At 68.2% G+C, this 55806-nt stretch carries 50 protein-coding genes and 8 pseudogenes (2 of these 58 only partly in view); 26 read left to right on the top strand and 32 right to left on the bottom strand.

What is annotated here, in order from left to right:
- From P8A20_RS37070 to P8A20_RS37060, 3 genes and pseudogenes are all read right to left on the bottom strand, one after another.
- Positions 1 to 9, bottom strand: a pseudogene (locus P8A20_RS37070) (hypothetical protein); its annotated part reaches 225 nt to the left of the window's first position; the annotation flags it as partial.
- Positions 10 to 228: 219 nt separating this feature from the next.
- A complete protein-coding gene (locus P8A20_RS37065) occupies positions 229 to 966 on the bottom strand; it encodes a helix-turn-helix domain-containing protein (RefSeq protein ID WP_147958128.1) in 738 nt (245 codons plus the stop codon).
- Complete coding sequence (locus P8A20_RS37060; RefSeq protein WP_147958127.1) at positions 957 to 1235, bottom strand: hypothetical protein; 279 nt, start codon at positions 1233 to 1235, stop codon at positions 957 to 959. The genes P8A20_RS37065 and P8A20_RS37060 overlap by 10 nt, the downstream gene beginning before the upstream one ends.
- 718 nt (positions 1236 to 1953) lie before the next feature.
- Here P8A20_RS37060 and P8A20_RS37055 point away from each other — a divergent pair.
- The 3 genes from P8A20_RS37055 to P8A20_RS37045 all read left to right on the top strand — a co-directional run bounded on the left by P8A20_RS37055 (position 1954) and on the right by P8A20_RS37045 (position 3450).
- Complete coding sequence (locus P8A20_RS37055; RefSeq protein ID WP_147958126.1) at positions 1954 to 2487, top strand: helix-turn-helix transcriptional regulator; 534 nt, start codon at positions 1954 to 1956, stop codon at positions 2485 to 2487.
- A 19-nt stretch (positions 2488 to 2506) separates the two neighbouring features.
- Entirely contained in the window at positions 2507 to 2662 is a 156-nt protein-coding gene (locus P8A20_RS37050; RefSeq protein WP_187282053.1) for a hypothetical protein, read from the top strand.
- Between the two features lie 635 nt (positions 2663 to 3297).
- Positions 3298 to 3450: a hypothetical protein gene (locus P8A20_RS37045; protein WP_187282052.1), complete on the top strand. Its 153-nt coding sequence runs from the start codon at positions 3298 to 3300 to the stop codon at positions 3448 to 3450.
- A gap of 61 nt (positions 3451 to 3511) precedes the next feature.
- Here P8A20_RS37045 and P8A20_RS37040 read toward each other — a convergent pair whose 3' ends face one another.
- Positions 3512 to 4162 (bottom strand): hypothetical protein, encoded by a 651-nt coding sequence (locus tag P8A20_RS37040; RefSeq protein ID WP_306102585.1) that lies wholly within the window; start codon positions 4160 to 4162, stop codon positions 3512 to 3514.
- 505 nt (positions 4163 to 4667) lie between these two features.
- On the opposite strand from P8A20_RS37040, the gene P8A20_RS37035 reads away from it, so the two are divergent.
- The 5 genes from P8A20_RS37035 to P8A20_RS37020 all read left to right on the top strand — a co-directional run bounded on the left by P8A20_RS37035 (position 4668) and on the right by P8A20_RS37020 (position 9156).
- A complete protein-coding gene (locus P8A20_RS37035) occupies positions 4668 to 5111 on the top strand; it encodes a hypothetical protein (protein ID WP_147958124.1) in 444 nt (147 codons plus the stop codon).
- Between the two features lie 9 nt (positions 5112 to 5120).
- Positions 5121 to 5429, top strand: coding sequence for a hypothetical protein (locus tag P8A20_RS37030; RefSeq protein ID WP_147958123.1), 309 nt, complete (start codon positions 5121 to 5123; stop codon positions 5427 to 5429).
- A gap of 950 nt (positions 5430 to 6379) precedes the next feature.
- Complete coding sequence (locus tag P8A20_RS37025) at positions 6380 to 7594, top strand: IS110 family RNA-guided transposase (RefSeq protein WP_306102586.1); 1215 nt, start codon at positions 6380 to 6382, stop codon at positions 7592 to 7594.
- A 63-nt stretch (positions 7595 to 7657) separates the two neighbouring features.
- Entirely contained in the window at positions 7658 to 8095 is a 438-nt protein-coding gene (locus P8A20_RS38860; protein ID WP_327436376.1) for a helicase associated domain-containing protein, read from the top strand.
- 695 nt (positions 8096 to 8790) lie between these two features.
- On the top strand, positions 8791 to 9156 hold the full coding sequence (locus P8A20_RS37020; RefSeq protein WP_147958121.1) for a hypothetical protein: 366 nt from the start codon (positions 8791 to 8793) through the stop codon (positions 9154 to 9156).
- A gap of 50 nt (positions 9157 to 9206) precedes the next feature.
- Here the strand turns inward: P8A20_RS37020 and P8A20_RS37015 are convergent, their stop codons facing one another.
- The gene (locus tag P8A20_RS37015; protein WP_306102587.1) at positions 9207 to 9458 is read right to left on the bottom strand and encodes a hypothetical protein; all 252 of its coding nucleotides are present in this window, start codon (positions 9456 to 9458) and stop codon (positions 9207 to 9209) included.
- Positions 9459 to 9518: 60 nt separating this feature from the next.
- Here P8A20_RS37015 and P8A20_RS37010 point away from each other — a divergent pair, with 60 nt between their 5' ends.
- Positions 9519 to 9968: a hypothetical protein gene (locus P8A20_RS37010; protein ID WP_306102588.1), complete on the top strand. Its 450-nt coding sequence runs from the start codon at positions 9519 to 9521 to the stop codon at positions 9966 to 9968.
- On the opposite strand, the gene P8A20_RS37005 is transcribed toward P8A20_RS37010, so the two are convergent.
- From P8A20_RS37005 to P8A20_RS36995, 3 genes are all read right to left on the bottom strand, one after another.
- A protein-coding gene (locus tag P8A20_RS37005; RefSeq protein ID WP_306102589.1) for an IS3 family transposase occupies positions 9906 to 11110 on the bottom strand; the annotation gives its coding sequence in 2 pieces (ribosomal slippage) (positions 9906 to 10819 and positions 10819 to 11110; 1206 coding nt in all). The genes P8A20_RS37010 and P8A20_RS37005 overlap by 63 nt on opposite strands.
- 198 nt (positions 11111 to 11308) lie before the next feature.
- Positions 11309 to 11980 carry an SDR family NAD(P)-dependent oxidoreductase gene (locus P8A20_RS37000; RefSeq protein WP_306105091.1) on the bottom strand — a complete coding sequence of 224 codons (672 nt, stop codon included), beginning with the start codon at positions 11978 to 11980 and terminating at the stop codon, positions 11309 to 11311.
- 74 nt (positions 11981 to 12054) lie between these two features.
- A complete protein-coding gene (locus tag P8A20_RS36995; RefSeq protein WP_306105090.1) occupies positions 12055 to 12576 on the bottom strand; it encodes a MarR family winged helix-turn-helix transcriptional regulator in 522 nt (173 codons plus the stop codon).
- Positions 12577 to 12680: 104 nt separating this feature from the next.
- Between P8A20_RS36995 and P8A20_RS36990 the strand changes: the two are divergent.
- A pseudogene (locus P8A20_RS36990) lies at positions 12681 to 12974 on the top strand (DoxX family protein); the annotation flags it as partial.
- 396 nt (positions 12975 to 13370) lie between these two features.
- On the opposite strand, the gene P8A20_RS36985 reads toward P8A20_RS36990, so the two are convergent.
- From P8A20_RS36985 to P8A20_RS36970, 4 genes are all read right to left on the bottom strand, one after another.
- Positions 13371 to 14234 carry a hypothetical protein gene (locus tag P8A20_RS36985; RefSeq protein WP_306105241.1) on the bottom strand — a complete coding sequence of 288 codons (864 nt, stop codon included), beginning with the start codon at positions 14232 to 14234 and terminating at the stop codon, positions 13371 to 13373.
- A gap of 307 nt (positions 14235 to 14541) precedes the next feature.
- Positions 14542 to 15648 (bottom strand): hypothetical protein, encoded by a 1107-nt coding sequence (locus P8A20_RS36980; RefSeq protein ID WP_306105089.1) that lies wholly within the window; start codon positions 15646 to 15648, stop codon positions 14542 to 14544.
- 79 nt (positions 15649 to 15727) lie between these two features.
- Positions 15728 to 15982 carry a C-terminal helicase domain-containing protein gene (locus P8A20_RS36975; protein WP_306105088.1) on the bottom strand — a complete coding sequence of 85 codons (255 nt, stop codon included), beginning with the start codon at positions 15980 to 15982 and terminating at the stop codon, positions 15728 to 15730.
- Positions 15983 to 16293: 311 nt separating this feature from the next.
- Positions 16294 to 16989: a hypothetical protein gene (locus P8A20_RS36970; RefSeq protein ID WP_306105087.1), complete on the bottom strand. Its 696-nt coding sequence runs from the start codon at positions 16987 to 16989 to the stop codon at positions 16294 to 16296.
- A 117-nt stretch (positions 16990 to 17106) separates the two neighbouring features.
- Between P8A20_RS36970 and P8A20_RS36965 the strand changes: the two genes are divergently transcribed.
- Both P8A20_RS36965 and P8A20_RS36960 read left to right on the top strand, forming a co-directional pair.
- Entirely contained in the window at positions 17107 to 17757 is a 651-nt protein-coding gene (locus P8A20_RS36965; protein WP_306105086.1) for a TetR/AcrR family transcriptional regulator, read from the top strand.
- Between the two features lie 888 nt (positions 17758 to 18645).
- Positions 18646 to 19916: pseudogene (locus P8A20_RS36960) on the top strand (APC family permease).
- Between the two features lie 126 nt (positions 19917 to 20042).
- Here P8A20_RS36960 and P8A20_RS36955 read toward each other — a convergent pair.
- Positions 20043 to 20705, bottom strand: a complete 663-nt coding sequence (locus tag P8A20_RS36955) for a recombinase family protein (RefSeq protein ID WP_306105085.1) — start codon at positions 20703 to 20705, stop codon at positions 20043 to 20045.
- A 215-nt stretch (positions 20706 to 20920) separates the two neighbouring features.
- On the opposite strand from P8A20_RS36955, the gene P8A20_RS36950 reads away from it, so the two are divergent.
- Entirely contained in the window at positions 20921 to 22279 is a 1359-nt protein-coding gene (locus P8A20_RS36950) for a tetratricopeptide repeat protein (RefSeq protein WP_147961047.1), read from the top strand.
- A gap of 49 nt (positions 22280 to 22328) precedes the next feature.
- Here P8A20_RS36950 and P8A20_RS36945 read toward each other — a convergent pair.
- Positions 22329 to 22703: pseudogene (locus P8A20_RS36945) on the bottom strand (Tn3 family transposase); the annotation flags it as partial.
- 695 nt (positions 22704 to 23398) lie between these two features.
- Here P8A20_RS36945 and P8A20_RS36940 point away from each other — a divergent pair.
- Positions 23399 to 24733, top strand: a complete 1335-nt coding sequence (locus P8A20_RS36940; protein WP_261988790.1) for a hypothetical protein — start codon at positions 23399 to 23401, stop codon at positions 24731 to 24733.
- Positions 24734 to 25096: 363 nt separating this feature from the next.
- Here the strand turns inward: P8A20_RS36940 and P8A20_RS36935 are convergent, their stop codons facing one another.
- Complete coding sequence (locus tag P8A20_RS36935) at positions 25097 to 25447, bottom strand: putative quinol monooxygenase (protein ID WP_147961045.1); 351 nt, start codon at positions 25445 to 25447, stop codon at positions 25097 to 25099.
- Between the two features lie 161 nt (positions 25448 to 25608).
- Here P8A20_RS36935 and P8A20_RS36930 point away from each other — a divergent pair, with 161 nt between their 5' ends.
- The gene (locus P8A20_RS36930; protein WP_147961044.1) at positions 25609 to 25983 is read left to right on the top strand and encodes a MerR family transcriptional regulator; all 375 of its coding nucleotides are present in this window, start codon (positions 25609 to 25611) and stop codon (positions 25981 to 25983) included.
- 120 nt (positions 25984 to 26103) lie between these two features.
- On the opposite strand, the gene P8A20_RS36925 is transcribed toward P8A20_RS36930, so the two are convergent.
- Entirely contained in the window at positions 26104 to 26244 is a 141-nt protein-coding gene (locus P8A20_RS36925; protein ID WP_306105083.1) for a hypothetical protein, read from the bottom strand.
- A 94-nt stretch (positions 26245 to 26338) separates the two neighbouring features.
- Here P8A20_RS36925 and P8A20_RS36920 point away from each other — a divergent pair, with 94 nt between their 5' ends.
- The 3 genes and pseudogenes from P8A20_RS36920 to P8A20_RS36910 all read left to right on the top strand — a co-directional run.
- Positions 26339 to 27076, top strand: a complete 738-nt coding sequence (locus tag P8A20_RS36920) for a dienelactone hydrolase family protein (RefSeq protein ID WP_147961043.1) — start codon at positions 26339 to 26341, stop codon at positions 27074 to 27076.
- A 183-nt stretch (positions 27077 to 27259) separates the two neighbouring features.
- The gene (locus tag P8A20_RS36915; RefSeq protein WP_306105082.1) at positions 27260 to 28444 is read left to right on the top strand and encodes a serine hydrolase domain-containing protein; all 1185 of its coding nucleotides are present in this window, start codon (positions 27260 to 27262) and stop codon (positions 28442 to 28444) included.
- A 21-nt stretch (positions 28445 to 28465) separates the two neighbouring features.
- Positions 28466 to 28664 (top strand): annotated as a pseudogene (locus tag P8A20_RS36910) (TetR/AcrR family transcriptional regulator); the annotation flags it as partial.
- Between the two features lie 57 nt (positions 28665 to 28721).
- Here the strand turns inward: P8A20_RS36910 and P8A20_RS36905 are convergent.
- Complete coding sequence (locus P8A20_RS36905; protein WP_147961042.1) at positions 28722 to 29543, bottom strand: helix-turn-helix transcriptional regulator; 822 nt, start codon at positions 29541 to 29543, stop codon at positions 28722 to 28724.
- A 189-nt stretch (positions 29544 to 29732) separates the two neighbouring features.
- On the opposite strand from P8A20_RS36905, the gene P8A20_RS36900 reads away from it, so the two are divergent.
- Positions 29733 to 30494: an SDR family oxidoreductase gene (locus tag P8A20_RS36900; RefSeq protein ID WP_147961041.1), complete on the top strand. Its 762-nt coding sequence runs from the start codon at positions 29733 to 29735 to the stop codon at positions 30492 to 30494.
- A 733-nt stretch (positions 30495 to 31227) separates the two neighbouring features.
- Here the strand turns inward: P8A20_RS36900 and P8A20_RS36895 are convergent.
- The 4 genes and pseudogenes from P8A20_RS36895 to P8A20_RS36880 all read right to left on the bottom strand — a co-directional run bounded on the left by P8A20_RS36895 (position 31228) and on the right by P8A20_RS36880 (position 33926).
- Positions 31228 to 31800 carry a hypothetical protein gene (locus tag P8A20_RS36895; protein WP_147961040.1) on the bottom strand — a complete coding sequence of 191 codons (573 nt, stop codon included), beginning with the start codon at positions 31798 to 31800 and terminating at the stop codon, positions 31228 to 31230.
- A gap of 732 nt (positions 31801 to 32532) precedes the next feature.
- Positions 32533 to 32670, bottom strand: a complete 138-nt coding sequence (locus tag P8A20_RS36890) for a hypothetical protein (protein ID WP_261988795.1) — start codon at positions 32668 to 32670, stop codon at positions 32533 to 32535.
- A 237-nt stretch (positions 32671 to 32907) separates the two neighbouring features.
- Positions 32908 to 33219 (bottom strand): annotated as a pseudogene (locus P8A20_RS36885) (helix-turn-helix domain-containing protein); the annotation flags it as partial.
- Entirely contained in the window at positions 33216 to 33926 is a 711-nt protein-coding gene (locus tag P8A20_RS36880) for a hypothetical protein (protein ID WP_147961039.1), read from the bottom strand. The gene P8A20_RS36880 and the pseudogene P8A20_RS36885, both read right to left, overlap by 4 nt.
- A gap of 334 nt (positions 33927 to 34260) precedes the next feature.
- Between P8A20_RS36880 and P8A20_RS36875 the strand changes: the two genes are divergently transcribed.
- Together P8A20_RS36875 and P8A20_RS36870 are read left to right on the top strand one after the other, a co-directional pair.
- A complete protein-coding gene (locus P8A20_RS36875) occupies positions 34261 to 34698 on the top strand; it encodes a hypothetical protein (protein ID WP_147961062.1) in 438 nt (145 codons plus the stop codon).
- Between the two features lie 301 nt (positions 34699 to 34999).
- The gene (locus P8A20_RS36870; RefSeq protein ID WP_306105081.1) at positions 35000 to 36271 is read left to right on the top strand and encodes a hypothetical protein; all 1272 of its coding nucleotides are present in this window, start codon (positions 35000 to 35002) and stop codon (positions 36269 to 36271) included.
- 81 nt (positions 36272 to 36352) lie between these two features.
- Here the strand turns inward: P8A20_RS36870 and P8A20_RS36865 are convergent, their stop codons facing one another.
- Positions 36353 to 36625, bottom strand: coding sequence for a hypothetical protein (locus tag P8A20_RS36865; protein ID WP_306105080.1), 273 nt, complete (start codon positions 36623 to 36625; stop codon positions 36353 to 36355).
- An 899-nt stretch (positions 36626 to 37524) separates the two neighbouring features.
- Positions 37525 to 37773 (bottom strand): DUF4262 domain-containing protein, encoded by a 249-nt coding sequence (locus P8A20_RS36860; protein WP_261988793.1) that lies wholly within the window; start codon positions 37771 to 37773, stop codon positions 37525 to 37527.
- Positions 37774 to 37832: 59 nt separating this feature from the next.
- On the opposite strand from P8A20_RS36860, the gene P8A20_RS36855 reads away from it, so the two are divergent.
- Positions 37833 to 39575 (top strand): endo-1,4-beta-xylanase, encoded by a 1743-nt coding sequence (locus P8A20_RS36855; protein ID WP_147961037.1) that lies wholly within the window; start codon positions 37833 to 37835, stop codon positions 39573 to 39575.
- A 427-nt stretch (positions 39576 to 40002) separates the two neighbouring features.
- On the opposite strand, the pseudogene P8A20_RS36850 reads toward P8A20_RS36855, so the two are convergent.
- The 4 genes and pseudogenes from P8A20_RS36850 to P8A20_RS36835 all read right to left on the bottom strand — a co-directional run.
- Positions 40003 to 40137: pseudogene (locus P8A20_RS36850) on the bottom strand (HNH endonuclease); the annotation flags it as partial.
- Between the two features lie 12 nt (positions 40138 to 40149).
- Complete coding sequence (locus P8A20_RS36845) at positions 40150 to 41478, bottom strand: HEAT repeat domain-containing protein (protein WP_306105079.1); 1329 nt, start codon at positions 41476 to 41478, stop codon at positions 40150 to 40152.
- A gap of 643 nt (positions 41479 to 42121) precedes the next feature.
- A complete protein-coding gene (locus P8A20_RS36840) occupies positions 42122 to 43240 on the bottom strand; it encodes a fatty acid desaturase family protein (RefSeq protein WP_147961035.1) in 1119 nt (372 codons plus the stop codon).
- Between the two features lie 7 nt (positions 43241 to 43247).
- A complete protein-coding gene (locus tag P8A20_RS36835; protein WP_147961034.1) occupies positions 43248 to 44303 on the bottom strand; it encodes a ferredoxin reductase in 1056 nt (351 codons plus the stop codon).
- An 86-nt stretch (positions 44304 to 44389) separates the two neighbouring features.
- On the opposite strand from P8A20_RS36835, the gene P8A20_RS36830 reads away from it, so the two are divergent.
- The 3 genes and pseudogenes from P8A20_RS36830 to P8A20_RS36820 form a co-directional block, all read left to right on the top strand.
- Positions 44390 to 45529, top strand: a complete 1140-nt coding sequence (locus P8A20_RS36830; RefSeq protein ID WP_147961033.1) for a PucR family transcriptional regulator — start codon at positions 44390 to 44392, stop codon at positions 45527 to 45529.
- Positions 45530 to 45894: 365 nt separating this feature from the next.
- Positions 45895 to 46233, top strand: coding sequence for a thioredoxin family protein (locus P8A20_RS36825; protein WP_147961032.1), 339 nt, complete (start codon positions 45895 to 45897; stop codon positions 46231 to 46233).
- Between the two features lie 997 nt (positions 46234 to 47230).
- Positions 47231 to 47533 (top strand): annotated as a pseudogene (locus tag P8A20_RS36820) (peptidylprolyl isomerase); the annotation flags it as partial.
- A gap of 395 nt (positions 47534 to 47928) precedes the next feature.
- Here the strand turns inward: P8A20_RS36820 and P8A20_RS36815 are convergent.
- The 4 genes from P8A20_RS36815 to P8A20_RS36800 all read right to left on the bottom strand — a co-directional run bounded on the left by P8A20_RS36815 (position 47929) and on the right by P8A20_RS36800 (position 52592).
- Positions 47929 to 49233: a BNR-4 repeat-containing protein gene (locus P8A20_RS36815; protein ID WP_306105078.1), complete on the bottom strand. Its 1305-nt coding sequence runs from the start codon at positions 49231 to 49233 to the stop codon at positions 47929 to 47931.
- Between the two features lie 153 nt (positions 49234 to 49386).
- Positions 49387 to 50682: a sugar ABC transporter substrate-binding protein gene (locus P8A20_RS36810; protein WP_306105077.1), complete on the bottom strand. Its 1296-nt coding sequence runs from the start codon at positions 50680 to 50682 to the stop codon at positions 49387 to 49389.
- A 63-nt stretch (positions 50683 to 50745) separates the two neighbouring features.
- Positions 50746 to 51666: a carbohydrate ABC transporter permease gene (locus P8A20_RS36805; RefSeq protein WP_147961029.1), complete on the bottom strand. Its 921-nt coding sequence runs from the start codon at positions 51664 to 51666 to the stop codon at positions 50746 to 50748.
- Positions 51666 to 52592, bottom strand: a complete 927-nt coding sequence (locus P8A20_RS36800; protein WP_147961028.1) for a carbohydrate ABC transporter permease — start codon at positions 52590 to 52592, stop codon at positions 51666 to 51668. The genes P8A20_RS36805 and P8A20_RS36800 overlap by 1 nt, the downstream gene beginning before the upstream one ends.
- 347 nt (positions 52593 to 52939) lie before the next feature.
- Here P8A20_RS36800 and P8A20_RS36795 point away from each other — a divergent pair, with 347 nt between their 5' ends.
- Positions 52940 to 55228: an FAD-dependent oxidoreductase gene (locus tag P8A20_RS36795; protein ID WP_306105076.1), complete on the top strand. Its 2289-nt coding sequence runs from the start codon at positions 52940 to 52942 to the stop codon at positions 55226 to 55228.
- Between the two features lie 65 nt (positions 55229 to 55293).
- Here P8A20_RS36795 and P8A20_RS36790 read toward each other — a convergent pair whose 3' ends face one another.
- Positions 55294 to 55806 carry the 3' portion of an IclR family transcriptional regulator gene (locus P8A20_RS36790; protein ID WP_147961027.1) on the bottom strand. Its footprint extends 276 nt past the window's final position, so only the last 513 of its 789 coding nucleotides appear in the window; its start codon lies off the right edge, out of view; it ends in the stop codon at positions 55294 to 55296.

The following is a 55806-nucleotide window of genomic DNA, read 5'->3' as shown; positions in this document are numbered from 1 at the left end:
CCCGCGGCGAGACCACGCCCGCCCACCAACCACCACACCCACCACCCCATAGCCGGGCAGCCAGGTAGAAGAGGGGACAGGCTCTTGGAGAACCTCTGATCGCCCAGCTGCCGTGAGCCCTGGACCCAGTTGTCAGCGGTGAAGTTCAGGTCGCCCGCTGCCAGCGGCTTCACGCACGTGGGTCCGCACCGGCTAGAGATGCGGACCCACGTGCAGGACGGGTCGGCCTTAGGACTCCGTGGCGCCAGGCAGCCAGGGAACAACCTTCGGATTCTCCAGCGCTCTCAGCCGTCGCCAGACGAACACCCATGTCTCCAGGCTGGGACCGTCGACGCCGCACGCCCTCAGGAACGCGACGTACCGCTCATAGTCCGGCAGAGACTCGCCCCGCAACATGTCGCTGATCGTGCTGCGCCGCAGAACCGACTGGCTACGCCGCTCCAGCTCCCGCAGGGACGGGGTGCCACCCCAAACATGCACAGCCTTGAGCGCCAGGACCAACTCCTCAACGCTCGACGCACGAATTGGATCAGGCTGCCCGAACGCCGGCACCGGCTGCACAGACCGCTGGTGCCGACGCGCCTCCGGAAGGGTGATCGCCCTGGTCCCAGAGACGACGGTCTCGCCGCCGTCCATCGTCCGTACGACGAGCTTGGACGGTCTCTGGGACGCCTCATGGAGACGAAGGCCCTGGAGCTTTACGCGGGCCTCTTTCCCCATGCCGAGGGCCAGACAGATCATGTCCAGCTCGTCACGCCTCGGCACTCGCCGCCCCGTGAGCGTGTCGCTCACGCGGGATGAGGGCATACCAGCTGCGTCCGCGATGTCACGTACACCGAGCCGCTTGTCGCCCCTCACATTCATGTACTCGATCCACGCACGCAGAGCCTCGGCCACGGTGAACTTACTGAGGTCCGCGGTCTCCAGAACGTCCTCGAGGGAGGGGAAACGCTGGCCTATCGCCATGCGGGCTCACCTCCGGAGCGGAAGAGCTGCTTGACACCCCTGTACACGGCGGTGACGGCGACGATGAGGACGGCCACCAGCAGCTCGCCCGCGATCTCGCTCCCGTGCCCGGCGTGCCACATCCATCCGAGTGCAGCCGCGGTGACGGCGAGGGACACCATGATCACGATCTTGCGAACCCAGCCCACGGCCCGGCGGAAGCCGAACCCCCGGGCGGTCTTGGGCCCGACGATGCACCCGTGAGGTGCGGGCGAGGGGGTCAGGGGCATCGGGACGGGCTGCAGTACCCAGCCGGATCCCGGAATGGAACGCCACAAAGACGGCATGAACCACACTCCTGTCGCTCTTCAAGCCTGGACGGATGTGAAGCAGGGGGTTAGCGGGCCCCCAGGGCGCCGACGTCGGCGTCCCACTTTCAGATTGCCTCATCCGGACTGGCGGTTCCAAGCCCGTTTTTTCGCTTGCGCTGACGCCCGCAAGGTGCGTCAAAGGCGTTTCTATAGAACGCTCCTGACGAGGCATAGGGGGACTTCCGGGCAAAACGTGTGACCCCTTCGAAAGGTAAAGCTGCATTGCTGTCCGGAGAGGCGCTGAGGGTGTCCGGCGAATCAGATACCGGGAAGTCAGAAAGGGCCGTTCACGGCAGGGAATCCGTCCGGAGGTGTCCGGCACCGTCCGGAGGCGTCCAAAGGCGTCCGAGAACCAGGACTTTTAATTCCTTAGCCCGCACTCTGGTCTCCGAGCCCGCTTCACAGCCTGGACGGACTCGTGGAGGCGGCGTTTAGCGGCCCCACCTCCCATCAACATGATGAGCATCACACATGAGCGGTGGTTCGTACCCAGCGTACGGGCCGCCGCTCACGTCTGCGCCCAGGCCGTCGCGGCCAAGGCCCACCAAGGCTCGCCCGTCGCCACAACGCCCTTGGACGCTCCGGCGACGGTGCGTCAGCCTGAACCTGCGGCCTCTGCACGGGGAGGGTGGGACGCATGAGCTCGCGTCCGATGCTGACCCAGCGGAAGGCCGCCGCCGCGTGCGGTGTCAGCCGCACCACCATCCGTCGCCGCCGCGAAGCCGGCGACCTGCCCGGTGCCGTGCAGGACCCCGCCCGCGGCTGGGTGATCCCGGTCGACGACCTGCTCGCCGCAGGTCTCCCCTTCCACGCCCCGACCCCGCCCAACAAGACGGCTCCTGCCGCCCCTGGAGCCCCCGAGCAAGGGCCAGTCGAGGAGCAGAGCGCAGCGGCTCTGCGGGCCGAACTGGAGCGTGCACGGCACGAGCACGCCCTGGCCGAACACGGCCGCCTCGAGGCGCAGCACCTGCGGGAGCAGCTGGCGGCACGGGGCAAGCACATCGCGAACCTCCAGCGGGCGCTGAAGGCGTTGATGCCGACGCCGGAGCGCCCGGTGCTTGCGCAGCCGTCGGTGCCGGGGCAGGCGCAGCCGGAGGGCGGGTCCGTGGGGAGCATCGAGGAACAACCTGCGGCGAGCGGCGAGCAGCGCCGGTGGTGGAAGCGTAGGTAGCCGGACGAGGAAGTTGAACGTGCTGAATGCCGAGCACGGGTCCATCTTCCGCAAGTTGATCCATCCGTCGCTGCTCGAGTTCGGCCGCCGGGCGAAGGGGAAGCCCGGCATCGTGCAGAAGCAGCGGAGGAACGGAGAGCCCATGTTCGACATCGATGTCGCTATCGTGGCGTAGCGCTCGAACGCAGCAAGGGCACCACCTTCAGCAAGATGAACAAGCTGGATGTCTTCATTGGGTACGGCGAGCAAGCTGCAAGTCGGCGGCAAGATCGGGTGAAGCGGCTGTGCTTCATCTCCGAAGTGAAGTACGTCGACGGCCGGTCGTGAACGGCATCATCGCCGTGGCGGACATCGAGTTCATGTGCCTGCCGGAGAGCGTGGGCTGGGAAGACGCACGTCGTGCTGTGCCAGGGGGCACGTCTTCGCTACTGCCCTCCGGCACGAGTTCACCGTGGGTGGGAGCCCCTGGGCAAGTTTTCCCTCAGAGCTCTGACCTGCATAAAGGCTGTCAGTGGCGTGCTGTATGGGGGTGGGGCGGCCAACTGGTCTGCGATTAGTGGCGGGTCAAGTTTGTCGGTGCCGTTCCGTAAGGTGCTGCCAGGCCCCGGCAACGACCGAGGGAGACGCCGTACGGCGGCCGGCAAAGCAAGCCGTACAGCAGTCTCCCTCACGTCTGCCGATGGGTCCGTCCGATCCCGCTGTAGAGAGAAGAGGCCCATGACAGTCCCTGATGTACCCGGAATCGATTCCTCATTATCGGTTCCCGGAACGGCTTCTGACGGTACCCGAGAGCACTGTCACTCAAAGTTGATGGGTTGGACGATCCTGCTCATCGGCGTGCTGTCGATGGTCGGCGTCGTCGTCCTAGCCCTGTTCGACCGTCCGGAAGCCGCCGCCGCGCTCGGTTCCACCGCGGCGGCGGTGTGCACCGTCGGCGGCAGCCTGGCCATGCACCGCAGATAGCAGAAGCAGCGGAGGGCGGTACCCCACCCGGGGTGCCGCCCTCCGTCGTCCTGGTACTGCGTCAGGGGCGGTATCCGCCCTGGACGAGACCGAGCGCTGCGGTGCGCAGCTCGCTCGCCGTGGTGCGGCCGACCGACAGCTCTTCCTGGATCGTGGCGAGGGGTACGGCGTCGAGCTGGGTGTCCTGGCCGGCCGGGGTGGCGGCGAGGAGGAGTCGGGCGACGCGGCGTTCGGAGCGCTCGCGGGGGGGGGTGAGGCGGGCGTAGTCCTCGCGCTCCTGGGCGGCGGCCTCGATGCGGGCGGCCTGCTCGCGGAGCTGGGCGGTGCGCAGTTCCGTCTTGGCGGCCTCGTGCTCGGCCTGGGCCTGCTGGGCGCGCCGGTCGGCGCGCTGGTTCGCGGAGCTCCGCCTCGGCGGTGGTGCGGGCGGTCTCCCCGCGGAGCTGGGCGACGCGGAGCTCCGCCTGGGCGGCCTGCTCCTGCGCCTGGGCGGCGTCGCGGCGGGCGGCGACGGCCTCGGCCTGGGGCCTGGGCGGTGGCGGCGGTCGCCTGCGCGGCGGCCGTGCCGGTGCGGGCGGCGACCTGGTACTCCGCCTCCGCGATGTCGGGCCTCGCCGGTCAGGGCGGTGATGCGGTCCCGCTTCGCCTGCTCGCACTGGCGCTGCGCCTCCATGCGCTGGCGCTCCGCAGCGGACGTCCGGGCACGTGGCTGCATGGCAACTCGTCACGAGCATACGCACGAAACCCTGGGCGCACCCGGACAAAGCTTCACGTCCGGTCGCACAGGACTCTATGAAGAACGGCTGATTTAAGGCGGCACCTAAGGGCTGTCCCGTAATCCCTGGCGGGCGCACGACGACAGCTACGGCACCTCGCCGCGTTGTCGGAACGCACGAATACATCCAGTATGCGAGCGTCCCTCCGCCTTGCGATGCACCGCATCTGACGCCGTGCGCTGATCCACCACGGATTGCGGGACAGCCCTTAGGAGGGAACGTCAGGCCGCAGCGCTTCTCCCTTGTTCAACTCGGCTCGAAAATGGCTTGGACGGGTTGCGGAATCGACAGTTCTCGACAATCAAGTTCAGAATTCAATTGACGCCGCCTCGCACCTAACCGTTTGATTGCCGCATCCGAACCAGCACAGAGAATTCGATGCCAAAGGTGGAAAACATGCCCAGAGCCACTGTCACGCGTCTCCGTAGAGCATTAGTAGCCGCTATGAGCATTGCGCTCGCGGCCGGAATCACATCGACCGCGCAAGCTCAGACCACAGCCATCTCAGCTCTGACGAACTGGAATGTCTATTCAACGCATTTCGGGCCCAACGGGGAGGACGCCCCCCTCCGCTACGGCCGCGGCGACGTGGCGGGCTCAGCAGGCTTCGGGAAGCTTCACATCGAAGACAAGCACGCGAGTCAAATGGCCAGCTGGTCCATCATGAAGAGAGACATCGACAAGACGCTGGACAGGGGAACCTGCAGCACCACCGGCGCTTCGGGCAACCGCAAGACCACATGCGTCTTGAACAGCAACACCTTCTCCAACACACGAGCACGCCAAATGAAGGTGGTCTTCGCGCACCGAGTCGACTCGGACTCCAAGGATGGCCGCCCTGTAGGTATAATCACTGCCTACTACTCCATCTGCGGCTGCTTTCTGTAACGGGGGAACATGTCACTCCAGAAGCAGTACACGGAATACCTGAGGGAACTCGAAATCGACGTCAGGCAAGGAATCAACGATTCTTTGACCTCAGAAAAATACGGCACCCTCAATTCCCTGAACTTCCACGAAGACGATCAAGGCGTCTGGCTTGAGGCATCAGTTCAACTGAGGAACATCGAGACTCCCTGGATGTTTCGCCGTGTCGTAGTTCGACCAGATGGCCCTCTCGACAGCCCGCTCATGGCCTCAACCCTCCTCAGCACGGCCATGGTTGAGGACCTGGACACACTCCCATGGCCACCAGCCAGCGCCTGACCGACAAACAGCCAGGGAAGCTTTCTCGCAGCAAGTGGAAGCCACCACAGTAAGCACGCCGCCGTGATCGACAGCGGCCCATCAAGCGCTCCATGCCGACTCGGCCGGCAGTGGGGCGGAGGGCGGCGAGGCAGCTTCTCCGTAACAGCTGAAGCTGGCCAGCCTCCCCCGATCCGGCAAAAACGCGCAGGATGCCGCTGTCGGACTACCACTCGAGATGCCTGAGCGCCGACGACAAGATGCGGTAGCGGCCATCACCCCGCTGGGACGACGCCTACCGACAGGGCCTGAACCGCGGCTGCCGAAAAGCACCTCGGGAGCAGGATGTCGTCGGCGTCTGCAGAGCGGCGCCCGGGCAGGTGCCAGTCAACGCGAACGGCTTGCTGGCCCTCTCGTCGGCGGGCCCCCGTCGACACGTCCGCCAATCGCCCTGCACCTCCTGCTGATCGGGACTGGTGCGCCCCGCAGGAGACGGAATAGGCGGAAGCAGAGGAACCCCCGCGCTACACGAGCGCGTGCACCGGCCCACCTCTGGGGGCTCGCGCGTCGCGACCTCATCGCCCTGGCGATGAACGGTTCTTGCTGGACGCGGGTGTGCCGTGACCGCCATTCGTCCCGCGCCACGCCTGGGCGCCAGCCAAGCGCTGAGGTAGTGCAGGGCCGGTCGTTTTCTAGTCGTTCGCCCCCCCGTTATGTTTTTCGCGGTCCTGCAATGGGGCCGCTGGCCTCCGGGCCCGGTATGACTGTGTCCCCTCTGTCGAACAGATGACCTGGGGGGGTGGTGTCGCCGGGTCCGTGGGGTGCCGTCGGAGACGCTGATGAGAGACCCGGCCACCGCCCGGTCCGGCGCAATGCCGGGCAGTACGCGGGCGGCAGGTCTGCATAACGTGGATGCGCGAGCACGGTGCCATTGCCGAGGCCGGCAGGAGCAACCACCTGGGAAGGGTGCGATGTTAGACACCGATGGCGTGGGCGTCTTCCTCGGGATGGACGTCGGCAAGTCCGCCCATCATGGCCACGGCCTGACTCCGGCGGGCAAGAAGATCTTCGACAAGCCGATGCCCAACAGCGAACCGAAACTGCGGGCCGTCTTCGACAAGCTCAAGGCCAAGTTCGGCACCGTGCTGGTGATCGTCGACCAGCCCGCATCGATCGGGGCTCTGCCGCTGACCGTCGCCCGAGACGCGGGCTGCGAGGTCGCCTACCTGCCCGGACTTGCCATGCGGCGGATCGCCGATCTGTATCCGGGCGAGGCGAAAACGGATGCGAAGGACGCGGCGGTGATCGCGGACGCGGCCCGGACGATGCCGCACATCCTGCGTTCGCTGGAGCTGACCGACGAGATCACCGCCGAGCTTACGGTGCTGACCGGCTTCGACCAGGACCTCGCCGCCGAGGCCACCCGCACCAGCAACCGGATACGCGGCCTGCTCACCCAGTTCCATCCCAGCCTCGAACGCGCGCTCGGCCCGCGGCTGGACCACCCCGCCGTCACCTGGCTCCTTGAGCGCCACGGATCCCCGGCCGCTTTGAGGAAAGCCGGCCGCTGCCGGCTCGTCGAGCTGATCCGGCCCAAGGCTCCGCGGATGGCACAGAGGCTGATCGATGACGTCTTCGACGCCCTCGTCGAGCAGACCGTCATCGTTCCCGGCACTGGCACCCTCGACATCGTGATCCCGTCCCTGGCCGCCTCGCTCGCTGCTGTCCACGACCAACGCAGGGCACCCGAAGCCCAGATCAGCACCCTGCTGGAGGCCCACCCTCTTCACCAGGTCCTGACCTCGATGCCGGGCGTCGGCGTCAGGACCGCCGCCGTTCTGCTGGTCACCGTCGGCGACGGCACCGGCTTTCCAAGTGCCGCCCACCTCGCCTCCGACGCCGGCCTCGCACCCACGACGAAATCGTCGGGGACCTCGATCCACGGCGAACACGCACCACGCGGCGGAAACCGGCAGCTCAAACGCGCGATGTTCCTCTCCGCCTTCGCCTGCATGAACGCCGCCCCGGCATCACGCGCCTACTACAACCGGCAAAGAGCCCGCGGCAAAACGCACACCCAGGCACTCCTGCGACTCGCCCGCCAACGCATCAGCGTGCTGTTCGCCATGCTCCGAGACGGCACCCTCTACGAATCCAGAACCCCCACCATCACCCCCGCTGCCTGACCACCCCAACCACACGCAAACCAGGCACCACGTCCTTGACGAAGGACATAGAGACCCCCCGCAATCGACCCGTGGTGGAACCCGCCCTGGAAGAGCGAGTGGCAGCGCAACTACTACCGCGCCCGCAACCACATCGAAGCGGGCGAACCGTACGACCCCGCCGCCCGTATCCCCGCACCGAGCACCGTCCTGGGCAGCTGGATCACCCGGGCGTGCCTCCAGTACAACCAGCTCCACCCCGACCAGCAGCGCCTGCTGAACGCCATCGGTGTCACCGCTCAGACAGCCGAACAGTGGCCGCCCAGCCCCCGGCCCCACGCCGAAGCCCTCGTCCGCGCCCGTACCTGGGCTGGCCAACACGGCTACCTCTGCCCGCCGATCAAGACCGTCCACGACGGCTTCCCCCTCGGCGAATGGCTCAACAGGCAGCGCGAGCTCGCGAAGAAGCGCAGCAGCCCCTCCCCCACCCAGCAGGCCCTCGCCGTGATCGATCCCTGGTAGAACCCGCCCTGGCCGATCCTGTGGCAACGCGCCTACCACCACGCCCTCGAACATCCCCGCCACCCGGCAGCCCGCAACTGGATCCATAACCAGCAACGCGGCTGGCTCCTCCTCCACCCCCGCCAACAACACCCCCTCACCACAGCCGAACTCGTCAACGTCTGAACTCCCCCTCCGGTCAGTACCGGCACCTTCCGACTCGGGTCGGTTGGCCCTCAACCAGCCTGGGTTGGAGCGAACTTCGGACGTAATCTGCCCGAAGAGGTCTCAGACGGCGGCGTGATGACCGATACTGGTGGGCAGGTCTGGCGTGCCCGCACGAGGATGCGCGAGGCCGAAGAGCAGAAGAAAAGGCGGCGCGGAAAAGGTTAATGAACCGGCTTAAGTGCTTTATCAGCATTCTTTTTGTTAAGAACGCTATATAGTCCACCCTGCCCAAAAAGCCGAAGAAAACCTCCGCTAAAACCGCCGAACAAATCCTTTAAAAAACCCTGCGGGACCAGCGCTCCGGTCTCCCAAGGGGCTGACAGGTATGCCGCAAAACAGCACCGGCCCGCCCTACGTCGGCGCCGGTCTTCGGCATGCCCTGACACCACGGCACACCAGTGCCGCCTCTCCCCGTCCCAGCCGTCCACGCACGGCTCGTTCAGGCATGAGGCGGCCCAGCCGTCACGTGCTGGAAGGGCATCCACGCGATGAACTCGTCCTCCCTTACCCCTATCTCCGGCCTCCTGGCCGGACTCCCCGCCGTCCTCGCCGGCGCTCTGGGCGGCGCACCCTGGTGGGCAGTCGGAGTGATCGTCATCGCGGCATACCTCGCCGTCCCCCTCACCAGCCTGATCCTCGACCACAAACGACAGCGAAAAGGAAACATCGTCGACGAGAAATTCGCCGCCACCCTCGACCAGATAACAGACCCCGAGAAAAGAATCCAAGCCATCATCAGCTACCGGCAAGCCACAGCCCCCGCCACTACTCCCCAGCCACCACCCGACCCGCCACCAGGAGCACTACCGCCCGCCGGCCCAGATAGTGGCAGCCAGTCACCAGCGCCCGCATAGACGATAAGGAGTAGGCTTCCACGCTGGCTTCATGACCGGAGCCGATCTGTCTACCAGCCGGTGAGACTGTCGTCGTGGCCGTCGAGACGGTCCAGTTGGATGTCGCCCTCGAGGGTAAGCAGGTAGGGCTGGTGGGCACCCATATCGGCGAGCAGGTCGGCGGCAAGGGCGTAGGCCGTAACGACGGCCTCACGCTTGTCGGTGGCGAGAGCGGTTAGGTTCGCGAGGTTCTGTGCCGGAGTTCTCGGGATTGGTCCGACGGAGCCGTGCTGGAAGTGGCGCTCGGAGACGACAAGACGCACGGGAGTGATGCCGCGGAAAACCTGGGCGCCCGGGGCGGCCGGTCGCGTCTAATGGCGCCCATGACCCCATCACCTTCTGCCTTGTGGCGCTTCATCGACAAGGACGATGCCACCGCGCTGACGCTCGTCATCGACACTCCGGCCGGGGTCTACACCCGCCGTGTCCCGCCGGCGCTGCCTCTGGCCCCGGGCGTTGAGCACGGCCCCGCGGCGGAACAGGCGGCCCATCATGCCGCGGCGGCCTGGGGTCTGCCCGACTTCATCTTCCGCCAGGCCGCCCACACCCAGAAAGGATCAGGCCTCCGTGAACTCGGTGACTGCCTGCTGCTGGCCGGCCATCGAGGTGCGGTCGTGCAGGTCAAGGCCCGCACCATCGCGCCCAAGGACGACACCGCAGAAGCCGCCTGGATCAAGAAGGGGGCCTTGACCCCGAATCCTGAACACGGGTTATGCGGCTTGTGGCAGCGTAGTTGGTGTGCGGTGGAGGGCGTTCTCGAAGGCGATGGGTGATCGTTGTCCGAGGCGGGAGTGTCGGCGTCGGGTGTTGTAGCGGTGGAGCCATCGGAAGGCGTCGAGTCGGGCCTCGCGCTCGGTCGGCCAGCTTTTTCGTCCTTGCAGGGTCTCGCGTTTGAAGGTCGCGTTGAAGGATTCGGCGAGTGCGTTGTCCGCGCTGGACCCGACCGCGCTCATGCTTCGCCGCACCCCTGCTGACCTGCAGGCTTCGGCGAAAATTTTGCTCGTGTACTGAGCTCCGTGGTCGGTGTGCATGATCGATCCGGCGAGACTGCCGCGGGTGCGGATCGCTGCGGTCAGGGCGTCGGTGACGAGGTCCGCGCGCATGTGGTCGGCGATCGCCCAGCCGGCCAGACGGCGTGATGCGAGGTCGATGACGGTCGCCAGGTAGCAGAACTTCCCGTCCTCGATGGGCAGGTAGGTGATGTCGCCGACGTACTTCGTGTTCGGCTGGCCTGCGGTGAAGTCGCGGCCGATCAGGTCCGGGGCCTTGGCGGCGGCCAGGTCGGAGACGGTGGTGCGGTGCCGGCGGCGCAACCGGATTCCTTCGATCCCGGACGCCCGCATGATCCGGGCGACGCGCTTGTGGTTGACCGCGACACCGTTCTCCTCGCGGAGCTCGGCGGTGATCCTCGGGGCTCCGTAGGTGCCGTCCGATTCCTGGTGCACCGCCCGTACCCGGGCGGCCAGGCGGGCGTCGGCCACCTGCCGGGCGGCCCGGTCCACAGCCGTCCGCCGCCAGCAGTAGAAGCTCGAGCGGCTGACACCGAGGATGCTGCAGAGCCGCTTCACGCCGTGACGGCGCTGGAGGTCGGCGACACACTGGAAGCGGTTCACCAGCGCGTCTCCCCGGCGAAATACTTCGCCGCTTTGCGCAGGATCTCCCGTTCCTCCTCCAGCTCACGGACCTTCTTCCGCAAGGCGGCGTTCTCCGCCTCCAGCGGTGCCGGCGGCAGGCCTGGTTCCTGTGTCCGCCGCCCTCGGGGACGGCTCACCCCGGCTGCCCGGACCCAGCTCCGCAGCGTCTCCGGGTTGATCCCCAGATCGGCTGCGACCGACCTGATCGTCGCTTCCGGCCGCGACTCGTACAGCGCGACCGCGTCCGCCTTGAACTGCGGCGGGTAGTTCTTCATGACCACGAGATGTCCGTTCTCAGATCCTCAGGATCCAGTGTCTCGTGTGTCCAACATCCGGGGTCAAGGCCCAAGTAGCGCAGGATTATGTACTGGGCTTCTATCCGGTTGAGCCAGGAGCTGTTGGTCGTGTAGGCGGCGGGCGGTCACCGTCCGGTGGTGTCGTGAGGACGGTGACCGCCCGGGGTGGTCGTGCCGGGAGATTCAGGCGCCGATGAAGTGCTCGGCCTGGTCACGTTCGGTGTGCAGGTTCCAGTAGTCGAGGGCGATCTCGTCGGGCGTGCGGAAGGGAACGCCTTCCGGAGCCTGGTCCTGGGTGCCGATCATGAGGTTGATGGCCACATTGGCGACGAAGATGCCCTGTTCGGCAAGGGTGTTGTGGAGGTTGAGCGCCCAGTTGCGCTGTCCGGCCTGCGCGATGTTGGTGTCGGCGAGCATCGGGTACGGGGTGATCGCTCCGCCGCCGGTGGTGAACAGCAGGGTGCCGGAGCCGGCCGCGAGCATCCCGGGCAGCACCGACTGGACCGCGGCGACCGCGCCGTAGAGGAGGGCGTCGATCTGCGGGCGCAGCTTGTCGAGTGTCACGTCCTTGGGGGCGGTCATGGTCAGGCCCGCGTGGGGGGAGAACTCCAGGACGTCGATCCGCCCGAACCGTGCGATCGCGGCCTGCAGAGCGCCGGTGAGCTGGTCGGGGTCGGCGACGTCGGCGGGAAATCCTTCTGCGGTGAGGCCGGTCTCGGCGAGTTCGGCGACAAGGGCGTCGAGCTTGTCCTTGTTGCGGGAGATCAGGGCGACGTCGAAGCCGTGGCCGCCGAAGACCTTGGCGATGGACAGACCGAGCCCGGGGCCGGCTCCGACGATGGCGATGGTGGGCATGCGAGGACTCCTTGAGGGCGATGCGATCGCGGCCGGTGGGCCGAGTGACAGTGAGAGAGGGGTGCGCGCGGGGCTCAGCCCCGGCCGGGAGGCGGGGTGGTCTCGGGCCAGTCGGTGGGGCACGGTGCGTCGAGGGCGCCGAGGATGCGCTGGGAGGCCGCGCCGAGCTGACGCTGCTGTGCCTTGGTCAGCGGGTCGAAGACCAGTCGACGCACCGCGTCGAGGTGGCTGGGGGCCGCGGCGGTGACCTTGTCCATGCCGTCGTCGGTGAGGGTGGCCAGGGTGGCGCGGCCGTCCATGGGGTCGGGGTGACGGCGCACCCAGCCGCGCTTCTCCAGACGGATGACCACATTCGACAGCCGGGACAGCGTGCTTCCTGCGTACTGGGCGACCTCACTCATCCGCAAGGTGCGCTCGGGCGCCATCGACAGCGCCGACATCACCACGTATTCGAAGTGGGCGATGCCCGCGTCCCGCTGCATCCGCGCCTCCAGGGCGGCCGGCAGTTGGGTCAGTACGTAGGCGAAAGCGTTCCAGTGCTGCTGCTCATCGGTGTCGAGCCACTGGGGTCCGGCTGATCCCTGCGCGTCTTCCATACCTCCAATGTACTCCAAGCATGGAGTGAATGACGACCTAAGAAACTCTTAGCTTGAAGTTAATCCCCGCTACGATCAGTCCAACGTTGAAGTTATTGGATGGAGTGACGAGGATCGATGAACATACGCTTGTGGTTCGCTGCGGGTGTGCTCGCTGCCGTGTTCCTGCTGGCCGGGGCAATGAAGTTGAGCCGAGTCCGCAGCAGCTGGCCGCCTCTGGACTGGGCTGGGCCGAGGATTTCGGGGCCGGGCCAGTCAAGTTCGTCGGTGGACTCGAAGTCCTCGCCGCGCTCGGGCTCATCCTCCCGCCGCTGTCTGGTGTCGCGGAGATCCCGGGGCCCCGGTGGGCCGCCACCGGAATCGTCACCTTGATGGCCGTCGCGGCTCTCACGCACGGCCGCCGCAAGGAGTTCCAGATGATGCCTGTCAACTGCGTCCTGCTGGCGCTCGCCGCCGTGGTCGCCTGGGGCCGCTTCGGCCCGCACTCCTTCCGAGGGTGCCCTCGTCGAAGGCCAGGAGCCGCACACCGGCCAGCTGTACGTGCCGGAGAAGTGCAACGAGGCCATCGAGATGACCTCTCGCCTCTTGGAGCCCACCCTCCTGGCCCTGGCGTCCCTTGCCATCCGCGGACGCATCGAGCGCTGAACACGCGCAACATCTATCGGTCTTGCCCCGGCCTGCATCTGCCGCAGGGTTCTGCCGGCCGGGGCATCCGGGCGCCGAGAAGCTCGGTGGTGCGCGGCCGCCCCGGTCGCATCCGCCGCAAGCACGTTCCGTGCGATGCGTGGAAGAGATCAGTCCAAGACGGAGAAGTCCAGCTGGACGATGACGGCGTCGTAGTCAACCGGCGCCCCCATCTCATGCATGTTCCAGAAGGGGATGCCCTCGAACACCGGGTTGTTCCGGGCACCGTCGGTGGTCTGAATGCGTTCGCGCGCGTCGTCGGGTCCGAGCTCGTCCCACGGGGTGGGGTCGATCTCGGCGAGATGCAGACGTCGGAGTTCGTCGACCAGGTCATACACCTGCCTCTTGGTACCGCCGTTGCGCCGGGCGGCCTCCGCGACTCCGATGCGTGAGTTGGCCTTCACCACCGAGCACAGCAGTTGCCGTGCCGCGAGCGTCGCGGTGGCGAGGTGGTCGGCGATGCGATTGAAGCGCTCGATCTCCCCCAGCCGTTGCTCCTCGTCGAGGAAGTCTCCGTACAGCCCAAGGAGAGTCGAGCAGTGCACAACCGTGTTCGCCGTGGTGCCGTCGAGATACTGTTCCTCGTCGCGGCTCAGGTCGTCCAGCGCACGGGCGAACCGGGTCTCATGCCGGATTTTGATCTTTTCGAGGTCCTCACGCGAGTACTGGTGCTGACGCTCAGGGTCGTCGATGAGCCGGTGATGCTTCCCGCACAGCAGCACGAGGTTGTCGAAACCGCGCCGCTGGTTGTTCGTCATGGCCTTGTCGAAACGGGGCCCGTTCCTCTCGGCCGCGCGAATGTGGGCGATCTGTCCGAACCAGCCGCCTTCCTCGGGAACCAGGACCTGTCGGCAGTCGGGCCAGGCGCACTCGTTGCCGCTCAGCATGAAGAGCTTGCGCTGCACCGAGTCCTTGACCTCAAGCCGTTCAGCCGGCGTGGTCGGATCGTCATGGTCGACAACTTCTTTCGGCACTTCCCACCCCTGTGCACCGCGTGACCACCGGGAACAGTCGTCTCCACGGCGTCGTGTCGTACAAGGGAGCGAGAATATCCGACACGATCGCCACCGGGCGGCGAGCAGCCAGGACTTCTCCCTCGTCTCCAAGCGGTGTCCCTCCCTGCGCACCGGCGGCGTCTGCAACTGGATCGCATGAGTCCTCGAAGCCCTCACACCACAAGGTGCTGCAAGGTTTCAAGGACCAGATCAGCACCCGCGTCAAGTGCGGCCCGAGCTGGAGTGGGGCACTCGGGCGATACCAGGAGGGGGTTCAGACTCCCGCTCATCGGCTCCAGGAGGGTGCTGACCGACCCGGGGGCAGCGGCCGGTGACTGGGCGTTCTCTGAGCCTCAATGCGGGGGTTGGGTTTCTCCTGCACCTGTCTGACCTCTGTACGCGCCCGTGTCTCTGCCCCGTGCAGCGCCGGATGGCGCTCAGCGATCCAGGCCCGCAGAGCTTCCTCGGTCCGAGCCTCGCCGGCGACGGCCCGGTACATGGCCGCGTTCTCTCGGGCTCGTACCGCCTGTCCGTGAGTGTGGGAGACACGTCTCTCGTCGCCGGTGTCGATCTGCTGCATCCGGGCGGGAACCCGGGTCTGGCGCATCTCCGTGAGGCGGGCCGCGAGGGTGTCGACGTCCGGGGCCTGGTGCTCGGTGGTGCCGAGCACGGTGGCGTACGGACTGCTGCGTACGATCTCCCATGCGGTCTCGGCTGCTCGCGAGGCCGCGGCCCGGGCATCGGCCGCCTCCCTCCACCCGGCGGTGCGCTGCCCGGTGGCCTGCAGGGTGAGTTGCTTGTGCTCCTTGAGAGAGGTGCCTGCAAGACGCAGCGCGAACCTGCCCCTGGCGTTGGCAGCCGCCAGTACGCGCAGGTGCTCGTCGGCCTGGGTCGCCATCTTGACCGCTGCCGTCTCGCGGGCCTGCTCGGTACGAGCGATGACGAGCTGACCGTCGGCACGGTCGAGCAGTGGGTACACAGGCGCGACCTCGCGTCGGCCCCGGCTCTCCCCGTGGGCCCTGTCAACCGCGATCTGCGCCAGCAGCGCCTGCTCGGTCTCCTTGGCTGCGGCGCCCGCCCGCTCCTCGCGCAGGGCTTCGACGGGGCCGGTGGCGATCAGCCGCGTCAGCTCCTCGTCAGTCCGGTCGTCGTACGGGCGGTGGTCCCAGGCGCGGATCCCGGCGAGCTCACGCTCCTCCCCCACATCGGCCGTCAGGTTCTCCTGCTCGCCTGTCGGCCGGTACGCGCGCTCTGCAGGTCGGGCTTCCTGCCGGTGCTGCTCGTGGCGTGAGGCCGACTGGGAGGGGGCGGTTCCGGCGACGACGGCCTGAGTGCGGGTCGGCGACGGTACGACAGCCGGTTCCGGCGGTGCGTGGAGCAGGTCGGAGACCATCGCGTCCGGCCGTGGCTGCCCGAGATACCGGGCGAAGGCGTCGACGGCGCGCTCCAGGCGCTCCTTCTCCGTCCGGGCGTCACCGAGCCGGGCCCAGGTGTCGTCGCTCGATGACCGCGCGCGGCACCCACAGATGATTCGCCTTCCTGCCCCGGGTCAGCCCGGGGTACATCGCGAGCGCGTCGGCGCCGTGCCCGTACAGCAGGCTCATATCGCAGGTCATCCCCTGCGAGGCCGCGATCGTCATCGCGTACCCGAGGAACAGGACACCGGAGGCGACCTGTTCCGGCGTCAGCCACGCGGACAAGAAGGCGGTGTCCGCGCCGTTGGGCACGGGTACGCCAGGTGACCTCGATCCGCCCGCTCTCGGCGATCTCCGGAGCCCTCGTACGATGCCTGGAACAGCACGGCCGTGTCCTGGGTGCCGAGGGCGTCGCGCTGGAGCGGCCGGTGGTGCGCATCGCTCGGGTGATGCCACGGCTCGGTGTGGTTGGTGGGGTGGACCCAGTTCATCTGCCGCTCGGTGAGGACGTCCAGGCGCGGGCCGAGGTTGAAGTGGGGGGCCGCGCGACGCAGGGCGTACGGCCCGGCAACGGCTACGCGGTGCCGGACGCCGGGGCGGGTCCCGGCGTCCGGCGGCAGGTCTCAGCCGCGGGCGGCCGCGGCGGCGACGATCCAGTTGCGGAACTCGACGGCGTAGTGCCTCAGGTGGTGCTCAAGGACCTCGTCCGGGCACGTGACGGGGAAGTAGACCGTCAGGTTCGCGGTGAAGCCGTCGGCGGTGTCACCGAACTGGATAAGGGCCCGCCCCACGACGGTGCCGTCGGCCAGGAAGAGATTCGAGGACATCTTGCGCGGGAACTCCGCCTCCGGGAGGAGCTCGGCCGCGTCCTCGGCCCAGTTCAGCGCGTCGGTGCCCCAGCCGCCCATGTAGAAGTCGGCGACGTACGGGCCGATGTTCTCCACCACGCGCGCGCCGGTCTCGTCGGTGCCCATCACGTAGTGCTCGGGATGCGCCGCGAGGAGCGCGCGCTCGTCGCCGGCGAAGGCCTGGTCCATCCAGGCCAGGAACTCGCCCGAGGTCAGGCCGCTCGTCGCGAGCACGGTGCTGCCCCCCTTGAAGGCGCCGTCGGAGGTGCGGGCGCTCTCGCGCAGGAAGGCGTTGCCCTGCTCGATGTCCGCGGCCAAGAGGTCGAGGAGGCCCTGGCGGCCCAGCAGCGTCCGGAAGCGGTCCACGGCGCGGCGGGCGTAGAAGAGCTCGAAGTCGTCGATGCTTCCGGCGCCGGCGGGTCCGGCATCGAGCGTCACGGTGACGGGCGGGGAGTTGTGCTGGTCGGTCATGGTCGAACCTCCGATAGGATGTGAATGTGAATTCACGTTCGCATCATGAGAGTACGCCGAGGAGTCCCTCAGTTGTCAAAAAGCCCTGATGAGAACGCCGCGGATACCATGCGGGACATGACAGAGGAGCCCGACCGCCCGGCGGCCTACCGGGAGCCCCAGCAGGCCCGTAGCGCCGCGACCCTGGCCCGCGTACTGCAGGCGGCCGAGGAGATCGCCTGCGATTCCGGCCTGGAGGAGATGACGATCGCCGGGGTCGCCAAGCGGGCCGGCGTCGCCGTCGGGACGATCTACCGCCGCTTCGAGGACAAGGAACAGCTGATCGGCGCGTTGACCGAGCGGATGCTGGAACGCCGCGAGAAGTACGTGGCCGAGCGGCTGCGCGCGGCCGAGCCCTCCCTGCCGGGTGTCATGGACGCCTACGCGCACGCCCTGCTGCAGTCCTTCGCCGACAGCAGCAACCTCTTCCCCGAACTGCTGCGCACCCGCGGTACCCGGTCGCTGGACCGCGGGGCCCGCACCATCACCGAACTCCACCGCCTCCTGCTCGAAGCGGCACACCCCTACACCGACCGGATCCGCCGCTCCGATCCCCGACAGGCACTCGACACCGCGGCCCGCGCCGTCCTCGGCGCCTGCTTCCACAACTCCGTACGCCCCGACGCCGTCACCGGCGAAGCGGCCAGACGCGCGTACGCCGACGAACTCGGCGACATGGCGGTCGCCTACCTCCTCACCCCCGACCGGCGCCGTAACGCCGGGGCCTGAGCCAAGCGTGCTGCCGCACAGCTTCCACGTAGCAGGCGACTTCGGGCCCTACGTGAAAGCCGTGTAGGCGGTGCCGTTCGCCCGCGTCACGGCGACCTCACAGGCCGGCAGCACTTCGCAGGAACGGAAGGTGGGCCTGGCGGATGCCGAATGCCACCGACGCTTCTCTTAGCAGGACGACTGACGTTCTCGCGGCAGACGACAACGACGGCCGCCTATCGCCATCGTAGTTGCCATGCTTGCGGTAGCCCTGCGCCCTCGCACCAGCAAGGAGCCGGCCGCCTCTGTCGCCGAGTACCTCGGCGTCGGCAGCCTCACCTCTTTCTCACGCTTGCCGCCTACGACGAAACCACCGCCGAGGCACTCCCCTACCGACCAGCTCTGAGTACTTCGGGATCGCAGGAAGATCCGACGGCTCCCCGTCTTGCTGCGGTCAGCCGGTGCGGCGGGAGCGGGTCAGCGCCGGCCCTCCCAGGACCATGCCGATCACCCCCACCAGCAGAGCCACGAAGCCCCGCCTCGCCCGTTGCCGGTGCCGGTCAGCCCCACCAACGCGGCTACGGCGACACCGAGCCGACCGGCACTCATGGACCGCGCTCAGCTCGTCGTGCTCGCCTACGAATCCGGCCTGGTCACGCCACGCAACTCCTGACATCCGGCCGTGAGCCGAAGCCGCTGGTGGCGGCGGCCCATGCTGCGCCCAGGCAGCCTCGGGGGTGATGGCGTCGCTGTCTCGCGGCGGCCACGAAACCTCATCGTCCGGTGAGCCGCCCTGCCCTGGAGGACTCACCAACAGACCGGCACCGCCGCTCCGGCGCACACCCCAGCCCGACATCTTCCTCGGCTTCGGTGCGCCGGGTCGACGACCGATGCGAGAAAGAGTGTGTGATGAACACGGGAGCCCCGACAGGCGCAGGCGCGATGAAGCGTCATCTGGGTGTGTCCGACGCGGTGGTGATCGGCCTGGGCTCGATGGTCGGAGCCGGGATCTTCGCGGCGCTCGGCCCAGCCGCCGGCGCCGCCGGGTCAGGACTGCTTCTGGCCTTGGGCGTGGCAGCGGTGGTGGCCTACTGCAATGCGACGCCTCGGCACGGCTGGCAGCCCTCTACCCGCAGTCGGGTGGCACGTACGTCTACGGCCGCGAGCGCCTGGGCGACTTCTGGGGCTACCAGGCCGGCTGGGCGTTCGTCGTCGGCAAAACCGCCTCCTGCGCGGCCATGGCCCTCACTGCCGGCGCCTATCTGTGGCCGGACCAGGCTCATGCGGTGGCGGTGGCCGCGGTGGTCGTACTGACCGCGGTGAACTATGCCGGTGTACACAAGTCCGCTCTCCTGACCCGTGTCATCGTCACGGTCGTCCTGGCCGTGCTCACGACCGTGGCCGTCACCGCCCTGACCTCCGCGGGCACGGACACCGCGCGGGTGGGCATCGGCCCGGACGCCACCGTCGGCGGGATTCTTCAGGCTGCGGGCCTGCTGTTCTTCGCATTCGCCGGATACGCCCGCATCGCCACCCTCGGCGAGGAGGTCCGCGACCCCGCCCGCACCATCCCCCGCGCGATCCCGATCGCGCTCGGCATCGCCCTCGCCGTCTACGGTCTCGTCGCCATCGCCGGGCTGACAGTGTTGGGACCGGGCGGACTGGCGGACGCCACCGCCCCACTGTCGGACGCCGTGCGGGCCGCAGGCGCCGACTGGCTCGTGCCCATCGTCCGCGTGGGTGGAGCCGCTGCTGCTCTCGGCTCCCTGCTCGCACTGATCCTCGGAGTCTCCCGCACCACCCTGGCCATAGCCCGTGACCAGCACCTGCCGCATGCCTTGGCAGCCGTCCATCCCCGCTTCGGTGTCCCGCACCGCGCCGAACTGACCGTCGGCACCGTCGTCGCCCTGCTGGCCGCAACCACCGACGTACGCGGCGCGATCGGATTCTCCTCCTTCGGCGTCCTGGCCTACTACGCCATCACCAACGCCTCCGCCTGGACCCTCACCCCACAGGAGGGCCGACCCAACCGCCTCGTCCCCGTCATCGGCCTCGCCGGCTGTACAGCTCTGGCCGTCGCCCTGCCCCTGAATACCGTCATCTCCGGCACCGCAGTCCTCATCCTCGGGGCAGCCCTCTACGGCCTGCGAAAGTCCAGGACCGACAGCTCCCGCCACTGACACCTCCCAGGTGAACGTGCAGGCTTCGGCGGAGCCGGGGTCATCCCCGCGTGCGCGGGGAGCACGGGTGTGAGTAGTTGAGGTACAGGAAATCCCGGCGAGAACGATCTTGCTGGGGTGGTCCGCCTACCTCGCACGGGCTTCGAACTGGCGGGGGACGGTGCCTGCGCGCAGTTCGCGCAGGTCGGGGATGTGGTTGTAGAGGGTGCCCGGGGAGACGCCAAGAAGTTTGGCGATCGAGGTGATGGAGCGGCCAGGGTCGGGCAGCAGGTCGCGGGCGGCCTTGATGACTTCCTCGGTAGCGACGGTGGGGCGCCCGCCGACCCGCCCGCGGGCGGCGGCCAGGCCCTCGTTGGTGCCGATGACGATGAGCTCGCGGACGAACTCCGCAAGGCCGGCGAAGACGTGGAAGATGAGCCGGCCGCCGGGGGTAGTGGTGTCCAGGTTCTCGTGCAGCGAGGTGAAGCCGATCCCTCGGTCGCGTAGCTCGGCGACCATGTTGAAGAGGTCCTGGAGGCTGCGACCGTAGCGGTCGAGCGAGGGGACCACGAGGGTGTCGTCGGCGTCGAGGAAGGCGTGGCACGCCTTCAGTTCAGGGCGGAAGGCGTTCTTGCCGGACTTCTCATCCGCGAAGATCTTCCGGCATCCGGCGGCGGCGAGGGCGTCGACCTGCCGTTCGAGCTTCTGCCCGCCGGTGGAGACCCGGGCGTATCCGATCTTGATTTCGGTGCGGACGAGCGGCTCGGCGACGAGGAGGTCCGGTCCGTCGGCCGGTTCGAGGGCGGTCATGGCCCCGGATCATGTCAGGAAACGGTGGTCCGAGGTTGTTGAACCCCCAGGTTTTTGAAGGGGTTCCTGAAGGCCCTTCGGGGTCTGGGGACCTTCTGGGCCTGGGGGCCCTTCTGGGCGATCTTCAGAAAACGATCGTTTATTGACGCCTGCCCTCACATGCGATGACCCCGACGTGCGGGCTGTGTCGGTGGTGAGGGCTAAAGTGCGCTGTCGTGGACGCTGATGATCTTGACTACCGGGCCCGAACTCTGACGGCCTGCATTCCTCCGCCCCTGGTGGCGCGGCTTCTCGAACTCGGTCATGAGCGGGAAGTGGAGTTCCAGGCCGGCCGCGGGGAGTGGTTCTGCGCGCTGGGGTGGGCCCGGCTGCTCGGGAATCGGGGCCAGCGAGAGCAGGCGTTGGAGGTGCTCTCTCCGTACGTCGCCACGAACTGGTGGCCGGCGGCCCAAGCCCGGGCGGAGTTGCTGGAGGGCTGGGGCCGGGCGGAGGAGGCGATCGCGCTGTCCCGTCCGTACGCGGAGGCCGGTGACCGACTGGCGCTGGTCTTCTTCGCACGCCTGCTGGCCCGCCACGGCCACAGCGGCGAGGCGTTCATGCTGCTGCGCGCCGGGATCCAGGACTGGTTCCTCGCCGATTGCCTGGTCGACGTCGCCGAGACGGCGGGCATGGACGAGGAAGCGGCGGTTCTGTTGGAGGGCCGGATGGAAGCAGCGGTCCCTGCCTGCAACGACCCGGACTGCGACAACCGCCGGATGGAACCGTCCAACGCAGTCGACCTGCTCGCCACGATCAGGGAACGCCAGGGCCGGATCGAGGAGGCGATCACTCTGCTGCATACCCGCGAGGTCACCTCCGTCAACGGCCATGACCAGCTGGCCGACCTGCTGGCCAGACACGACCGGATCACGGAACTGCGTGCGTACGCGGCGTCCGATTACCACGGACACGCCGTGCAGCGCCTTGCCGAAGTGCTGGAGGAACGCGACGACGTGGAAGGCGCGATCGCCGCCTACCGCACGTTCGGTGCCACGCCGTCCGGCATGTGGCATGTGGCTGTACCTCTGTCCGAGCTCCTGGTCCGGCACGGACGGGGCAACGAGGCGATCGAGGTGCTGCGCGCGCATACCGAACACGACGCGGAGGACTGGCTCGTCCACACTCTTTGCACCCTGTACGCCGACCACGGCCGGTCTCGAGAGGGCTTGGCCCACCTCGATGCCATCAAGGCGCGACGCGATGGCAAGGAGGACTGGGACCTCTTCCAGATGCGGCTTCCGCTCATGGCCGACTGCGGCCTGCTCGACGAAGCGATCGAGCTGACGCGGGCGCACCCCGAGGGCGACACCCGGTATGCGGCCTGGGCCTTGTCCGACATGCTTGACAAAGCCGGCCGCACCGAAGAAGCCGACGCAGTCCTCGCACAGCACCCGGCAGTCAACAGCTCTCTTCGTGCCGAGCGCCTTATCGACCTCGGCCGCATCCAAGACGCTGTACGACTCCTCCAGCAGCCGATACGCAAACCGACCACACCCGCCTGGGACGGCGCCTACTCCACCGAACCACCGTTCTGACAGCTCGGGCTGGGAGGCGCTACGTCTCCACCGGACGTCGCGCGCCGATTCAGCCGTTGCCCTCGTCGTCCTCGACGGCGTCCGGGTCCCGGAGAGGGCGCAGGCCCTGGCCGGGGCCGCTGGCTGTGATGTCGAACAGGTAGCGGCCCAGGAGCTTGATGTGCCGGTCCTTGAGCGGGGAGAGGCGGGCGACGTCCTCGTCCTCGATGTCGTGGCCCTCGGCGCGGAGCTGGGCGACGGCGGCGTCAAGGTAGCGGGTGTTCCACAGGACGACGGCGTTGAGGACCAGGCCGAGGGCGGCGAGCTGGTCCTCCTGGCCCTCGCCGTACGCCTGGCGGATCTGGCCCCGGCCGCCGTGGCAGATCGCGCGGGCCAGACGGTGGCGGGACTCCTGCACGGTCAGCTGCCGGTTCATCAGCGGGCGCGTGGGCACCTCGCTGAACGCCCCGTACGCCTCGGCCTGCTCATCAGTCAGAAACTCCACTGACACGAGGCGGCCCGTAGCCAGCGCCGGTACCCGCGCGACGATCTTTCCGTGAACCTCAGCGAGGCCACGAACGGTGTGCTACTCGCCCAAGATCAATCTCACCGGGATTTCTTGCACCTCGACTACTCACACCCGGGCAGACGGAACTTCGCCGATGTGCACGAAGGGCTGGCGGGTGGGCTTGGTCGCGGCGGCGACTTTCCCGGCTTCTGAAGGAGAGCTCCCACCGAGGGCGGCGTCACCGGTCAACGCGCCGTACGACCCGGCACCCGGATGTGACGAACGAGGTGCCACGACGGCCCGCGCGCCCGGCGCGGAGAATGGGAGTTGCCGGTGCATGCAGGCGCTGTCCGGGCTCCCGCCGACAGTCCGGTCGCGGTGAAGTCACCTCCCACGCGTGCGGGATGGTCCGCAGTGCCGCTCGAGAACGTCCCGGTTCTCCGGGCAGGGCCACCATCGCTCGACTGATCAAATCCTGCGCGCCAAGCAATGACACACAGATACGATGCGCTCGCCGCTCGCACATACGTGCCCATCGGGGCACCCTGCGTGCGATCAACGGGAGGAATCACTTGACCATGTCCTTCGGCGCGAGACCGCGTGCAGTTCTCGCCTCTCTGGGAGCTGTTGCCATGGCACTGGCCGGCGCAGCAACCCCGGCGAACGCGGTCGACGGGACGCTCACCCCACCGACTCAACTGTTCAACGGGTACAGGCACTGCGCGACGGACGCAGAGCAGCCTTCGTACCGGTGGGCCCGCGAAGGTCTGCTGGTGGAAGGCATCCCCGGAGTCCCGGAGACCACGGGAGGCGCCCGCGTCAGCGTGCGGTACCAGGTCTGGCCGGTAGCCGATCCCTCGAAGATCACCACGGTCACCCGCGACTACGCCACCCCCGGATTCGAGGCTCCGGCCACACTTCCGGCAAGCGCGCTCACCGACGGCCAGAGCTACGCGTGGCAGGCGCAGACGGTGGCCGGGAACGCGGTCTCGGACTGGTCAGCACCCTGCTACGTCACCGTCGACAACAGCAGGCCGGCGAATGCCCCCTCCATCGCCTCGTCGAACTACGCACCCGAGACATGGAACGAAGGCGGCGAGCCGGTCGAGTTCACGCTCAGCGCGAGCGGCGTCGACGATGTCGAAGGCTTCGAGTTCTCCTGGCAGCAGACCCTGCCGGTCATCGGTACGAGTATCGGTGACTACGGCATTCCGCAGCCCGTCGACCCGTACGCCGATACAACGTACTTCAAGCGCGCCAACACGCTCGGTGGCTCGACCACGCTCAGTCTGGTCCCGCCGACCGGCTCCGGTCCGATGACGCTTTGGGTGCGCAGCCTGGACCGCGCCTACAACGGGTCGGAAATCGCCAGGTACGACTTCCGAGTCAAGTCCACGGCGCCCACCATCTCACCGGCGGTCCCGGAACCCGAGTTCGGTCAGCCGACCGAGTTCACGTTGAGCCCCGACCCCGAGCTGCAGGCGAAGAGCCCGGTCGTGAGCTACTCCGTCAAGACCGTCGGAGGTCAGGAGGACAGGACCTTCGACGTCACGGCACGACCGGACGGCACCGCAACGGTGGAGCTCGCGCTGGATGGCCTCTACGGCGAGCACCTCCAGGTGAGCAGCAGGAGTGGCAACGGATGGGTGAGCGACACAGCGTGGTGGGGTACCAGTTTCGACACCACCCCCGGTGTCTCCTCGGTCACCTACCCGGAGAACGGTTCGGGTGGTGGCATCGGCGTTCCGGGCACCTTCACGTTCACATCCAGGGTGAAGGATGTCGTGAGCTTCACGTACAGCTTCAACAACGGTGACCCGGAGGTGTCGGTCCCTGCGGGCACCGACCACACCGCGAGCATCGACTGGACCCCGGTAACGGATGGCTGGCATGACCTCACTGTCTACGCGACGACCCGCTCGGGCGTTCAGCTGGCACCCTACGACTACTTCTTCACCGTGAACTGAATCCAACCCACCAGAAGGCCCCGGGCCCGGCTCCGCTGAGGAGGCCGGGCCCACGTCTGTGCAGGCCGGTCATCGTCGGGCGTCGCTCGCGCGGCGCCCGACGATGACTACCTCGTTTTCCGCTCGCCCACCGAATTCCGGGGCCTCGGCCCGATCCATCGGGACCATCCCCGCGTGCGTGGGGAGCAGTCGTCGCGGTCCAGGCGAACCCACCGAAGCCTGGGGCCATCCCCGCGTGCGTGGGGAGCAGGACCGGTGCATTGTCTGGGCAGCCCCGGCGCCGGGACCAGCGCGTCCATCGTGGACGGTGAATGCAGGATGCGGCTGGCACCGCGGGGCGCGGGACCGGCCGTGTGTCGTGGGTCAGGAGAGGGGGTGCAGCCAGTGGGCCTCCAGTTCCCCCTCGACCAGGTCCGCGATGGCGGCGAAGTACGTCTGCATGAACGGCTGCGAAACGTGCGCCAGCAGGTGAGCGCCGGAGGACCAGCGCTCGTAGAAGGCGAAGGCGCCCGGCTGGTCCGGCGTGGTGTGCACCACGTACTGCTCGCATCCGTCCTCCTTGCGGGTGAGGCCGATGATCGCCTGGATCTCGCCCAGCATCCGACCCTCCCCGCCTGCCTTGGCCCGGGCGTATCCGTATACCGCGACCGGCGTGTCCGAGGCGAGGACGGCGGCGGGGATGAGGCCGTCGGGTGTGGTGTCGTCAGTGCTCATGAGGTCCTACTCCGTCGTGGTCGGTTCCGCCGGTGTTGGTGGCCGGCTGTGTCGGAGTGTAAAAGTTGACGTTAACGTCAAAGGCAAGTCGGGCGACGAACCCCGGGACGGCACGGCAGCACACGGGGACCCAGCGGCATGTGGAGCAGAGGAGCGACGGGATGCGTATCGGCGAGGTGGCATCGGCTGCGGGAGTGAGCACGCGGGCGCTGCGCTACTACGAGCAGCAGCAGCTCATCGTGTCGAGCCGCAGCGCAGGCGGGCAGCGTCTCTACGCCCCGGACACGGTGGAGCGGGTGCGGTGGATCCAGCTCCTCTACGCTGCCGGGCTGAGCAGCCGGACGATCGTTGAGTTCCTGCCGTGCGTGCACACCGGTATCGCCGGCCCGGAGATGATCGCCCGGCTTCGTGCGGAGCGGGACCGCCTCGACGAGCACATGCGGGACCTTGCCGCCACGCGAGCCCGGCTGGACTCTGTCCTTGCCTCCGCCGAGTTCGGAGCGCCACGGTCGGCCGGCGAGGCCGCGGGGGTCTGAGGCTCGACGGCATCCACCCGGTGCTCCAGAACGAATTCGAGGGTCTCGATCGGGGCCTCCCGGCCGTTTGATCGGTCCGGTGACGGGCGTTGCGTCGCTGAAGGCGTTCCGGGCTGACGGTCAGTGGCCCTCGGCGAAGCGGCTGGGGCAGGAGATCAAGGCGAGGACGCCGAAGCGGTCCTGGACGGGGGTCGTGGCCCGGACCGCGTACCGGGTGGAGTGCTGGCGCCGTTTCGGCCCGCTGTCCGGCGACGAGCCCAATCTCACCGACCTCTTGTCCAGGGACACCCTCGTTGTTCTGCCGGCGGCAGAACAACGGCCGGACCGGGCTCGACGATCACTACAGTCCAGTCTCATGACGCCGATTACGACGCGCACGGTCGAGTACCCGGCCGACGGTTTGACGATGATCGGGCACCTCGCGCTCCCGGCCGGTGTCGACCGCCGCCCCGCGGTGCTGCTCGGGCCGGAGGGCATGGGGCTCAGCGACGTCGAGCGCCGCCGGGCCGATGCTCTCGCCGAGCTGGGATACGTAGCGCTGGCCTTCGACCTTCACGGCGGGCGCTATCTGGGTGACCCCGAGGAGATGCTGGCCCGTTGCCTGCCACTGCTCGCTGATCCCGACCGGATGCGGGGCATCGGCCATGCGGCGCTCGACGTGCTGCGCTCCGAACCGCGGACCGACCCCGACCGTATCGCCGCCGTCGGCTACGGCACCGGGGGCGCCGTCGGGCTGGAACTAGGGCGTGATGGCGTCAGCCTGCGCGCGATCGGGACAGTCAACGCAACCACCACGGGCCGACCGGGCGAGGCGGCACGGATCCGCTGCCCGGTGTGGGCCGGGGTCGGGTCGGAAGACCCGATCATGCCGCCCGCGCAACGGAAAGCGTTCACCGCTGAGATGCAGGCCGCGGGCGTCGACTGGCGCCTCACGCTCTACGGCGGCGCCCTGCACGCCTTCCACCACCCGCCGGTCGACCATCCCACGGTCCCCGGCGTCGGCTACCACCCACGGCACGCCCGGCGCGCCTGGCGCGACGTCGTCGACCTGCTCGCCGAGTGCTTGCCCGTGGCGGAGGATCTGGGGGCATGACCCAGGTGCCGGAGGACTGACAGGCGTCAGGAGGCGGCCAGAGCGCCGGTCGGGAACCGTCACAGCGAGCGCCCGGGCAGGTCGACGCCGGACCGGTGACGGCCCGCGATGGGGGGATAGCCCCCTTCCGGTTCTGGGGTGTGCCGGATCGCGCCCCGTTGGCGGCGAAACTAGCGTCCAGTCATGACTTCGACGCTGCGAAAACACCTTGCCATGGCACTCGGTATCGCTATGCTGCTCGCCGCCGAGGTGGCCCCCGCCGCCGACCAGCCAGCCGGTCACCCCTCAATGAAGCAGTTACGCCGGGACACCGAGGCGATCCACGCTCTCGGCATCAGCGGTGTGCAGGCCCGCGTGATCGCGCCCGACGGTCGGCAGTCGGTCGCCACCAGCGGCACTGCCGACCTGAACACCGGCCGCCCGGTCCGGCCCGACGGCTACTTCCGCATGGCCAGCACGTCCAAGACACTGGTCGCCACCGTGATCCTCCAACTGGAGGGCGAGGGCGAGCTGTCCCTGGACGACACGGTCGACCACTGGCTGCCGGGAGTGGTGCAGGGTAACGGCAACGACGGCAGCCGGATCTCCATCCGCCACCTGCTCCAGCACACCGGTGGAATCCGCGACAACCTGCCCGGATACACCACGCCGCAGAAGTACTACCAGCAGCGCCATGCAGTCCACAGCCCCGAACAGTTGGTTGCCCGGGTCATGGCCCGGGCACCGGCAGGCTTCTTGCCCGGCAAGGGATGGGAGTACTCCAACACCGGCTACGTCCTGCTCGGGCTGATCATTCAGAAGGCCACCGGTCACGCCGCCCACCTGGAGATCGAGGACCGCATCCTGCGCCCGCTCGGCCTCGACGGGACCCGGTGGATGGGCACCTCCCCCACCCTGCCCAGCCCGCACGCCAAGGCCTACCAGCTCTTCGGCCCCGGTTCCCGGGTGGACGTGACCGACCAGATACCGGTGGACCACGAGAGCCTTTCGTGGGTCACGACCACCCAGGACGAGAACCACTTCTTCCGCGCGCTGCTCGCGGGCCGTGTGCTACCGGCACGGCAGCTGGCCAAGATGAAGCAGACCGTCCCGGTGAGTGGGCAGGCCCAACAGATGTGGCCCGAGGGCCGATACGGGCTCGGCCTGGTCGAACGCCCCTTGAACTGCGGAGGAACCTACTGGAGCCACGAGGGCGGGGACGGCGGCTACATCACGCTCAACGGCGTCTCCGACGACGGCGGGCGAAGCGCCGTGGTCTCCATGTCCGAGGCACGCGGCGACAGCCTGGAGCACATCATGGAGCAGGAGAACGCCGCCAGCGCCCTGATCGACCACGCACTGTGCGTCAAGGGCCCCGGCGCCCCGTGAGCGGAGGCGAACTCAGGCACGCTCGGCTTCCGACACCAGCGCCTGCACGCCGCGCTGAAGACCCGGCCGACTCTCCGACCGGGACGCCGAGGCCTTCGCCGTACACACGGCAGCCGTGAACCAGTCCCTGCCGGTAACGGGCAGAGCCGGGGCGAGCCCGAAGCAGCTCCGTGCCATCGTGGGCGTGACCCTCTACGCACTCCCGCAAGCGTCGCGCGCACGCGACCGACGTTGTGTCCAGCACCCGGCACGTGCCCCGGAAAGGGGACCCGAGAAGCTATTCGCCGGTGTGCGAGAGTGCTGCGAGGAGCCGCAGCTTCTCGTCGCTGTCGCTGTCCTTGTCGGGGTAGTAGACGACGAGGATGACGTCGTCGACGGGGAGCTTGTCGCGGTGGAGGCGCAGTTCACCGACGACAGGGTGGTGGACCGTGGTCGTTCCCCCGTCGAGACTGCGGACGTCGTGGCGGGCCCACAGGGTACGGAACCGCTGACTGGACAGGGCCAGCTCTCCGACGAGCTCGACGAACCGGGGGTCGTCGGTGTCGTCCCCGATGGTGGTGCGAAGGGCGGCGACGAAATCGGCTGTGGCTTTCGTCCAGTCCTGGTGGAAGGCCTGTTCCCCAGGGTCGAGAAGGAGAGAACGAAGCCGGTTCCGGCCGGGCTGCAAGCGGGGGGAGAGCGCGACCGCCATGGCGTTGGAGGCCAGGACGTCGAAGGCGCGGCCTTCGACGAACGCGGGGATCTGAAGGTGGGCGAGCAGCTCGTGCACCCGCGCCGGTACGTGCTCGGGCCGCTTGCGGCGCGGCGCCTCGGGGCGCGCCGCCGTGAGGCCGAGCAGATACGCCCGCTCGACGTCGTCGAGCTGCAGGACCCGCCCGAGTGCTCCGAGGACCTGCGGTGAGGGGTTCTTGTCCCGGCCCTTTTCCAGGCGCAGGTAGTAGTCGGGGCTGATTCCGGCGAGCAGGGCGACTTCCTCACGGCGGAGGCCGGGGACGCGGCGGTTACCGCCGGGCGGGAGTCCTGCCTGTGCCGGGGAGACCAGCTCACGCCGGGCACGTAGGTAGCTGCCGAGACGATTGCCGGATTCCTGATCCTTCATACCGACACCGTAATGCGGCACGCGTGTCCGAGAGGGGGCCCTGACAGGACCAGGGAAGACGGGGGCTCTGCCACAGCCCGGCAGTACCGCCGAGACTGCAGGAGCGCTGTTTCGAATGAGACAGGGAACATCACTGTCTGCGTCGCGGGCCTGAATGCCGTGGCGCCTTGGATTGAAGGGGAAGACCTCATGGATCTCTCCAACCGCACCGTACTCGTCGTCGGCGGAACCTCGGGTATCGGGCGAGAGCTGGCCCGACGGTTCGCCGCGGCCGGCAGCACCGTGGCCGTTGGCGGACGCAGCCGGAAAGCACTCACGGAACTCGCCGAAGAAGGCTTCGGCACGATCACCATCGACGTCACCGACAGTGCCTCCGTCGCATCCGCCCGTGACGCCGCGCTCACCCGGTACCCCGAGCTCGACACCGTGGTGACGATGCCGGGCGTCATGCTTCTTGAGGACCTGCACGACCCCGCGCACTTCGAGGCGGCGCAGCGAACAGTCGACACCAACCTGCTCGGCACCATCCGGGTCGTCGACGCCTTCACCCCGCATCTGCTCCGGCGGGGCGGCGGCACCTTCATCACCGTCACCTCCGGCATCGCCTTCCTGCCCTTCCCGCCCATGCCCACCTACGCCGCCTCGAAGGCCGCGGTACACGCCTACTCCGAGGCCCTGCGCGCACAACTCGACGGCACCGGGATCGGCGTCGTCGAGCTCGTACCCCCGGCCGTCGCCACGGCAGGACAGGAGAAGGTGAACCCGCACGCGCTGCCGCTCGACGACTTCGCCACCGAGGTCATGGATCTGCTCTCGCAGGACCCCACCCCCCACGAGATCCTCGTGAAGGGCGTCCTCATGCACCGCTGGGCCGAGCGCGACGGCACCTACGAAAACCTCGTCGCACAGCGCTCCCAGGCCCTGGCCATGCTTCCCAGCCGCCAAGGCTGACGCTCACTCCCAAGATCGGCGACCTCATCACTCATACTGGCAAGGGCGGGACTTCGCCGATGTCCGCGAGGGGCTGGCGGGCGGGCTCGAACGCGGCGGCGACGTCCTGCGGCGAACAGGCACTGGGCGGATCGCCGCCGGACGCCGAGGAGGGACCATTCCCGCGTGCGCGGGGAGCAGCGTCCCGGCCCCACTCCAGCCCCCATCCGGCGAGGACCATTCCCGCGTGCGCGGGGAGCAGACTGCGTGACCTGCAGGTTCATCGGCGCGGGAACGCATTTCTGTGCACTTTCGCGGAAATCGACACTACAGACATAGTTCTCTTATTCCCCAGAGGGCCGCAGCTGCCGCGCCGGAACTCTACCGACACCAGCAGTCGGCAGGGGGTCCGGCAAACAGCTCCCCCGGTGACCACACCGGCTTGCACAGCTGTCCACCAGGAGATCACCTGGTAAGGCATCGCTGCCGGGCGCAGGCCCACAGGGCCGAGACCAATGTGATCCTCCAGCTCCTGCCACGGGTACTCTCCGATCTCCGTCTGGTCGGCGCCTCCCCGGAGCTTCTGGAGCAGCGGGGGCGCACATGCAGTCGTACTCGTCCTGCTCAACGTCTGGGCCGCAGAGCGGGATCCACTCGTCGAGCAGGTATCACAGGCTATTCGCGGTGGGCTTCACATCCCGATCCCGCCGTCGTGGATCCAGCCGACGCTCGCCGGGCAGCCGACGCTCACAGCTCAACCCGCCAGCCCGGCGCGCGCCTTCTGCAGTTGTTCGACACTGACCGTGCCGGCGTCCGGCAGGCCCGTGCTCTCCCACGCCGCCTGCGCCTGCGCCACGACGCCGCCGGCGGCATCCAGGAGCACCTTCTTCGCCATGTTCACCGAGATCGCCCCGTCGCCCAGGTCCACGAGGTGGGCCAGCATGCATACGTTGTGCTGCCGGTTGCCGGCCTTCTCCTCGTTGTACCGGTGGACCAGCACCCATCGTCCGACGAGGGTGCGGGCCCGCTCGATCAGCTGGCGGCCGCGGTCGGTCTCGTCCTGCTCGGTGCGGATGGTCTCCGCGTCCCCGGACGGGAGCCGCGGGGTGAGGAGGCCGCGCCGGCTGGTCTCTTCGATCTCGATCTTCTCCAGGAAGGCGACGAACGTCTTGGCGCTCTCCAGCCGGTCGACGTCCTGCGCCGCCTGTTTGGCGATCATGTGCAGGTCGACGGTGAGCGTCTGCACGCGGCGGCTCCAGGAGGCTTCCTCACCGGGCGGGCAGGGGCCGGCGGCCTGAGCGGCGGCGATCACGAGGCTGTAGTCCACTCCCCCGTCATCGCGCGCGGGAATGACAACGCGGATCGTGATCTGCCAAGGCGTGCCGGGCCGGGCCGCCCATCAGCCACGTTCCGAACGAGGGCGGGCGGTCTCACGGCCGGACGCGAGAGGCGACCCCTTCAGTAGCTCTCGTAACCTGCTTCACGCAGCATCGTGGCGACCCTGCGGGAGACCGAGGCGGCGCTGTTTCCCGCGGCAATCAGTTCGCCCAGTGCGGTGACGAAGAGGTCGTTGTCCTGGCGTTCCAGAGCACGTTCGAGTCAAGGCTGCCCTGTCGGGCCAGGTGCCGAACGCTTGCCAGGACCGTTGGGCCACGGGGCCGGGCACCCGGAAACAGGCTCTGTTCACCCATCCGGCGATCCTGCCGAAGTCTGCACAGACCTGCCGGATCCGGGTCAGACAGGCCAGATTGGCGTTGTCGGAATCCGAGGTCGGTCGCAGCACAACATCGATGCGGTCGAAGTCGGTCTTGGCGTTCTCCAGTAGGAAGCGGCCACCGATCCTGTGCCAGGCATGCACCTGCCGTGCCCTGATCTCTGCGGACACCGGCAGGAAAGCGACCTGTGCCCCCTGCCGGATCACCGACTGGGTGAGGGCGGCACCGGGAAGCATGGTGCGTAGCCTGACCAGCCGGCCCCCGGTCGGGGAGGGGCTTCCCCAGGCCAGGGGAAAACGAGGCTTGCGACCTCCTGTCCTCGGGCAATATCCCGCTCGTGATTCTCAGCGCTCCCGCGCGTATGTCACGACCCACTCGACCGTGAGAATGAGCCCGAGGATCCCGATACCGAAGATGCCGAGAGTCATCCCGAGCCCTTTCCCGTCCAGCATGGCGCGCACTCCGCCGGCGAGCCCGGACATGCAAAGACCGAGGACGAACGCCCGCGAACTCCGAGGGCGCAGCAGGTGCTTCGCGCTCGGGCTTCGTCGACCCGGCTGCGGCGGACCTGCTCGGCGGCGGCCGGCGGGCGGTGTGCCTGGAAGGTGCTTCATCGGTACCTCACCTTCCCCGGTGCTGCCGGGGCATCCACACAGGTGTCTTCCGGGCCCTTCTACGATGAGGTGTAGGCGAAGTCGACTGCTGTCGCCACCACGGCGACGGCGCGCCGAAGATCTTCCCACCTTCGGGCGTCCGCCGGAGTACTTCGGATACAGCGAGCCGAAGCCGTCGGCGTTGAAATTGTGAATCACGTCTCGGGCCTGGTCTGCGCTGGTGAACCTGACCTCGGCAATCTTTGTCACGCCCATGCCTTGTGCGGACAACAGCACCATCTGGGCCCGCCGCCACGTCACTACTGAACCGGTGCCACGGCGTACGGTTCGCAGCAGCCGCCTGCCCTCGTCGTCATCGACTTCGCGAACCGTACGAGCTCTGGCATCCGCATAGGTTCTCGCTCGATGCGCGGTCATATCGGAGCCCCAGGCGGCGCGTAGTGATTCAAGTAATCCCGCAGCCGCGCCTCAAGCAGTGGCAGTTCACCGGCGTTGACCGCATGCCAGAGGCGGTTCTCGGTCCAGAACCGACAGGCGAACTCCTCGAACGACGGCGCACACCACGTGATCGCGGCCTTCTGCTCCTCCGCGTCCTCGAGATCGGTCTGTGTCTCTTCCCCGTCGCGCCGCGCCTCGTACTCAAACTCGTAGTCGAGGTCGGAGTACACCACGAACGCCTCACTCATCGGGCGGAGGTAGAGGTACCAGATGACGCAGTCCTGCTGATCCCGGAAGAACCGCACCAGGAAGGCACCGGGCTCGACCGGACTGGGCAGCGGGTCCGAAAGATTCGTCCAGCACCCAGTTACCGAGACCTCGTCCAGCGAGCCGTGCAGGTTCTCGGTGGTCTGGAACGTGACGAAATCCCGCGGCAAGGTGAGGCCCCTGGCGGCCAGGTCCCTTGCCAGGCCGCTGAGCTTCATGACCTGCCGCGGGATGGGCTCGCCGGCGTCCCCGAGCCACCGGAAGGAACCCGTGAACTGGCTGGAGTCCAGCGGCGGCAAGCTCTCCAGGGAGTACTGCTCGTAGGTGTATCGGCACGCACGGTACTCGCCGAGGTCGGTGGCGCACCACGCGGCGTCGAAGTCGACCGAAGACAGGTCGGACCCTGACTGTTCACTCAACGGAGCCCCTGAATGATCACTGCAAGCGGAGTTGTCGGCGCCAGCATCGCATTGGCCACCGACAACTCCTGCCGAGGAGCGGGCGCGAACAGGCCCTCAGGCTCGGTCGAGAGCGCAAACGTCGCTTGATACGGCACCAGCTGATCGTTTCAGAATGACTCCAGCTGAGAGCGGCACCCCTGTTGGCACTTGTACAGCTGAGTTGGCACCTTGGCCCATGGCCTTGTGTATGCGGCCTGAGTAAAGAGACGGATCCTGACGGATCGGACGTAGGAGTGGGTGTATGGGCGGGGATGCGGAGCGGGAATGCTGGGAGTTGCGGTCGGGAGTCGGTGTGGGTCCGTTGCAGTTCGGGATGTCTCCGGCCGGGGTCGCCCAGGCCCTTTCGGTCTCTGGACCGCAGGAACGGGTTGGCGGTCCGTATGCGCAGGAAGACTTCCCGGATGGGGTGAAGGCGTTCTACGACGCGGGCAAACTCGCCTGCGTTGCGCTGGATGCGGTCACCGGTCCGCAGGTCTTCCTGTCTGGCTTCCCGCTGGCGGGGAGCGATCCGCAGCGGGGTCAGCAGTTCCTGCTGGACCACGCTGCGGAGAAGGGGAACTGGGTGCTCTATACGCCTGATGACTCGCTTTCCCTGACTGATCTCGGAGTTCTTTTGCGCTCGCAGCAGGTCGGGGCAGCGCGCCTGACGCGGCCGCTCTTCGTGAAGGAGGAGTGGTTGGATTCGCAGTACTTCCGGGACCACCTTCCGCTGGAGGGCGCCTCAGGCTGAGCGCTCGATCTGGCGAACGGCCCCGGACCCCGCGCTCGAAGCACAGTGAGATGCCTTGTGTCTTGTGCTTGACGATCTTGGTCGGCAAGGTGTTCGGGTGCGCCCTGGTCTTGTTCCGGACGACTTGTGGGAGCGGGTGACCCCCTTACTGCCACCCGCTCCCGAACGACGCCACCGGCATGGAGACTGACGCTCTCCGTCTTCGTCGTGGGCCGGCGTTTCGATCAGAAGGGCGGGTCCGGTGGGGCCTGGCGGATATCGCGTGGCGGATCAGCGGCCGGGTCGGGCAAGGTGCCGGGTGATGAACGACGCGTACGAGATGTCATATGCCCTCCCCGACTCCGTGGAAGGCCTGCTGCAAAGAGGTCGCGGCCTGGGTGCGGTGCGAGCCTTCCGGGAGCCGCGGGGGTCTGCCGCGTTCGTCCATGACGGGATCCTCCGTGACCGGCGGTGGGACCAGTCCGACGAACGGTCTCTGTACCTGGCGCGGCTGGTCCGTGATCTGGACCTGTCTCTCATGCCGATCGTGGACATGCTGGCGGGGGACGAGGAGGCCTGCCTGCGGGCCTCCGAGGTGCTGGTACTGGTGGCCGTCGCCGGATCGGGCGACGCCAGGGAAGGGCTTCGGACGTATGTCCGCGAAGGCGAGCACTGGGTACGCGTACTGGAGTCGCTGTCAGCCCGCTGGCCACCGGAGTGGTGGGAAGACCTCGGTGACGTCGCACACGCCCGGATCGGCACGGAGCCGGAACTTCCGTTGTGGTCCGAGCCGTGGACAAGGTTCGGGATCGAGGTCCAGAGCTCGCCGTTCGTTCCGCGACCGTCGCTGAGCGGCCTCAGCACCGCGGAACTCCTCGCTCTGCTCGCCGACGCCCGTGCGGAGGGCCGCACGAAGGCCGACGCGCTGCGCGCCCTGAGTTCCAGGGATCCCGTTGAAGGACTGATCCCGCTGGTGCCCACGTTGGGCACGTCCGACGGGCGGCGCCCTCTGCCCCTGCTCAGGCCGGCCGTTGAGTCTCTGGGCGCCCTTGCCGTACCGGCGGCGCGCGGCTGGGCGCGGGCGGACCACCCTTGGCTGGCTCAACTGGGTACGGAGGTTCTGGCCGACCATCCCGGCCCGGAGGCTCTGCCAGGACTCGTGAACGAACTCGCCGAACAGTGGCTGGCGCGGGCCTGGTGCGGACCCGACCGGACGGCCCGACGCCTGGCCCGGTTCGGCCCTGACGCCGCCAAGGCCGTCCCCTACCTCCGGCGCTTCTGGCTGCACACCCCGCACTCGCACGAACGGACCGCATACCTCAAAGCGCTCGCCGCCATCAACGGGAACGGCCTGGAGCACGTGTATACCGAGTCCCTCTGGGACTGCCAGGGAACGACGCGGCTGCTGGGGACCACCTCGGCACCCACGAACCCGGAGGCACTGGACCGGATCGCCGCACTGCGCGATGACCCCATGGAAACCGCTGAGGTGAGAGCCGCTGCCCGAACACGGCTGGCGCCCCTACCCGCTGACTGCCCTGCCCCTGTTCGAACGAGCCAGGCCTTTCAGGACGCCTCCCGCTGTCCGTCCTGAAAGGCCTGGCTGGGGGGGGATCACGGAAAGGCGACCACGCGGTTCAGCGGCGCGCCTTCGCTCTGGCCACGGCAGGGTCGATCACCCGCCACCGGCCGGTGACGTGGAGCGCAAACGCTTGATCGCCCGCAAGATCTCGGTCCGGTTCTTCGCAGTCTTGAGCCAGGTGGGAAGCCGCTCGACCAGACTCGTCGGGGCCCAGGGCGCGAGCTCTCCGCGCTCACGCAGCTTGGCCTGCACATAGGCTTCCAGCAGATCCAGATGGCGTGTGTTGTAGGCCCACAGCACGTTCCCGCAGCAGCTTGCCTGCAGCCAGACAGGTCGCTGGAAGTAGGGATCGACGGGGCTGCCCACAAGGGCGGAGTCGACCTTCCGATCCTTGAAGAAGCCGCACTCCGTGCACCGCAGTCGCCGATGCGGGGCCAGGCTCCCGGAGCCGGTGGCCTTCTCATCCGCAGGATTGCCGGGGTGGGGCGTGACAGTGGCGCACCCGTCACATCGAGGACACTGCACGAGTACCTCATCGATGAAGTCGTATCCGTACTTGCGTTCGCGCCGATCCCGAAACCGGTTACCGGACGCCTCTGCACTCCCACTCACTCGATCAGCCTGCCAGAACGCGAGCTCTGCGCGCCAGGCACCCATCTCGCTCGCCGGCACACAGGGGGTGACCGCTTCAGGGACGTGCGCCGGAACCGGGACTCGTGAACAAAGCCCATCGTCCCGACGCCGGACCGGAGGAGCGAGAACCGACGTGCCCACGGGTACGGTCCGCAGCGTCGACGGCCCGGACCGTACGGGGACAGACTGTCTCGTAGAAGGCTGCATGAGCGGTGCTACCCCCCACCGCGCTGGGCTACAGCTCGAAGCACCGCAACGTCGTGGAACGGTGCTTCAGCCCTGGGCCGCCGGCCGCCTGGCCGAACCGCCACCCCGGCGTGGAGGTCATCTGTCGGGGGCCGGGCGGGGGCCTACGCCAAGGGCGCCCGACGCGGCGCCCCCGACGCTCTGCAGGTAGCCGACCGGTTCCATCTGTGGCAGGGCTCGGCCGCGCCGTGAAAACCTGCGTCGCTGCCCGCCGCGACTGCCTGCGCAACCTGACGCCCAGCGGCATGCGGCCGGAAGCCACCGGACGTGCTTCCGGCCGGCTGCAGGACGATTCGGCGCCCATCGGCCGGCGGGCCGAACGGAAGAAGGCCGATCTTGCTTCAGTAGTGCGTCGCCTGGGTGCCGCTCCCCCACCGTGTCGCAGATCAGAGTTCGGTCGTCCAGATTCCGACCGGATGGTCACTCGGAGGCAGCCACAACTGAGGTTGTGACTCGCGATGCCTCTCGTCCGCGCTTTCATCCCAGTGGAAACGGCCTTCGGCATCAGGCCACGCGACTTGCACTACAGGGAGAGGTGGCCGCCGGTAGAAGCCGATGGCCTGCCCGAAGAAGGTCCGGTACCAGCCGCGATCAACCTGCCTGAGCGCGAAAGGCCGCCGTACCTCGTGTGTGATGAACTGTGGCCCGGTTTCGAGACGTTGACCTCGTCTCGAACAAGAGAGTGGGAGGGACCGTGGACCTTGGTGGGGAGACGTGGCAGCGACTGACTGCCGTGGTGCTCGTCATGGCGGTGGCGGCCGGGTGTACGGGGCAGGGCGAAGGCGCGGGCGGCGGAAACGACGAAGACCTGCTGCGGAACCAGGACTGGACGCAGATGCCGGGCACCACCGCGCGGAACGACATCCTGCGGGTCATCGCATTGGATCGGCACATCGTGGAGCAGGACTCCTCCGGCGGTCGGCCCAACCCCCCGCTGAACCTGGCCGGCCCGCATCTCAGGTCCGACGGCGACTTCACCGTCAGCGCGCGCATGTCCGGTGTGGGTGACGATGACGGCGACTCATGGCTGCGGCTGTACGGACGGGTGCCGGTCATCTACGACGAGTGGCGGCAGGAGCGGCCCTCACTCCGCGTCGGCGTGACCGCTGACGGACAAGTGAAGGTACAGATATGGGACGGGGAGGGCGATCAGCCAGCCACCTCCAAGGAATTCGCCTGCGGCTGCTCCGGGACGGTGACTCTCGCCGTGTCGAGCATCGGTGACACCTTCCGCGTGAAAGCCGACGGGCGGCGGCTGGGAACCGTGCAGGACCCGGGAGTGTTCGCCGAGGGCACTGTCTGGTTCGGTCTGGAGGCGGACGCGGGCGAAGACGAGCGCCGCGAGGGATGGCGTCTGACGCAGCTGATCGCGCGGGCAGAGAGCGGTGACTCGCTGCGCGTGATCAAGGCGCCGCAGCTACGCCAGGAGCGGTCCGACGACTCGTTGCGTGCGCGGGCCGCAGACGCGGGGCGGCCGTTCGACGTCGGCGCCGCCCTCGCCGAGAACCCGCTGCTCACCGACTCACGCTACCGGGCGCTCGCAGGGAGCCAGTTCTCCATGCTCACTCCGGAGAACGCGTTCAAGCCACAGTTCCTCCACCCACGCCGGGGCGTCTACGACTTCCGCGACGCGGACCTACTCGTACGCTTCGCCCGCGCGAACGACATGAAGGTGCACGCGCACACCCTCGTCTGGCACGAGGCTCTGCCCAACTGGATGCGGGAGAACGACGACCCCGAGGAGGTGCGCCGGACCATGCTCCGGCACATCGCCATGGTCGCCGGGCACTACAAGGGAAAGGTCGCGGAATGGGATGTGGTCAACGAGCCCATGTCCGACGACGAGAAGAGCTACACCAACGGGGATCTCGGTCTGCGCTCCGAGCAGAGCCCGTGGTTCGAGGCCATGGGCGAGGAGTACATCGACGAGGCGTTCAGGGCCGCCCACCGCGCCGATCCGAAGGCACGGCTGTTCCTCAACGAGTACGGGGTCGAGGAGGAAGGCGAGCGGTGGGACGCCCTTTACGATCTGGTCGAGCGGCTCAAGGAACGCGGCGTACCGATCGACGGCGTGGGTTTCCAGAACCATGAGTACGCACCCGGCGACCGCGTCGACCCGGAGACCTTCCGCAGCCATGTGCGGGATCTGGCGGAGCTCGGGGTTCAGGCGCGGGTGTCGGAGATGGACGTCCCCATAGGTGAGGACGAGGAGGACGGGCGGCAGATCCAGGCTGATGAGATGGCGGGCAAGCTGCGGGTCTGCCTGGAGGAGCCGAACTGCACATCGTTCTCCACATGGGGATTCACCGACCGGTACGGTTCCACCGCCGACACCAAGATCTATCCTCCGCGCACGGCCGATTCCCTGCCGTGGGACGCGGCCCTGCGGCCGAAGCTGGCGTACGAGCGCCTGCTCGAGGCCTTTGACGAGGCGTGAGGAATCGAGGTGCAATCTCTCGGTTTGGTGTCGATGTTAATGAGAAGCAGTGAGCTGAGTCCAACCTGTCGGCGGGCTCCGTCAGTTGGGCGGCTCTGCGTGCCGTACGGCCGGACAGATGGCAGGGATGACCGCTACCGTCCTGCACGACCTCGGCACCCGCAAGGAGGTAAGGAAGTGGTTCGCGAACGCCACCAGGGCCGCCGGGGAATCCGGCAACCGGCAGCTGCACGCCTGGGTCCTGGCCCGCGAAGCCACGGTGCCGATCAACTACGGCGCACCCCGGGCCGCGGCACAGCTGGCCGAGCGAGCACGGCAGATCGTCGGAGGCCAGCCGACTGCCGCCGCGACCCTCGCGGCCGCCGTCGCCGCCCGTGCCTACGCCCTGTCACACCAGCCCGACAAGGCCCGCCAACCCCTCACAGCAGGGGAGCCAGGTGGAGGGGGCCTGGTCGGCCTTGCTGGGGTTGGTTTTCGCGGTGACGGCAACCAGGGAGCGTTCGGCCTCCAGGTCGTTGGCGTAGGCCTCTCGGCGGGCCGGGGACCACTGCGAAGCGCCAGCCGGCGGGGAGCGTCATTCGAGCTGTGCGGTATTCCCGGCTCCGGAGCAGCTGACAGGCACAGGCGGGGACGTCCGGCGGCCGTCGCGGAGCCATTGGTAACGGCACACTGCGTCGAGGTAGCCCTCCTCTTCCAGGGAACCGCGCTGCGGCGGGCCGAGGAGGCGTGCTGCTGCCACGCACCGTTCGTCGTCGTGGAGGGCAAGCCCGTAGACGGCAGCCAACTGAACCAGGCGGTCCGTGTCGTCCAGCACAGCTGCCATGGCGTCCGCGAACACGGGATCGTGGTCCCTGCCCTCGGCAACCACGCGGCAGGCGGTCTCCCGTACCACAGCGTCCGGATCGGCCATGAGCCCCAGCAACGCCGTGCGAGCATCGCCGGAAAAGGCCGACGGCGAGGACAAAGCACTGAGCCCTTGCGCCACCGCACGTCGTACCCCGGCATCGGGATGGCCGGCATGGGCCAGAAGAGCCGCCTCCGCGCGGGGGTCGATGTGTTCACCGAGTGCGACCAGCACCTCGTTGAGCACGGCGACGTCCGTCTCCTCGGCCGCCCAGCCGGTGAAAAGGTCCAGAGCAGGACCAGCGAACGCGTCCTCGTCGCTGTCGTCGAACAGATGAACAAGGCGGAGCACCTCGGCACCGAACAATCGGCGGGACGGGTCCGGGCTCGTACGTAGTGTTGCCGCAGCGGTCCAGGTCGCCTCCTCCCGCCGTCCACTCAGCTGGAGGCTGGCACGGCTCCACGTTGCATGGTCCTGCTGATCGACCTGGGCCAACGCACGGTCCATCAGCTCCTCGAACGAGGTTCGCAACCCGAGCAGTTCCTCGACGTACGTGAGGATCGCCCCATGGCCGTCCCGCACGGTCATGCCACCGAGGGTGAACTCGACGACGCTGTCGTACTCGCCGTCCTGAACCCGCTTACGGCCGACAGCGTCCCGGGAACCGGTACGGCGTCGCAGCTCGGCCTCGACCCCCGTCTCGTGCCAGCGGCGCGCGAGGTCCCGGGCCTCCAGGAGTTCGACCTCGGGATACCTACCGCGGATCTCGTGGTCCAGGAGAGCCTCGAACAGAGCGGGCGAACCCGAGTCGACCGCCTCACTCAGAGGGATGAGGTCATCGGGGCGGCTCTGGCCTGAATCCGCACCGTACTGGAGCAGCAGTTGGGCGATGCGCCCGGCGTGCATCCGGACGGCCAGGCGGAACGCGGCGTCCAGGTAGTCGAAGTCGCTGTGCTCGTGGAGAAGGATCCTCACCAGGTCCGCGTCTCCGGCCTGGACCGCGGAGATCAGGGAGGACTGGCCGTCCACCGCACTGCTCGTACCCGTACGCACGCCCATGATCCTGTTCCCCCGTAGCGTTCTCGCAACTCAGTGTAGATCTGCCGAATGGCCCGCCAGGGCGGATCACAGCCGGCACGGCTTGGCGGACTTGCCTGACGCCCGATCAGGGCCCGGACGCGGAGGGTGGTCAAGAGGTCGGCCAGGGTGGTGGGCAGCGGAATCGGGGTCCTGCTCAAAGTGAGGAACGTCGTCCCGTCTCCCGTGGTCAGGGCGGTGGTGGACAGGGCAGCGATCCGAGTGAGGTGGTGGCCGAACGGCAGGAGGATCGCGCCGGCGGCCCGGACGTCGAGGTCGAGGCGGGTGTCGGTGAGGCACTGGTGAAGGAGGTACCAGTGGGAATCCTCGTCCAGGCCGACCGGGTCGGCCTTATGGCGGTGCTCCCCGCAGGCCGCTCATGCTCGGCCTTCCTTCTCCGAACAGGTGCAGCGGCACAGCGACATGTGCCGGTTCTCGTCATCGTCGGAGGTGGCGTGGTAGCCGCAGCCCGCGAACGTTCCACGTGACCGTCCTCGCGCCGTCGTAGGGTGCGCCCTCCTGCCAGTCGTGCACGGCCTCGGTGGCGGTGCGGCACATCCGGAAAGGCCATGGTCCTCCCCGCAGGCGCCCAGCCCGGCCTGCGCGGCGGCGTCGGCCACAGGTATCAGGCCGCGACGAGCTCCTGCTCGCGGTCCGGCGTCTCGACCTTGGGCTTCTTGTTCGGCAGCGAGAGCCGGAAGACCTTGTGCCACGCGGAGAGCACCTGCCTGGGCAGCGGCCCGGTAACGTACTCCAGCTCGTACTTTTCGAACAACGCGCGCACCTTCACCGCGACCTCGGCGTACCGGTTGCTCGGCAGGTCCGGGAACAGGTGGTGCTCGATCTGGTGCGACAGGTTGCCGGTCATGAAGTGCATGGCCTTGCTGCCGCTGATGTTCGCCGAGCCCATCATCTGGCGCAGGTACCACTGGCCGCGCGTCTCGCCCTTGATCGACCGGCGCTCGAAGACCTGTACGCCCTCGGGGAAGTGCCCGCACATGATCACCGAGTGGGACCAGATGTTACGGACCAGGTTCGCGGTGAACGTGGCGGCGAGCGTGGTGAGGAACGACGGGCCCGAAAGCAGCGGGTGGATCACGTAGTCCTTGAGCACCTGCCTGCGGATCTTGCGGCCCACAGCCTTGGCACGCGCGCGGAACTCCGGGTTCTTGCGGCGGCGCTTGTGCAGGTTCTTCCCGAGCTCCAGGTCGTACGCTGCGATGCCGTACTCGAAGAAGCAGGCGTTGATGAAGTTCCACAGCGGCTGGCCGAGGTGGAACGGGTGCCACTTCTGGTCCTCGTCCACGCGCATGATGCCGTAGCCGAGGTCGTTGTCCTTACCGATCACGTTGGTGTACGTGTGGTGCAGCTCGTTGTGCGAGTGCTTCCACTGCTCGGACGGCGAGACGTGGTCCCACTCCCAGGTGGTGGAGTGGATCTTCGGGTCTCGCATCCAGTCCCACTGGCCGTGCAGGACGTTGTGGCCGATCTCCATGTTGTCCATGATCTTCGCCACGGACAGACCGGCGGTGCCGATCAGCCACGCGGGCGGGAAGAACGAGAACAGCAGCACGCCCCTGCTGGCCAGCTCAAGCTTGCGCTGCACCGAGATGACCTTGCGGATGTAGGCGGCGTCCTTCTCGCCGCGGCCGGCGATCACCTCGTCGCGGATCGCGTCCAGCTCGCGGCCGAGCTCCTCGATCTGCTCCGCGGTCAGGTGGGCGGTGGGGTCGATGGCGGTCAAGGTGCTCCTACCGTTCGATGTCGCACGGGCCCGCCGCAGCGGACACGCAGGTCTGGATGAGGACGCCCGGCTCGGCCTCGGTGATCTCGCCGGTGCGCAGGTCGCGGACGGCGCCCGCCTTGAGCGGCGTGACGCAGCCGAAGCAGATGCCCATGCGGCACCCGGAGGGCATGAGAACGCCGGCCTCCTCGCCGATGTCCAGCAACGGCGTTCCGCCGTCCGCGTCGACGGTCTTGCCGGTGGCGCTGAACGTGACCTCGCCGCCGTCGCCCGCGACGACGATGCCGGGACGGAAGCGTTCGGTGTGCAGGCGCTGCTGGACGCCGTGCTCGGTCCAGTGCGCTTCGGCGGCGTCGAGCAGGCCCGCGGGTCCGCAAGCCCAGGTCTCGCGCTCGGCCCAGTCGGGCACGAGTTCGTCGAGACGGGCGATGTCGAGCGTGCCGTCCGTGTCGGTGTGCACCTCGGTGAGCCGCAGCTTCTTGTCCGCGGCCAGGTCGTGCAGTTCGTTGCGGAAGATCACGTCTTGCGGCCGTGGCGCGCAGTGGACCATGACGACGTCGTCGAACTCGGTGTCGCGCAGCATGCCCATGACGGGCGTGATGCCGCTGCCGGCCGTCAGGTAGAGCACCCTGGCGGGCTTGGCCTGCGGCATCACGAAGTCGCCGGTCGGCTGGTCGAGCTGGATCAGGGTGCCCGGTTTCGCTCTGCGGACCAGGTGGTTGCTGACCTTGCCGTCCGGGATCGCCTTCACCGTGATCGTGACGCGGCCGTCCCTGCGGTCTGTCGGCGAGGTGATGGAGTAGGCACGCCACAGCCGCACCCCGTCGACGTCCACCCCGATCCGCACGTACTGACCGGCCGTGTGGCCGCGCCAGCCCCGTCCCGGCCTGATCACGACGGTAGCGGCGTCACCCGTCTCGGGGTGCACGGCCTCGATGCGCCCACGCAGGTCAGCGCCCGCACGCAGCGGGCTGACCAGGTCGAGGTAGTCCGACGGCAGTAGTGGCGTCGTGACCGTCTCCAGCAGTTTCCACGCCCTGCTGCGGAGGGCTGTACTCGTCATGACTTCAGCCTGATGCGCCTCAGGGCGTAAAGTCCTGACCACAGGACGTGAATCTGGTCGGCTGAATTGTTCGCAGGGAACAAAACATGAGTTATGCAATCCGGAGGGCCAGCGAACTGACCCTGGATGAGACGACGGTCACAGCGCTTCGGGTCGCGCTGAGGAGCACCGCCGACGAGGTCGTCCAGGCGATCATCGACGAGATCCCTCCCTACGCCAACGCCCTTTCGGGCCGCATGGGCAGCACCATCCGCCGAGCCGTCCGCACCGCCCTGGGGCACTACCTGGACCTCGCGAGCGGGAACGCCACAGGCGGTGACGGCGGTGACGCCGCCTACGAGCTGGGCCGCGGCGAGGTGCGCGACGGCCGTTCGATGGACGCCCTGCTCAGCGCATACCGCGTCGGCGCCCGCGTGGCCTGGCGATGTCTGGCAGCGGGTGCCGTGCCCGCAGGTCTGCCCGCAGCCGAGGTCGCCAAGTTCGCCGAGCTGACCTTCGCCTACATCGACGAGCTCTCCGCTGCGAGCGCTGCGGGCCACGCCGACGAACTGGCTGCCCGGGGCAGGGCCCACGAGCGCCACCTGGAACACCTGGCCCGCGACCTCCTCACCGGCGCGAGCCCGGATGTGCTGCTGGCCTCTGCTCAACGGGCCGGGTGGCAGCCTCCGGTCTCGCTGACCGCGGTCCTGCTGCCCTCCGCCCAGGCCCGGCCTGCATACCGCGCGCTCGACCCGAGCACCCTGGTCCTCGACGACCTGCCGGACGCCACCGGTGTGCTACTCGTCCCCGATGCCGACCGGTCACATCTCCTGCGGCGGCTGGCCGACCGCACCGCCGTGGTCGGCCCGGCCCGGCCATGGACTCGTGCGTCCGCCTCGTACGCACGAGCCAAACGCGCGCGCTCCCTCTCCTCCGATATTCGCGACACCGAGGACCACCTGCCCGAGCTGGTGCTGAGCGCCGACGTGGACGCGTTCGCAGACCTGCGTGCCCGGGCCCTCGCACCGTTGCGGACCTTGCCTGTCGCGACCGCACGGCGACTGGAGGAGACGTTGCGGGCGTGGCTGCTGCACCAGGGCAGGCGGGACGAGGTGGCGGCGGCGTTGTTCGTCCATCCCCAGACAGTCCGGTACCGGATGTCGCAGGTGCGGGAGCTGTTTCCGGATCTCGCATCGCCACAGCGCGTCCTTGAACTGACGCTGGCGGTCGGTCCTCGGGTCAGCTGACGTACTTCGGCCGTCCACGACCGCGTCCGCGGGCGGTCCAGGAATCGCGAAAAGCTCATCGCGCGTATGGCCGGCGATCCGGACCGCTATGCCCTGAGAAAAGGCTTTCATGTTGCTTTGGAGCCACTGCCCCGGTATGGGCTGACCTACGGGCGCGCGGCGGGCTGCGACTGGGTGACCGACGGGCGGCCGGGCCGCGGCGCCAGGGCCGGGGGCCGGGCCGCTCGCGCCGGGGACCACCGTGGCTCTGCGACGGCTCCGTGCCCCATTCCGACAGATCGACCGGACGACCGACCGGGCCTGCCTGGCACACCGCCCGAGGGATGATGGGGATGGGACGACGGAACGTGAGATCAGGAGGTTCGATGGCGAAGCGGGTTCACCGCCCTCGTGAGGACGCGGAGTTCAATTTCATTCTCGGGATGAGCGAAGTCCCGGTCCTCGCATACTTCACCGGGACATGGCCCAAAGTAATCGAGCCCTGCCGGGTGATGGACCTCGTCGTGGGTGGCATCGCCGACGAATACACGGGCCGCCTGACGGCCGTCCGCGCCGACATCACGCGTTGTCCGGCCGCAACCGAGCGATACGGGATCACCGGAGCCCCGTCCTACGTCCTGCTGAAGGAGGGAGAGGCAGTGGCGCACGGCACGGGACCCCTGAGCAGCACCGAGGTACGGAAGTTCCTGGACGGCCACCTCTGAGCGACCGCTGCGACAGGTGGCCGCGCGACGCCCGTCTCGTCCCGCCGGGTGGTGTGGGCGTATATCTTCACCCCCTGCCGCGTACGACGCCGTCACGATCGACGTCCCCGAAGACTGGCCAACGTCCCGGCCGGCAACAGTAAACCCCACCAGGCATGGACCTGCTGGTGGGCGCAGTTCGTGAACACGAAATCGAGCGCCGGACCGTGCGCGCATGACGCTTACCCCCTCCTCGGGCAGCGCGGCAAGGACCGCGCCGATGTCCGGGGTCAGGTCAGGCCAAACGGTCAGCAAGGGGGGCCGAGACCGGCGCGCACTGTGCCGAGATTCCCCGGTGTGAGGCGGTGCCGGCGTGCGGCGTTGCGGACGTAGGTCTCCTCAAGGAGCAACGTCTGCCGTGAAGGCGAGCGCGGTGCGCACGCAAGTCCAGAAGTCCTCGTCAGCTGGCTCCGTCACTTCCGCTTCGTCGATCTCAGCCGCATGGGGCGAGGCCGTCAGCGGTTCCGGGAAAAGTCCAAGCTCCCGTGTACGAGTCACGGCGTCCGCGCAGGGTCGAGCGCTGTCCACGCCGACGATCACGATGGCCGGGTCCCCGGCCTGCCCCTTGGCCGGCAGAGATCAGCCGCTCGACGACACCTCGCAGTTGGTCAGCCGTCCCGAGGTTGAAGAACAAGCTAAGAGGTAGGATTTGGTGGCGGAAGCTGCGCAGGACGAGCACCTGTTACTGGAGGAACGTGCGGAAACCGCACGGTGGACGGGGACGGGCGCGGGTGAGCCGGATGCTATTCCCTCCTCTGCTTTTGGACCGCGCCGTCACAAAGGCCGGGCACCGGTAAGAGACTTCCGACAGCCGACTGACCGCCGCTTCGGCTCCTCCCCCGGCCGGGGTCCAGATGCACCTGTGCAACGAGCGCTGCATGTGCTGGGGAGAGGGTGCGCCCGGGCATGGCTTGGCTCTCGTCCGGTCGGTGCTAACGGTCAAAGGGAAGAGGTGCGCCCCCTGAGCAACGGATCGGGCGGCCCCGGGTACAAGTTCGCCGACGAGTTCCACCCGGACCTTGCCTTCACCAAGCCCTACCTTCTGGCCATGGCCAACTCCGGGCCAGGCACCAACGGCTCCCAGTTCTTCATCACCTGCGGACCGACCACGTGGCTCACCGGCAAGCACACCATCTTCGGCGAGGTCACCGACACCTCCAGCCAGAGGGTCGTCGACACCATCGCCAACGCCGAAACCGGCCGCAACGACCGCCCCCTGGAAGACGTCGTGATCGAGAAGGTCGTCGTCGAGACCCGCTGACGCCGGTCAGTGACGCATCCCGCCCCCCGCAGCCGGTGATCGACAGCACACCGCCGGACGCTTCGGAGCAGGGGGCTCCACCAGCCGGATCGCGCGGCGGAGCCGCTTCGCGGCCCCGGGCCCCATGCGAAACGCACGGCCCCCGGCAGACCCGATGCCGGGGACGGTGCGTTTGCGCTCACACAGTTCTCGGACTGCCAAGCCGACCGAGCAGACCTCGCTGCGCGCGTCGTACCAGGACCCCAGGTCCTCGACGAAGAGCATGGGCCGCACACCCCGGGTCATGCCTTCGGCAGAGGGGCACAGCCGTGCCGAGCCCGAGGCCGGCGGTCACGATGCGGGAACACGAGGAGACGACCGGTGCGCTGTCTCAGCGGAACAGCCCACCGCGCCCCTCAGCGGGTCGTGTAGTAGAGGGTGTTGTGTGCGGTATCCGGAAGATAGAGCACGTCGTGACCGTCCGAGTCCCGTCGTACCGCCAACCGGTCCGCGCTCACGCCCGGCGCGGCGGACTGCGCGATCCAGGCACCGCCTGCCGACTGGGTCGCGGAAAAGACCCGGTCGGTGCCCGACGTGGTCACGTAGTACACACGCTTGGAGTCCGTCCCGTCCCAGGTGATACCGAGAGCGGCCGCGGTCTGCCCGCCGGCGTACACCGTCTTGCCCACCCAGCCGCCACCGCTCGGATAGGCGTAGTACACGCGGAAGTGACCACCACTGTCCGCCGAACGGTAGCGGTAGGCGATCTTCGGCGTCGAGCCGTCAAGGGTGAGCTTGGCGCTCTGCACCGCGGGACCGGTGTAGGCGTTGTCGGCGCTCCACTCCTCCCCTGCGGTGAGGTCCTGGACGACGTCGGAGGTCGCGGGCGTGACCGGGGTGGCGACCCTCGTGTTCGTACTGTCCGCGAAGGCGCCGGTCGACGGGTCGTAGCCCAGATACGAGAGCTGGTGGCGGAACGCGGTCGCCGGCGCCTTCGCCCACTCGAAGAGCAGGTGCACACGGCCTGAAGCGTCCACCGTGATGTCGTCGGGGTACACGGAACGGTACAGGGCACTCGCGAAGGCCGTGACGAGGCTCCAGCGGGAGTTGGCGTTGTCCCACCGGTACAGCTTGCCCGGACGCTGATCGGAACCCGTCCCGACGCGGGCGGCCAGATACAGGTCGCCGTTGGGCGCGGTGGTGACGACCGGATAGGTGATGCCCACGCCCTGATCGGGCAACTCCGACGCATGGTCGGTGACGTCGCCGCCGGGGGCCCCGGAACGGAAGTAGCGCCAGGAATCGGCGTGCATGGAGGCGAAGACATGCAGGCGACCACTGCCGTCGCGGGCGACCGACGGCTGGTTGTGGCCGTTGTCGTCAGGGAACTCGGCCTGCCGCCCGTCACCGTTCAGCAACGGCAATCGGCTCCAGGCCCCGTCAGGGTCACGCCGCGCGATGGCGGGCCGGTGCGTCGCGGCCGTCGAGCCCGGCTCGTTGAAGGCGAAGTACGTGTACTGCCCGCGGCCCTTGTACGTAGCAACCGGTGTCCACCAGGCGGCCTGGTTCGACGTGTCCATCGCGTAGGGGACCTTCTCGATGACCGTCGCCGCGGCGGCCGTGGTCTGCGCGGTGTCGGCCCCGGCGGCCGGGGCGGGCAGGAGGAGGGCGGCCAGAGCCGCGGCAGAGGCGGTGTACGTACGTACCGTGGGGCGTCGCAAGATGAGCTCCTTCGCGGGTGTGTGCGGCGTGGGAGATGACGCGGACGACAGCGGCCCGAGCGCCGGCCGGCGGTCGTCGTGCGGGGTCGGGGTACGAGGCAGGGCCCGGCAGAGCGTGCGACGCCCACCGGGCCCGGACCACGGCGCTCGGCCTCAGCGCTTGATGAGCGCGGCGACCTCCTCGCCGGCCTGCTTCATCGCGTCCTTCGGCTTCGACTTGCCGACAAGGACGGCCTGTACCTGCTTGCCGACGGCCTCCTCGATCTGGGCGTTCTGCGCGAACTGCCAGAACGGGCTGCCGGTCGCGGTCCTGGTGATCTTCTGGGTCCACTCCGTGGTGAAGCTGTCCCTGGCGACCTCGGGAGCGGCCAGACCGGCGGTGGTGGACGGCGGCAGTGCGCGTGCGGAGAAGTACTCGGAAGTGGTGGCCTGGTCGGTGGTGGTGTGCAGCGCGAACTCGGTCGCCGCGTCCTGTCCCTTGCCGTTCACGATCGCGATCACACCGCCCCACAGCAGCGCCTGCGGCGTGTCCCCGGCCTTGAGCACCGGACGCTCCATCGGCTGCATGGAGTCGGCCAGCGTCTTGTCCTTGGACTGGGCGGAGGTCACACCCTTGCCGATGATCGCGTCGTCGTAGAAGGCCGCCTTGCCCTGCCCGAACAGGGCGCGCGCGTCGAAGCGGTCCACATCGGCGGCGATCAGCTTCTCGTCATGCAGCTTCTTGTACCAGGTGACCGCGTCGACCGAGGCGTCGTCGCCTATCGTGACCTTCCCGCCGTCGAGCATCTTGCAGCCGAAGGTCTGCATCCACGGGAAGATGTCCTTGAGCTGCGCGACCTTGGTGGCAGCGGCATACGGCACCACCCCGCCCCCGAGTCCCTTCAGCTCGCCCAGCGCCGCCTCGAACTCCTCGACGGTGGTGGGGTGCTTCTTGATCCCGGCCTTCTCCAGGAGCTGGGAGTTGGCTATCACACCGATCGATCCGGTGTTCCACGGCAGCCCGTACTGCTTGCCGTCGTACGTGCCGCTCTTCAGCGCCACGTCCGTGTAGCCGCCCCTGCCGACCACCGATCCGAGGTCGACCAGCTTGCCCATCTGCGCCATCGCGGCGAGCCAGGCGATGTCGAGGTGCACCGCACCCGTGGTCTCACCGCCGCCCAGCTTGAGGGTGAGCTGGCTCAGGTACTCGTTGTACGGGTACGAGACAGCGCGGATCTTCGACTTCTCGGCCTTCTCCCATGCCGCGATGATCTTCTCGATCGAGGGCTTGGCGGCTTCCTCGTTGAGCGACCAGGAGGTGAAGTCGAAGTTCTTGGACTTCGGGTCACCGCCGTTGGAGGGCGAGCCGGACGGCGCACAGGCGCCGAGCACACCGGCGCCCGCTACACCGAGCGCGCCGATGCCGAACATGCGCAGCGCGCCGCGCCGGCTGATGCCAGAGGTGGTCATGATCTCTCCATGGGGAATGTGCGGGAGGGGAGGTAGGTGAGGGCGCGGGCCGGACCCGCGGGTTCAGCTCTTGACCGAACCGGCGGTCATGCCGCCGACGAGGTAGCGCTGCAGGAACATGAAGGCGACGATCACAGGCACTGACACCACGAGCGAGGCAGCCATCAACTGGGGCCAGGCGGTCTGGAATTCGCCGATGTAGGTGGAGACGAGCCCGGGGGGCAGGGTCTGCTTCTCCTTGTCTGCCAGGGTCAGCGCGAAGATGAAGTCGTTCCAGCCGCGTACGAAGGCGAAGAGCCCGGCGGCGATCATCCCCGGCGCGGCCAGCGGCGCCACGATGGAGTGCAGCGTCCGCCACCGGGACGCGCCGTCGATGGCCGCCGCTTCCAGCAGGGCGTCGGGGATGGTGTCGAAGATGCCCTTCAGCATCCAGACGCACAGCGGCATGGTGAACGTGGTGAAGGAGAGCACCAGGGCGCTGTACGTGTTGAGCATGCCGAAGCTGGAGAAGACGGTGTACAGCGTCACCAGGAGAAGCGCCTGGGGGAACATCTGGGAGGCCAGTACCAGGTGCATCAGCGAACGCCGCCCCCGGTAGCGGAACTTGGAGAACGAGTAGCCCATGTAGGTGGCGACGACCACGCTCAGCACGGCGGTGATCGAGGCCACGACGAGCGAGTTGATCATGTACTTGATCAGCTGGTCGTTCTCGGCCAGGGCCGTGAAGTTGCTGAGGGTGAGATCGGTGGGTATCAGCTTCGGCGGGAACTGGAAGGTCGACTCGGGGGTGCTCAGCGCGGTGACGAGCAGCCAGTAGACCGGCAGCAGACCGAAGGCGCCGATGACGACGACCGCGCTCCAGGCGGCGATCCGCGAACGCAGCAGGTCCTTGCGGATGCGGCGGCGGGCGCCGCGCTCACCCCGCGTGGCGGACGGCTGCGGACGGTCGACGGCCGGCAGCGGGGTGGAGGTGGTGGAGGTCATCAGGCGTCGCCCTTCCGCTCGGTGATCCTGAGATAGGCGGCGACGAGGAGGAGCAGGAGCAGCATCCACAGTCCGCCGAGTGCGGTGGCCCGGCCGATGTCGAAGCCCTTGAAGGCGGTCTGGTACACGGCGGTCGCGAACGTCTCGGTGGTGCCGGCGGGTCCGCCGCCGGTGAGGACGTAGATGGTGTCGAAGTGCTGGAAGTTCCAGATGAACTCCAGCAGGAGCACGATCGAGGCGACACCGCGCACTTGCGGCCAGGTGACGGCGAAGAAGCGCCGGACCGAGCCGGCCCCGTCCATCGAGGCCGCCTCGTGCAGTTCCTTGGGCACGGTCTGCAGGCCGGCCAGGAGCATCACCATCATCCAGGGGAAGCTGGCCCAGGTCTTGGTGACGATCACGGCGAGCATCGCGGTGCCGGGCCGGCCGAGCCAGGCCACGGACTCGTCGATGATCCCGGTCTCCATGAGGACGCCGTTGAGCACCCCGTAGTTCGCGTTGAAGATCCACATCCAGAGGAAGGAGACCACCACGCCCGGGATCACCCAGGGGAACAGGAACAGGCCGCGCAGGAAGCCGCTGGCCTTGAGCCCGGTGTTCAACGCGAGCGCGAGTGCGAAGCCGATCACGAAGGGGACGAGCGTCGCACCGACGGTGAAGATCAGCGTCTGCTCGAGGATGGTGAGGAAGTCTCCGTCCAGCCAGTAGGTGAAGTTGTCAAGGCCGGCGAACTCCCGTCCCGGCAGCCGCAGATCCTGCTTGAAGAAGCCGGTGAACAGCGCCGACAACAGCGGGTAGAAGATGATCGCCGCGAACAGGGCGAGGCCCGGTGCGGTCAGCAGCAGGGCGAACGCACCGTTGGAGAGCCGTCCCCCGCTCCGCTCGCGGGGCGGGGGCGCCTTCTGGGGAGGTGCGGCCGTACTCATGGGTCTGTCCTCTCAAATGGTGGCGGGAGCGCCGGTGCCCTGCGTGAACGTCGCCGCCCCTGCTGCGCTGAATGCAAGTTGCAGCATGCGGGATCGTTCTCCATATCGTGCGATGGCGTCAACCCTTTTCGTCGGTGAATCGCCGATTCCGCTCAGGCCCGGCAAACACGCGCCACCTGCCGCGAACTTGCACTTCGGCTCACGACGGCCAGGTCGGTGGCCGCAACCGGAACTTACAGCGGATCCCATTGATTGAACAGTGGTTGCACAATATGGATGTGATGTACGTTCAAGAGCGCTCCGCTGCGGCGGGGAGTATCCGAGCTTCACACCAAGGAGGCCGCACCGTGCGGGAAGAAGAGGTCCATTACGACATCGCCGTGATCGGCGGCGGATTGGCGGGGACCTGCGCGGCCATCGCCGCGGCCCGGCTCGGCCGCCGCGTCGCCCTGGTCAACAACCGGCCGGTCCTGGGAGGCAACGCCAGCAGCGAGATACGTGTCTGGGTCTGCGGCGCTTCCGCACACGGCGTGCACCGCTGGGCCCGCGAGACCGGGATCATGGGCGAGCTGTACACCGAGAACCAGTACCGCAACCCCGAGGGCAACCCCTACTACTGGGACCAGGTCGTCCTCGACGCCGTCCGCGCCGAACCGAACATCGACCTCTACCTCAACACCGACGTACGCGAGGTCGACGCGAGCGGCCCCGCCGACAGCCGCGAGGTGCACTCCTGCACCGGCTGGATGATGGGCTCGGAGCGCCGCATCACCTTCCGTGCGCACCAGTTCCTCGACTGCACCGGAGACGGTCTGGTCGGTCACCTCGCCGGCGCCCGTTACCGCATCGGCCGTGAGTCGCAGAGCGAGTTCGACGAGCCCTGGGCACCGCCCGAGGCGGACCGGGCGCTACTCGGCTCGACGACCCTCTTCCACACCAGGGACACGGGCCGCCCTGTGAAGTTCGTACCGCCCTCCTATGCCAAGGACTTGTCGACCACCCCCATCCTGCGCAACCGCATCCTGCGCACCGGGGACAACGGCTGTGACTACTGGTGGATCGAGTGGGGCGGTGAGCTCGACACGGTCCACGACAACGAACGCATCCGCGACGAGCTCCAGGCCGTGATCATGGGTGTCTGGGACCACATCAAGAACTCCGGCGAGTTCCCGGACGCGGCGAACCTCACCCTGGAATGGGTCGGCAGTCTGCCCGGCAAACGCGAGTACCGCCGCTTCCTCGGCGATCACGTCCTCACGCAGCAGGACATCCTCCAACAGCGCCGGTTCGAGGACCGGATCGCCTTCGGCGGCTGGTCCGTCGACCTCCACCCCGTGCAGGGCATGTACGCAGAGGAGCCCGGCGCGCGCCAGCGGTACGCGGACGGCATCTTCCACATCCCGCTGCGCTCCCTCTACTCGGCGAACGTCACGAACCTGCACTTCGCCGGACGCAACATCTCCGCCACCCACATCGCCTTCGGGGCCACCCGCGTCATGGCCACCTGCGCGACGATCGGCGAGGCCGCTGGTACCGCCGCGGCCCTGTGCGTCGCCGAGGGCATCACGCCGCGGGAACTCGCCACCGGACGGTCGGAACTGGTGCGCCGCACCCTGCTGCGCCAGGACGCCTCCGTGATCGGCCTCGCCGACGAGGACCCCGGCAACCTGGCGCGCGCTGCCGACGTAACGGCCTCCTCCTGCCTGAGCCGTCTGGCCGCCGAACCCACGCAGGACGCCCCCGGCACCCCGTACCCCCTCACCCGCGACCTGGCCCTCCTGCTGCCGGTCGACCCCGCACTCGACACGGTCGACCTGCTCGTCCACGGTGCCCCGGACGGCCGGTCCCGCGATCTCACCGTGGAACTGTGGAGCACGGGCCGGCCCGAGAACGCGGTTCCCGCCGACCATCTCCTCACGACCACGGTCACCGTCCCGTCCGGCGGTCCCCACTGGGTGACCGCCCGTCTCGACCACCACCCCGACACACCCGGGAACGCGGTCCTCATCGTCCGAGCCTGTGCCGACACGGCCCTGGTCCTCCTCCCCGAACGCACCGACGGTGTGCTCGCCCTGCGCAGGAAGGCCGAGGGGGACGTGGGCGTCGACCACGACATCCCGGAGGAGGACGGCCAGCTGGTCCTGGAATGGCAGGCCCGCGGCCTGCGCCGGCAGACCTTCGCCTTCCGGGCGGCCCCCGACACCCGGGCGTTCCACCCCGAACGGGCCGTAGGCGGATACCAACGTCCCTATGGCGGACCGAACATGTGGTCCTCCGCCCGGGAGGACGACGCCAGGTGGCTCCGTCTCGACTGGCACGACGAGCAGGACCTCACCGAGATTCGCCTGGTGTTCGACGATGACGTCGACGAGTACCTCAACAACCTCCACCGCCACCGCACCCCGTACGAGGTCATGCCGGAGCTCGTACGCGACTACCGCGTCCAGAGGTGCGACGCCGCCGGTACATGGCACACGCTCGTGACGGTGACGGACAACCGACGCCGCCACCGCGTACACGCGTTGCGGGGGCTCGACGGCGGCCCTGTACGCACCGACGCGCTACGGCTCGTGGTGGACGCGACGCACGGGGCTCGGCACGCGCACGTGACAGCCCTCAAGGCATACGGCGCATAGCCATACGGGGAAGGGGGTCCGGTGGAAGCCGATCGGCTTCCACCGGACCCCCTTCCCCGTCCACGTCAGAGCGCGCCGAGGGCCTGACTGGTGGCGTCGGCGGCCTCGATGACCTCGCGCACGAGGGCGAGGCGCTGCCCCTCGGTGTCGGAGCGGTCCCCGAGTACCGAGGTCGGGCCCCAGAGAGAGATGGCGGCAACGATCTCACCCGACGCGTCACGGACCGGCGCGGCGAGGGACGCACGGCCCAGGGCGCGCTCCTCGGCCTCGACGGCGTAGCCGATGCGCCGGACGGTGTCGATCTCGGCGTCGAGGAGGTCGTGACTGGTGGTCGTGTACTCGGTGTGCGCGTCGAGGGGATCCCCCAGCAGCTTGCGGCGCTCCTTGGGGGCCAGCCCGGTGAGCAGGCACTTGCCGATGCTCGTGGCATGCAGCGGGGCGGTGTGCCCGGCCTGCGTGTAGGACTTGGGGGCGCGCGTGCCCTCGAAATTGCACAGGAACATCAGCTCGCCACCGCGGCGTACGGCCACATTGGCCCCGAGACCGGTGCGGGTGGCGAGGCCCTGGAGCACTGTGCG

The sequence above is a fragment of the Streptomyces sp. Alt3 genome (assembly GCF_030719215.1).
GTDB lineage: Bacteria > Actinomycetota > Actinomycetes > Streptomycetales > Streptomycetaceae > Streptomyces > Streptomyces glycanivorans.
The sequence above is the reverse complement of the archived record's forward strand: the minus strand, read 5'-3'. Positions and strand labels throughout refer to the sequence as shown.

What these genes read in the sequence shown, in the direction of transcription:
- P8A20_RS37065 (WP_147958128.1), bottom strand. Translation starts at nt 966, where the DNA reads ATGGCGATAGGCCAGCGTTTCCCCTCCCTCGAGGACGTTCTGGAGACC.
- P8A20_RS37060 (WP_147958127.1), bottom strand. Translation starts at nt 1,235, where the DNA reads ATGCCCCTGACCCCCTCGCCCGCACCTCACGGGTGCATCGTCGGGCCC.
- P8A20_RS37055 (WP_147958126.1), top strand. Translation starts at nt 1,954, where the DNA reads ATGAGCTCGCGTCCGATGCTGACCCAGCGGAAGGCCGCCGCCGCGTGC.
- P8A20_RS37045 (WP_187282052.1), top strand. Translation starts at nt 3,298, where the DNA reads ATGGGTTGGACGATCCTGCTCATCGGCGTGCTGTCGATGGTCGGCGTC.
- P8A20_RS37040 (WP_306102585.1), bottom strand. Translation starts at nt 4,162, where the DNA reads ATGCAGCCACGTGCCCGGACGTCCGCTGCGGAGCGCCAGCGCATGGAG.
- P8A20_RS37035 (WP_147958124.1), top strand. Translation starts at nt 4,668, where the DNA reads ATGAGCATTGCGCTCGCGGCCGGAATCACATCGACCGCGCAAGCTCAG.
- P8A20_RS37030 (WP_147958123.1), top strand. Translation starts at nt 5,121, where the DNA reads ATGTCACTCCAGAAGCAGTACACGGAATACCTGAGGGAACTCGAAATC.
- P8A20_RS37025 (WP_306102586.1), top strand. Translation starts at nt 6,380, where the DNA reads ATGTTAGACACCGATGGCGTGGGCGTCTTCCTCGGGATGGACGTCGGC.
- P8A20_RS37020 (WP_147958121.1), top strand. Translation starts at nt 8,791, where the DNA reads ATGAACTCGTCCTCCCTTACCCCTATCTCCGGCCTCCTGGCCGGACTC.
- P8A20_RS37010 (WP_306102588.1), top strand. Translation starts at nt 9,519, where the DNA reads ATGACCCCATCACCTTCTGCCTTGTGGCGCTTCATCGACAAGGACGAT.
- P8A20_RS37000 (WP_306105091.1), bottom strand. Translation starts at nt 11,980, where the DNA reads ATGCCCACCATCGCCATCGTCGGAGCCGGCCCCGGGCTCGGTCTGTCC.
- P8A20_RS36995 (WP_306105090.1), bottom strand. Translation starts at nt 12,576, where the DNA reads ATGGAAGACGCGCAGGGATCAGCCGGACCCCAGTGGCTCGACACCGAT.
- P8A20_RS36980 (WP_306105089.1), bottom strand. Translation starts at nt 15,648, where the DNA reads ATGGTCTCCGACCTGCTCCACGCACCGCCGGAACCGGCTGTCGTACCG.
- P8A20_RS36970 (WP_306105087.1), bottom strand. Translation starts at nt 16,989, where the DNA reads ATGACCGACCAGCACAACTCCCCGCCCGTCACCGTGACGCTCGATGCC.
- P8A20_RS36965 (WP_306105086.1), top strand. Translation starts at nt 17,107, where the DNA reads ATGACAGAGGAGCCCGACCGCCCGGCGGCCTACCGGGAGCCCCAGCAG.
- P8A20_RS36955 (WP_306105085.1), bottom strand. Translation starts at nt 20,705, where the DNA reads ATGACCGCCCTCGAACCGGCCGACGGACCGGACCTCCTCGTCGCCGAG.
- P8A20_RS36940 (WP_261988790.1), top strand. Translation starts at nt 23,399, where the DNA reads ATGGCACTGGCCGGCGCAGCAACCCCGGCGAACGCGGTCGACGGGACG.
- P8A20_RS36935 (WP_147961045.1), bottom strand. Translation starts at nt 25,447, where the DNA reads ATGAGCACTGACGACACCACACCCGACGGCCTCATCCCCGCCGCCGTC.
- P8A20_RS36930 (WP_147961044.1), top strand. Translation starts at nt 25,609, where the DNA reads ATGCGTATCGGCGAGGTGGCATCGGCTGCGGGAGTGAGCACGCGGGCG.
- P8A20_RS36920 (WP_147961043.1), top strand. Translation starts at nt 26,339, where the DNA reads ATGACGCCGATTACGACGCGCACGGTCGAGTACCCGGCCGACGGTTTG.
- P8A20_RS36915 (WP_306105082.1), top strand. Translation starts at nt 27,260, where the DNA reads ATGACTTCGACGCTGCGAAAACACCTTGCCATGGCACTCGGTATCGCT.
- P8A20_RS36905 (WP_147961042.1), bottom strand. Translation starts at nt 29,543, where the DNA reads ATGAAGGATCAGGAATCCGGCAATCGTCTCGGCAGCTACCTACGTGCC.
- P8A20_RS36900 (WP_147961041.1), top strand. Translation starts at nt 29,733, where the DNA reads ATGGATCTCTCCAACCGCACCGTACTCGTCGTCGGCGGAACCTCGGGT.
- P8A20_RS36890 (WP_261988795.1), bottom strand. Translation starts at nt 32,670, where the DNA reads ATGTCCGGGCTCGCCGGCGGAGTGCGCGCCATGCTGGACGGGAAAGGG.
- P8A20_RS36870 (WP_306105081.1), top strand. Translation starts at nt 35,000, where the DNA reads ATGAACGACGCGTACGAGATGTCATATGCCCTCCCCGACTCCGTGGAA.
- P8A20_RS36845 (WP_306105079.1), bottom strand. Translation starts at nt 41,478, where the DNA reads ATGGGCGTGCGTACGGGTACGAGCAGTGCGGTGGACGGCCAGTCCTCC.
- P8A20_RS36835 (WP_147961034.1), bottom strand. Translation starts at nt 44,303, where the DNA reads ATGACGAGTACAGCCCTCCGCAGCAGGGCGTGGAAACTGCTGGAGACG.
- P8A20_RS36830 (WP_147961033.1), top strand. Translation starts at nt 44,390, where the DNA reads ATGAGTTATGCAATCCGGAGGGCCAGCGAACTGACCCTGGATGAGACG.
- P8A20_RS36825 (WP_147961032.1), top strand. Translation starts at nt 45,895, where the DNA reads ATGGCGAAGCGGGTTCACCGCCCTCGTGAGGACGCGGAGTTCAATTTC.
- P8A20_RS36810 (WP_306105077.1), bottom strand. Translation starts at nt 50,682, where the DNA reads ATGACCACCTCTGGCATCAGCCGGCGCGGCGCGCTGCGCATGTTCGGC.
- P8A20_RS36805 (WP_147961029.1), bottom strand. Translation starts at nt 51,666, where the DNA reads ATGACCTCCACCACCTCCACCCCGCTGCCGGCCGTCGACCGTCCGCAG.
- P8A20_RS36800 (WP_147961028.1), bottom strand. Translation starts at nt 52,592, where the DNA reads ATGAGTACGGCCGCACCTCCCCAGAAGGCGCCCCCGCCCCGCGAGCGG.